This window comes from Rhizobium giardinii bv. giardinii H152 (assembly GCF_000379605.1).
Lineage (GTDB): Bacteria > Pseudomonadota > Alphaproteobacteria > Rhizobiales > Rhizobiaceae > Pararhizobium > Pararhizobium giardinii.
The window spans coordinates 1-55,327 of record NZ_KB902602.1; the positions used below are offsets into that span (position 1 = coordinate 1).

The window sequence follows — 55,327 nt, forward strand, 5'->3', positions numbered from 1 at the left end:
CAAAGGTAGTCCTCTACCCTGCCTTGACCCTGGCAATCTTTGCCCGGCCAGCCATTTTTCCTGATCACGCCAAGAGGATAACTGATGAGCTGACCAGCCTTTTGAGCGCACGCGATTCCTCATCCGAGCATTCGTTGCGTTGGACGCATATACTTGTCGACTACACGCATGGAGCCGCCCTTGCTGTGGCTGTCCAGAATCGAAGCATAGGGCACCAATCCTCGAATGAGGCAATGCTCTCAGACTTTGAAAGCGGAGTTGCCGCCCTACTGGAAGCATTTTGGCACTCTCTCAATCACCGGAGTGCCTAGTCTACTTACTAAGGGCCTCAGGGTCGCGAGTTGCAACCCTCCGATCCGTTGATGAATTGCCGCTACCGCAGTTTGGATCTTGAACGTGGACAGACCGCACCGGCCCCAAGTCGGTCATTCCATCCAGGCCGAGTCGATGGGGAATTGTCGACGGATGCTTTTGTAACAACAGGGTCGTAGGTTCTGATCCCTTCAAGGAGAGCAATTTGAGCGCAGACCGCTACTGGCCCCGAAGAGGGTTAGTCGCCGACCAGATGTTACCGGCCACTCGCCTTGACCCAGGGATGTCCTGTAGGCATTTTCTACTTACGGTCGGGGACACAAATGAGAATACCAGAGAAGACGCCTCGACAATCCAGCCGCTGTGGCAAGACCAGTATTAAGGCAGTAATGTCGTCAATATCGTCCGACAGGCTGTCACCGAGTGACTTGAGCCTGACCTCGGCACGTCGGGCGGGCAGGGCTGCCTATTGACGAACAGGCCCGTCCGTCATGTCAAGCGAAGCGAGAATATCGCGCAGCGCTGCAGGCGCCTTGCAGGCAAAATTTCCAACATCCTTTCTTCATCAAGGGAAACACATACCGCGCATATGGTCTTATCGCATCACGATCAATCCATGGAAGGAAGACAAAAATGGCAAAGACGCCGAAGGTTGGAGAACCATTTCCGTTGCAGATCGTCGAGCCGACCGGCCCCGAAGTCGACGAAACCGTTTTGTTAGTGGGCGGGCAAAGTGACACAGTCGACGGCGTTCAGGACATCGCAACCAATATTGACAGCGAACCGCCGAAGGTATGGGCGATAGGGTCGAGATCGTTGAAGAGCACGCAGAGGGCTCCACGCGCACATCGGCTGAGCAACCCGATAGAGCCGGTGAAATAGTTCCACTTTCGGGGGTGGCCGTTCTGCCGCTCGCGCTCTGGGCGGCGATCGCCGCATCGTATTTGCGAACATTTCAGGCTTTCCGGGCCACTGACCATTGGATTGGTCGCTAGGCTTAGTCTTCCAGGCAACCATCCACCGACACTGCGGCGCAGGTCATTGAGCAGATCTGACAATTCGCGCCGCAGCAAAGTAAACGCGTGGCATCAATGAGCGGAATACGTCAAAATAGGCCAAAATCTGGTCGATTGCGGCCGCTGATCCTGAGGAGCGAATGATCTCGATGCGGGATGTGGTAGAACGTCCGAAAGTAATGGCTGTTGTTGTTCCGCAAATGGCGCAGAGTTTGGACGTCTCGGGCCTTGTTGACGTATTCCTGGAAGCGAACCGTCTTGCAGCCGTTTCGCTTTATGATGTTCAGCTTATCTCAATGACCGATGGCCGAGAGGTGAGCATTGGGGGATGTCCGTGATCGCGGCGCAGGCCGGAGTACTCGATGGCTGCCAAGTAACCACTCATTGGCAGCATGCATTGGTGTTGGCCGAGCGCTTCTCGTCGGCTACCGTGGTGCCGGACCAGATCTTTGTAGTAGATGGACCGCTCTATACCTCTGCTGGGGTAACTGCCGGTATCGACCTTGCGTTGAAGTTAGTTGAGGACGACCATGGGAGAGAACTTGCACTAGCTGTGGCACAAAGGTTGGTAGTCTTTCTAAAACGCCGTGGCGGACAATCGCGGTTTAGCGCGCATCTAGCAGCGCAGGTAGCGACGGACGGAAGAAATGCGGCGAGTCAAAAATGATTCTCGAGAACCTTTCTTCAGACTTAAGTTTGAAAACTATCTCTCGACAAGCGTCAATGAGCATGCGCAATCACTCGCGCGTCTTCCAAGAAGAGGCGGGGACCACACCGGGAGATTTCATTGAGTGGCGCGGATTGACGCAGCTAGGCGCCTTCTTGAAGAAACTGACACCTGCTTCAAAGGGTTGCAGCGCTCTGCGGTTTTGCCAATCCGGACACAATGCGCCACCGGCCCTACCCAGTACCGAGCTCACTTCCGTCGATGAGGCACCGTTCGCGCCCGCCGGGGCGGTGAACAGAAATCACGGTGGGGTAGGCGCTCTGCTATTCATTCTTCGCAGTGCCTAGGGCAGGCTGCGGCTTTCCCGAAACTCCTAATTCCACACGTAACTACGATGCATCCGGATCGTTCGTGCTTCAGCCCCGCGCTTTGGCGATGGCGTCCTTCAGTCCTTTTTCATCTAGAACGCCGGGAATGATGGCCGAACCGATTACGAAGGATGGCGTGCCGGCGAAATTGAAGGCGAGTGCCTGACTGTAGTTGCGGTCGAGCAGCCCGGAAATCTTGGCATTGTGCGTGTTCAGGGTTGCGGTCAGCTCCGTCATCGAAAGATCCGCCCCGGTTAGCGCTTTCTCGATGTCGTCCTGCGACAGCCTCGCCTTGGTTTTCATCAGCGCCTCCATCGCCGGCTGGTATTTGCCGATCTGTGGCACCAAGGACTGCCTGTGCGGCGAAGACGGAGGCTTCGCCCAAGATCGGCCAGTCCTTCAGCAGGAGCCGCACGTTGCCGTCGGCCTTGACCACCTTCTCGACCGTCGGATGCACTTTCTTGCGGTAAGGGCACTGATAGTCGAAGAACTCGACGATGGTGACATCGCCCTTCGGATTGCCAAGGACGGTGCGCGTCCTTGTCGAAAAACACCTCCTCCTTGATCAATTGTTGGGCGAAGGATGATCGGCCTCCGACAAGCACGGCGGCGGCGGTCGCGACCGTGGCCGTCAGAATGGTTCTGCAGGGTGAACATCAGATTTCTCCTTGTGCGAATGGATTGGGGCCGAGAGCGACGGCGCGTGCGGCGATTGCGAGGATCATGCCGCGCAAGCAAACGGCGAAAATCGGAAAGGCCGTGGCTGTCATTCTGTCTGCGTCCTGTCCTCAGATGGAAAGGCCCGGCTCGCCGGGCTCGCCACCCAGAACTGCAGCTCGACCTCGATCGCCATCGCATCGATCGCTTTGAACGCGATGGCCGGCGGCGGAATCTTAACGATTCGCTCGCAGTTCTGCAGAATACCCAGCATGACCTCTTCAACGACGCATGGCGCGTGGGTGGCGGCAATGTGTACGGCAAACGCAATCCAGTGCGTTTCGTCAGGACGGCTGAGATTAGTCACCCCTTGCTTCGCCAAGACGCTGTTGGGTACCACCACCGCATTGTGCGCGCTGGTCAGCAGATTCGTCGAGCGCCAGTTGGTTTCGGCGACGCGCCCTTCCGTGCCATCGTTGAGCCGGATCCAGTCGCCAATGACATAGGCCCGCCCGAGCGTGAGCGCGATCCCCGAAAAGAGGTCGGCAAGCGTATTCTGCAGCGCCAGGCCGATGATGACGGCGACCACGCCCGAGGTAGCAACCAAAGGGCCTATTGGTGCGCCGAAGACGAAGCCGATGATCGACAGCGCCACGCCGAGATAAACGACGGCGACGACCAGGTCCTGCAGGAGATGTGCCTCCCGGGGCCTGCGGTTGAGGCCGACATAGATGTGTACGAAGCCGATGATCGTCCAGGCAAGATGGGTCCACCAGAGGATCCTCGCGGACTTGGCAATCAAGATGCCGGCGCCCTGGAGCTCGGCCTGGTCGAGCCTGTAAGGCGAAATTCTGCCCAGGCCGAGCACCAGGCTCATCGTGGCGAAGAACAGAATTTGCACGATCAGGCGCCCGGTCGGACGGCTACGCCCCTGAATGTGCCATACGAGAATGCCGGCAATCCCCAGAATATTGATCAGGACGAGCGGCAGGAAATGGTCTTCGCCGAACATGGCCGAGCTCACCAGCGGTAATTTTTTAACGATTGGGAAAGGGGCCAAATGCCGCAGACGGCCGTTGGCCCTTTCGCCTATTTCTTGAGCGGGAACGTCAGTTCCTTCTCGCTGCTGTCGACGACGAAAACAGCCAGCAGCCTGGCAGCCTTGGTCTCGCTGGCATTTTCGCTGACACCATGGCGATCGCCCGGCATTTCGGAGAAGCTCTCGCCCGCCTTGTAGGTCTTGACCGGACCGTCGTTGACCTGGCTGCGGATCGCGCCTTCCAGGACAGTCGCATAAATGAAGGCCGAGTTAGGATGCGTGTGGGCCGAGGAGAAGCCTCCGGGACCGTATTCGACAAGAACGCCCTTCATGCTCTTGCCCGTAATATTCGGCAACTCGTGTTCGTAAACCAGCGTGACCTTAGCATCCTTGCTACCGGCATCGCCAGCAGCGGCGGCAGCGGACAAGAGAGCCGTCATGGTAAAGGCAGTGAGGATTAACTTGATCATAGTGAAACTCCTTTCTTGAGAGCCGGATGGTGCGCCGCATGAGGCGGCACACCGTCATCCATTCAGTTGCGGGTAGAGGTTGCGAACCATTGCTCGAAAGTGATCCGGCCGAGGCGAGGATTGTTGTTGGAAACGAGCGAGCCATCTTCCAGTTTGGCGCCGAAGTAGCGAGCCTCCGGATCTGCCTCGACTTTCCGAGCATCGCCCTTTGCTTTCAGGAAGCGACCAACGAGTTCGTTCAGCCGGACACGCTCCGGCCCCGAAATCTCCACAATGCCATTGATGGGCGCGGCCGTCGCAACGGCGGCCATGTTGTCGGCGACATCGTCCGAGGCGATGGGCTGGACGTAGGCTGGCGACAGATGCACCGTGTCGCCGACGGTGCTGGACTGGGCGATGCCGCCGAGGAATTCCATGAACTGCGTCGAGTGGACGATCGTATAGGGAATGCCGGATTCACGGATGATCTTTTCCTGCGCGACCTTGGCCCGCATGTAACCGCTGTCGGGCAGGCGATCAACGCCGATGATGGAAAGCGCGATGTGGTGCTTTACGCCGGCGGCCTTTTCCGCCGCCGCCAGATTGCGCCCCGATGTCTCAAAGAATTCGAGCACGGCCTTGTCCTCGAAGGACGGCGAGTTTGCGAGGTCGATAACGATGGAGGCGCCGGCGAGTGCCTCGGCGAGACCTTCGCCCGTGATCGTGTTGACGCCGGTGTTCGGGGCGGCGGCAATAACTTCATGGCCTTGCTTGCGAAGGCGATCGGCCGTCTTTGAACCGATCAGGCCGGTTCCGCCAATGATGACGATTTTCATGAGCTTCTCCATTCACGGCCGCTCGGCGCGCCGCGTTGTTGTCGTTTTCGAAGGTGGTCCCCTGGTCCAGGCTGGCCCTGTCGAAGCCGTGAATCTGTCGGCAGAGCCGCGCGCTGAACCAATAAGCGGTCAGTAGTCCCAGAAGACCGGTACCCAACGGAAGTGGTCGCCATCGGCTGCCACATGGCCAACCGAGGGGAACGGCATATGGGTGGCCACCAGAAGCTCGCCGGTCTCCGCCAGCTCCCGCAAAAGACGGACGCGGACGCGCGCAGCTTCTTCCGGGTCGTGTTCAAAGCCGTTGAACCAGTCGGGGTGATCGAAGCCGACCGCGAATACCGCATCGCCAGCGAACATCAGCCGGTCTTTGCCTGATGCCACGCGGACCACGCTATGCCCGGGTGTGTGGCCGCCGGTTCGAGAGACGACCACGCCCGGCGCCACCTCGTACTCATCATCGAACAATCGCAGGCGGCTTTCGTATTCCTTTCTGAACTGCTTGGCGGCCGCGCGAAGCGCGTCGGGGAAGCCGGGCGGCATCGACACGTGAGTGAAATCGGGAGCCTCCCAGAATTTGACCTCGGCCGTCGCCACATGGATCCGCAGGTCTGGACGGAGCCGCTCCTTCACCCCGTCGACGAGCAGCCCGCCGACATGGTCCATATGCATGTGGGTCAATACCACGTCGGTAACCGATCCAAGGTCGATACCGGCGGCCTCCAGCCGCTTGATCAATTGCCCGGCCCGCGGCAGGTTCAATTCCGGGTCCAGCCCGAGGCCGGCGTCGATGAGGATGGTCTGCTTGCCGCTGCGCACTACGACCACGTTCAGCGCCCAGTCGAAAGCGTCCGGCGGCAGGAACATGTCGTTCAGCCAGGCCGCGCGGTCGGCCGCGTCGGCATTGTATCCCAACATCTTGGTCGGCAGCGGCAATACGCCATCGCTGACCACCAAAACGTCAATGTCACCGATCTTCAACGCGTAGCGCGATGGAACCAGCTCGTCGGGGCCTGGTTTAACGGCCTGTGCGGGGTTACTCATGTTCATGTCTGTCTCCTGCTTAGCAATCGAACGGGGTTTTGTTTCTGGCTGCGACATGATGCGCTCCTGTTTTGCGTGATTGAAACGTGTCGGTTACAAGCCACGGCGCGAACTTTATCTTGAGGCACGTTTGGCGGTCGATCCTGCCAAGGAAGAGGAATGGCCATACCTGAGGATAGGGTAGCCTATGCTCTCAGTGCGGCCGGCCGCAGCGGAGATTTCGTGAAGAGGCTGGAATCAAGGAGCAGGCGCGTTGCATTGGACCTTTCCGGGGCGGCTGAATCCGCCCGGCGCGTTCGCGTCCGCTCGGCGATCAAGCGGCGCGCTTGTGGTCTGCCGGATGCTGCAGCCGAAAGCCGATCGCCAGCCGGTTCCAGGCATTGATCATGGCGATGCCGATAGACAGCGCCAGGAGTTCGTCTTCCGAAAAGACGCTGTGGGCAATTTCATAATCTGCATCCGGCGCACGGTTCGCGGCGATATTGGTCAACGACTCCGCCCAGGCGAGTGCTGCGCGCTCACGGTCGCTGTAGAGCTGCGATTCGCGACAGGCGCTCAGAAGAAGCACACGCTCTTCCGGCTCGCCCTGTTTCAGCGCGTCCTGACGATGCATGTGCAGGCAATGGACGCAGCCGTTGATCTGCGACACCCGCACCTTGACGAGCTCCATTAATTTGGGATCGAAGCTCTTGGCAATCCAGGTTTCGACGGCGGCGACGCCATCGATGCCGTCATTCTTCCTGGCCAATATGTTCAAACGTCTGGTCATCCTGCTCTCCGTGGATTGGTTGCGATCGGGTCGAAGCCACGCGGGTCGCCCGGATCACCACTTATCCACGGCATCGCGGATCATCCACCTGGCCGGAATGCGCTTCCGGTTAGCATCTGACGGAGCTGAGCCTCGCCGATCGATCAGGTTTCTCACCCGTTTGGGCCACCTCATCCTATACTTCGGCAGTGGATGGGCCTGTCCCACGTAGAGTGATTTGCGGCCGCAAACCCACGCATTCTCCCGGCAACCGCGGCGTTAGGAGAAAGCAGATGCTCAAAACTATCAAAACCTTGGTGCTTGGGGCCACGATCGCCACGCTGACCGTCGCAAGCGCGCAGTCCCAAGACCACGATCTCAAGCCGACAATCGTTCTCGTTCATGGCGCCTATGCCGAATCGTCGAGCTGGGATGCTGTGAGCGCCCGCCTGACCAAGGATGGCTACCTGGCGATCGCGGCAACCCGCTTCGCAGCGTCGCGTCCGATGCAGCATCCGTCGCGGCGGTCGTTCGCACCATCCACGGACCGGTGGTTCTGGTCGGCCACTCCTATGGCGGACCGGTCATCACCGAAGCCGCAAACGGCAATCCGAACGTGAAGGCCCTGGTCTATGTCGCGGGTTTCATGCCGGACACTCGGCGAATCCAGCCTCACCCTGTCCGGCAAATTCCCGGGCAGTACGCTTGCCGGCGCGCTCGCACCCGTGATGCTGCCCGATGGTACGCAGGACCTCTACATCCAGCCGTCCAAATTTCATCTCCAGTTCGCCGCCGACGTCTCAGATGACAAGGCGGCGCTGATGGCTTCGGCGCAGCGTCCGGTCGCCCAGGCTGCACTCGTCGAACCCTCCGGTGCCGCATCTTGGAAGCTGCTGCCCTCCTACATGATCTACGGGTCTGCCGACCGCAACATTCCGCCAGCAGTCATGCAATTCATGGCCGAGCGCGCACACGCCGCCAAGACTGTCGTGGTCGACGGGGCCTCGCACGCGCTCATGGTCTCGCATCCCGGCGAAGTCACCGCTCTCATCGAAGTAGCGGCATCCGCTCGGTGAACAGCCGCATTGTCGGTCCGGAGAAGTTCTCCTCAAACGAAATTGCGGGCACGGTTCCTGAACTCGGCTGGCGTCGGCATTCAGGACTGGCTCAACCATTACCAGCCGAGAATGGATCGCCCACCCAATGTCACGTGCTGGCGTCTGGTAGCCGCGATACACTGGCACAAACGCCCTAGTCGTTCGATGCGATCAGCTAAACTTTCGCACAGCCCGCAGCCAATAGTTTTCCGGGGCCGCCGGTCGCCATCCTCGTTCGCAACTCGACGGACTTCAACGAGGATGCCACGCCCTTGCGGCTTTTGGACTGAGACAGGAACCACCAAGCGGATGTCGGATATTATCGAGGATTGACAGTTTTCCACCAGGGCGGCCAAGCGACGGCATTGTCGCCAATACATGGATTTCCATAAGTTGCGGCCGTGCAGTGGCGCGAATAGTGTACGGCACGGGATCGCTGACGCTGCTATCGAGACTAGCCATTCGATATGCTGGCGCCGCCCAGGTTTCATTTTCCCTGCAGGAGCCGCCGATGACGCGCGTCTGGTCTTACCGCCCCCAACTCCTGCACCTGGTTTTATTTTTTGCGGCCTATGTCCTGGGTTGCGGCTTCGCACAGGCACTTGCGATCGTACCCGGAACAGGCATTTCCATATGGCCTCCGAGCGGGCTTTTCATTGCAACCCTTATCCTCGCACCCAAGCAGAGTTGGCCGTGGTGGGTGCTGGTCGGCTGCCTCGGCGAGCTATTCGGCAATGTCTTGTGGTTCCACAGCCCGCTGCCTGCCGCCGTCCTGATTTATGCCGGTAACGCGCTCGAAGCCACGGCCGGGGCGTGGCTCGTAAACCGGGCTTTGGGTCGGCCGGCTCGGCTGGAAACCTTGCGGGAAGTTCTTGTATTCGTCGTATTGGGCGCTGGAGTTGCCCCGGTGGTCAGCGCGACGGTCGGAAGCGCGACGCTTGCCTGGTTCGGCATATTGTCGCAAACCTTCGTAAGGGCCTGGCCTCTCTGGTGGATCGGGGATGCTACTGGGGTCTTGATCGTCGCGCCGCTCGCGCTGGTTGTGATCCAGAATTGGAACGGCAAGGCCGAGCTAACGGCTGCGCGATGGATAGAAGCGTGTGCCGTGGGACTTATCCTTCTCGGCGTCGCGGCCCTTTCGCTCGGCGGCTATCTGCCCTTCGCATATATCATCATGCCGCCGCTGCTTTGGGCCGCGGTGCGCTTTGAGTTCAAGGGGGCTGCCGTTACCCTCGCCCTCCTCGCGCTAATAACCGCGATCTTCACGATATCCGGCGCCAGCCAGTTCGCCGGAAATGCCGAGGATCAGCGCCACAACCAGATCATGCTGCAACTTTTCCTGGCGATCTCGGCATTTTCGGCCCTGGTTGTGGCCGCCATATCCCGGCAGCACCAAGTCGCGTGTGTGGAAGCCCTGCGCGACCGAGAGCGAGAGCTCTCGCAGATCGTGAACATGGTCCCAGTCCACATCAGACGGCTGACGCCCGAAGGCGAGCCGACCTTCTTCAACAAGCGCCTGGTGGATTTTTTCGGGTTTGATCTGCAACAGTTGAACAGGCCAGATACAAGCCAGCTCGTGACAAACATTGAGACTCTTGTCCATCCAGATGATGCGAATGGCCTGTTACAAGCGGTGCGCAAGGCCGTCGCCACCGGAGAACCCTATACCTTGAAATATCGTATGCGCCGCGCGGACGGCGTATACCGCTGGGTCGATGGCAGGGCTGAACCGCTACGCGACGACGACGGAACCATAATGCAATGGTTCGCAATCTCTATCGACATGGACGACGAGGTGCGCGCGCTGGAGGCGTTACAGCAAAGCGAGCGCCGCTACCGCGATTTGTTCCACTATATGCCGATCGGGTTGACGCGGGTGGATGCCATCTATGGGCCGAGAAGAATGAACCGCACGGCGCGCGATTCATTTTCACCGTACCGATTGCAACGAAAGCGGCACCATGACGGCGGATGACTATGTTGTTTTCATCGTGGACGATGACGGACGCATCCGGGAAGCGCTCGGCGAACTCCTGGAGGCCCACGGAATGCGCGCCATAGCCTTCGGGTCGGCGGGCGAATATGTGAACGCCGAGAAGCCGGATGTTCCCGCCTGCCTGATTCTTGACGTCGAATTGCCCGATATCAACGGCCTGGAATTGCAGCGGCAGATCGCCGAGGGGGATCATCCGCCGATCGTCTTCATTACCGGGCACGGCGACATTCCGTCCTCGGTGCGGGCGATCAAGCACGGCGCCGTGGATTTTCTCACCAAGCCGTTCAGCGAGACCGACGTCATGGCCGCAGTCCACACAGCGATCGCCGACGATCGAAAAAACCGCTCGGAACGAGCCGAACTCATGCTCGAGGAACGCTATCTCGAATTGACGCCACGACAGCGTGAGGTGCATCCGCTCGTGGTGAGCGGTCTCCTCAACAAGCAGGCAGCATCCGAACTGGGGATCAGCGAAGTCACGCTGCAAATTCATCGAAGGAAAGTGATGCAGAAAATGGGAGCAGCATCGCTCGCCGAGCTCGTGCGTATCGCAGAGAGATTGGAAATAGCGATCACCCACTCGCGCCGGCCGGGAGGGAACTAACTATGGATAAAAAGAAACCTATCATTGCGCTTGTCGATGATGATCCAAGGCTGCTCGAGTCGCTGGAAGAGCTGCTGGAATCCGCGGGCTATGGGCCTTGCTGCTTCCAGTCGGCCGGGCATTTGCTTGTCCGCGGATTGGCAGACCTGGATGTGCTTATAACGGACATTGGCATGCCCGACATGGACGGCTTTGAACTTCGTGACATCGTGAAGAAGGCACGTCCGGAACTGCCGGTTTTCCTCATCACCGGCCGCCACGAAATCGCAGACCAGGGCCGCGCCCAGGGCATCGGCGGCTTTTTCCGCAAGCCCTTCGATGCCCCTGCCCTGCTCGTCGCCATCGCAGAGGCCTTGCAAAAATCGAGAAATTGGAGGGTGACATGAGAGTGGACCAACCGTCCTGGAAATCGGCACCGCTGTTACCGCAGCACGGAAGTGGCGCAAGCGAGCCGATCGTTATCATAGTCGATGACGATGCAGCCGTTCGGGAAGCCTTGTCGGAGTTGATCCTCGCCTGTCAGCTTCGCTTCGACCCACGAAGTGCTCGGGGCCGACATATTGAGCAGCCCGGGCTGCTTGATCCTCGACGTGCGCATGCCGGGTGCGAGCGGGCTGCATCTGCATCACCACTTGGTCAGAGCGGCAATGCCAAGCCAATCATCGTCCTGACCGGGCATGGCGATATACCGATGACGGTTCAGGCAATGAAGGCGGGCGCTGTAGACTTCCTCACCAAGGCTTGTGCGTGACCAGACGCTGCTCGATGCCGTGAGCGCTGGTATTGCGCTGGATGCGGCACGCCGGACTGAGGCTCTGATCGTCAAGCGCAATCTCGAGCGACTCGAGAGGTTAACACAGCGCGAGCGCGAGATCCTGCGCGAAGCACGGGCGCCTCAACAAGCAGATCGCCTTCGACCTCAGCATAAGTGAAGTCACGGTGAAGTTGCATCGCTCCAACGTCATGCGCAAGATGGAGGCCGGATCCATCGGAGAGCTGATCAGGGCATGGGAGACCTTGCCCCCGGCGATGCGCGACGCCAGCGGACCCCAATTTTGACATGACCGATCCGGCATTTACCCGAAGGGGGCTGGCCTCAGGCTCGCTCCGCGTCCGCATGGATTCCCGCGTTAGCGATGGTGGGTCTTTGCTCAAATCGCTTCGATGACCTTTGCCTCGCGGGTCATGAAGTCGCAGAATAGCATTACGCGCAAGGGCACCGTGCGGCCAAAGGCGTGCAGGGCATTGAAGTGAAGCCTGGGAAACGCAATCCCCGGCGCGAGCGCGACAAGCGTGCCGGCCTCCAGTTCCTTCGCGACCAGGCACCGCAAAAGATAGGCTGCGCCTAACCCGCCGAGTGCAGCCTGAATGAGCGCGGCGCCAGAGTCGCAATCGACGCGTCCGGAGGGAGTGAAGCTCGTCCCGTCCGCCAGACGCAGGGGCTGTGTCACGCCGCCCAGCGCATAGCGGGCGAAGGGCAAAGCCGCCAAGGCTTCGGCGGTTGTAGGATTGCCCCAGGTCTTTACAAACGCCGGAGACGCGACGATCGCCATCGGTAGCTCGGCCAGATGGCGAACCATAAGATCCCCCTGTGCGGGATTGCCTGCGCGCAGTGCCACGTCATAGTCCTCCCTGATCAGATCGACGAACCGATCCGTAAGACCGATATCGAGATGCAGGTTCGGATAGTCGGCTGCGAAGCTGGCAAACAGACGCGGCAGCAGCAGAGGCGCCAGTTCGCTGGGCAAGCTGATGCGTAGGCGGCCGGAAGGCGCGACTTCAGACCTGATCACCTCGTCGCTCGAGTCCAGGTCCCGCAATAGTGGTGCAACGCGTTCGAAAAAAATCTGACCGTCCTGGGTGAGCGTGAGGGCACGTGTGGAACGCAGGAAAAGGCGGACGCCGATCTTCCTTTCCAACCTCGCCACGCTCTTCGATACCGCGGATGGTGTCGTGTCCAGACCACGCGCCGCTGCGCTGAACGAGCCGGCTTCCACCGTTCGCACGAAAGCCATTAATCCCGATGTCTCGTTTAATAGGCTTGGCATTTGCACCTCCGCGGCACAGGTAATGTGCCCGCCCATGGTCTAACGACGCGGGGTGGCAGCGTTTATCTCAATGTCGTTGAAAGGAGATAAACAATGCAGCACCTCAAAGACAAGGTCGCCGTCATCACCGGCGGCAATAGCGGCATCGGCAAGGCAACGGCACGGCTGTTCGCGGAAGAAGGAGCACAGGTCGTCATCACCGGCCGGCGGCAGGACGTCATCGACCGGGCCGTGCACGAAATCGGCCATTCAGCCATCGGTTTCGTAGGCGACGTCGCCGACCTCGCAGATCACTGCAAGCTGGCCGACATTGTCAAGAACCGCTTCGGCGGACTCGACATCTACATGGCCAACGCCGGTGTCATTAATCTTACCCCGTCCGCCGATGTGATGCCGGACGATTACGATCGGCACTTCGCCATCAACACGCGCGGCGTGTTCTTCGGCGTCCAGACGATCGCGCCTCTAATACGCAATGGCGGCAGCATTATCGTTACGAGTTCGCTAGCGGCGACAAAGGTATTGCCGGACCACGCGGTTTATGCCGGCTCAAAGGCCGCCGTCGCCGCCTTCGCTAAGAATTGGGCGATCGAATTCAAGACACGGCGCATCCGCGTCAACATCCTTAGCCCAGGGCCGGTCGAGACGGAAATCCTCGGTAAGCTCGGCGTATCGGAGGCCGAACGCCCTGCATTCGAGGATCACATGGCGTCGCTCATCCCGGCAGGGCGGATGGGACGACCGGAGGAGCTGGCGCGCGCCGCGCTCTTCCTCGCCTCCGACGCGGGCAGCTTCGTAAACGGGGTCGAACTTCATGCCGACGGCGGCATGACCTTGGCTTGAAAACGCCCGAGTTCTTCGTCAGCGATGGTGGACACGCCGACGGTGCGGCAGACCGTCGGACGGGCCGCTTCCCCTGCCGGACCTTATAACAGCCCCTTGCGCGGATCGGTATACCGCAGTGAGTGAACCTGAAAGATGTCGCGGCGCAGTTCGTCCAGGATGCCGAGCCCATATCCTGTCAGATCGACGCCGCCATCGGCAGTGTTGAGCGGGGCCTGCCATGCCTTCGGTGCAAAAGCTGTTGGCGGCGGCCCGGCGCACTTGCGGCCGGAATGAACGACACGAAGATAGTCGATGGCCTCAGTAAGGGCCGGCCGGCGGGAGCCTCGCTGACGACCGCCGCGTCCCGCAGCTTCAGCGCAGCAGCTGTCGTTTGGCACTTCTGTGGTTGCCGCCCGTTTGGCAAGAAGTTTCTGACCTTCCTTGACGTGTGATCGAGTGCGGTCTTCTGTCAGGCCTTTCGTTGCGGCGCTTGCAAAGGCCGCTGGCCGGTATGGTGATCTGCGGAGCGGGTCCAAATCTTAATCCCGAGCTTGCAGGCTCAAAATGCCAAACTGGTTTTCCCGTTCCCGATCGGTTCGATCATGCGCCCATTCAGGTCGTCGACTTCTCACACCTCTTTGCCAGTCCTGGTTATCCGCGGCAGTTTCCTTTCACGCCGCCATTGCCAGAGCTGGGTCTCGATAATCTTTCTGCTTCGTCAGCATGGCCCATATTGTCCGAGCCATCTTGTTCGCCAGTGCGATCGCCACCAGCATGCGCGGCTTCTTCGCGAGCATCCGCGAAAGCCACGATCCTTGTACTGGCGGTTTGCGACCCGCCCAACTCAGGCGCGCCATTGCCCCGATGATCAGGAGCCTGCGGATGTCGGCCTGACCAGCCTTCGACACCCGGCCAAGCCTTTCTTTCCCACCAGAAGAGAACTGTCGTGGAACGAGGCCGAGCCAAGCGGCAAAGTCACGACCGCATCGGAAGCTCTGCATCGCCGGCGCAAAAGCTTCGACGGCCAACGCGGTCAAGGGTCCAACACCCGGCATGGTCTGAAGCCGGCGCGCGGCTCCGCTTCGCCGAGACAGCTCCGCGAGCTTCCTGGTCTTCTCTTCGATCCGGGCCGTCTTCTCGCCGATCTGAGCCAGAAGGTCGCGGCATTCCTCCTGCACAATCTCGGGCAGGCCCATCTCAGTATTGTCGAGGATCGCTTCAATGCGCTTGATGTGACCAATCCCCTGGGGAATGACCTGCCCATATTCGTAGAGAACGGCGCGCAGAGCGTTCACTAATTCCGTTCGCTGATGAACAATACGTTCACGCGCCCGAAACAGAACCGCCCGCGCTTGCTGATCAGCGGTCTTCGGCTCGACAAAACGCATTTCAGGTTGACGAGCCGCAATGACGATTGCCTCAGCATCGACTGCGTCGTTCTTCTGCCGCTTGACGGCGACTGATTGAAGGTCGACGTGGCTCGGAAGCGGGCTGGCATAGCGGAATCTTTCCATTCAGATCGGCGGACCATCCCCGCCGCGCATGCTGTCCACAATGGTGGCTTCACCGTCGTCACGACTCTGCAATCAGCATCAGCACACTGATGCCAAGACCCGCTGCGGAAGGCTCGAGAACGAATAGCTCACAGAGCTTACTATACCCGTATCCCGGATCGGCTAGCTTGGTCGCTAGGGCGGGCTGGCGGAAGGTCTAGGGCCAACTACGCCTTTGTCGACAGCAAACATCGGTTCGAATGATAGCGACGACACTGTCCATTGCGTCATCTTTCATACAAGACCACCTCGAGCCGTTAAGCAGGATGTGTAGCCCTGAACCCTACCTGAAGCCGATTCCAAAGATTGATCGCACCGATTGCAAGAGACAAGCCAAAGCTGTTGCACCTTATCAAGCTGCGCGCCTCACAGATCAATTCGTGTGTGTTTTGCATTCATTTGCACAAGGAATTAAGGTGGTTACAACCAGTTTGCCCTCCAGCCTTCGACGATCCATGCAACGTCTGACCGGTGCAGAGGGCAAGCGCTTTCGAGCACCAAGTTCGACCGCCACATATAATATCATCAACGGCCATGCACCGGGGGATGGACTAGCGGAACTGTTTCGGCGACCGTCCCTTGAATGCTTCGGCGGGTTACGATCGGAGCCGCCGGCGAGCTCGAGCCCTGTCAGGGGAATACATCATGCCCCCACGAGCCTCGAACTAACACTCGAAGAGATGCTGGCCGACCCTATCATCCAGCTTGTGATAAGTCGCGATAACGCCGTCGCGGATGACGTGCGGCGGGGCATTTATGATGCCAGGGAGGCACATCGAGGTCGAGACCTGCCGGCCGAACGCCGCCGCGCGAGCCCGAATCGGCCAGGGGACGATATTATGGGCACCACGAGCCCCGAATTAACACTCGAAGAGATGCTGGCCGACCCCATCGTCCAGCTCGTGATGAGGCGCGATAACATCGTCGCGGACGACGTGCGGTGGATCATTCATGAGGCTCGGCAGGCACATCGAATCGAGAACTGTTACTAGAACGGCGCATCGGCATGGTGCCCGACACCCCAACCAATGACGAAGGCGGGCCCAAGTTCTGGAGACGAACTGGAGGAAATAATGCCTATGAGCTTTGACGCATCCAATCTGCGATTGCGGATGTTCGCCACTTTATTTTTCTTATTACCGTGCATTCTCGTTCCTGCGGCCTGCTCAAGAGGCCTAGTCGGCGAATTGCCGGCTGGGGCAGAAACTGCCGTTTCTCACATTAATAAGGATAATCTTCTCAATCTGCTTTACGTGACTGACCGGGCGCCTACCGCTTCGGCCAATGGCGAACTCTCCTTCAGCTCGTTCAGGGGTCGTTCAATGAGCTTCGGTTCAGTTACGCTTGCTCGCGAACGGTCGCGCTTGCTCGGGCCGGCTGGACAGCGTGACGCGTCGCTGCATGTTTCACGCACGACCAAACTAGGAGAATTTCCGCAGTCGCCATACCCGATTGAACTCACGCGTCTTGGGCCTCGGCGGGTACCCGCAACTGTGACTGCCCATATACGGGCAGCCGCGGCGTTGCGGGGTGAAGTGAGCCGGCGGCTTGCGTTGGCGAAACGCAAGGAAGCGGTCATTTTTATTCATGGCTATAACAATAGTTTCGACGATGCCGCGAAAGCCACTGGTAAGATATGCAATACCCTATCTGCAGAGTTTGTGTGCGTGTTGCTTTCGTGGCCAGCCGGCGGATCGGGCGGCGCTTTCTATGGTTACAATATCGATCGTGAATCCGGCGAGTTCGCAGTATCGGATATGAAAAAGGCTATTCGTATCATCTCTAGGACCAACGGTGTCAAACGTCTCCACCTCATCGCGCACAGCCGCGGCGCAGACGTTCTATTATCCGCCCTAAATCAACTTGGAATGGAAGCATACACTATCCGGTCTTCCCCTAACGAGCGCTACAATATCAGCAACGTGGTGCTATTTGCTTCTGACATAGATCTGGATGTTGCCACCACAAAATTGTTCGGCTTCGTGTCTGATCCCGATACGCCCTTCGGAGCAAAAGCAACCCCCTACGGCCTCTTGCCACCCATAGGCTCGCTGCATCTGACAGTATATTCATCCCCCAATGACAAGGCGCTAGCCCTTTCAAGCGGGTTGTTCGGAAGCGTTGTTCGACTGGGGCGTCTAACCAGCGTCAGCTCTGAGGAGGCGGACTTGAATGTTTTGTTGAAAAATTCGCAGCTATCGGGCATCGCCGACTTCATCGAATACCGGGGAACTGCGGGCTTTGCGGGCCATAGTTATTTCTTGTCTGACTCGGCCATTCAAAAAGACCTGGTTGCTTTATTAAGGGATCGTCTCAAGGCGGGTGATCCCGGCCGGCCACTTGTCGAAATCAAACGTCCATTTTGGAGAGTGCTCAGCCGAAATAGTAGGCCATCTCACTGATAAGAATACGAGTTCATTCGGGACGCTCTGCTGGGCCGCCAGATTCGGTGGTCGTTCGCTGTTGCGGCTTGGCCTTTTACCGCAACTCGACTTGCTGTCGCGGGAGCTCATGCAAGGCCTCGGGTGTATCGACGTAAAGTGTCGTCATGTTCACCATGACGTCGACCGAGTTGCGCATTCTTGGTGTGGATCCGCCGATCAGATCCGCAGAGATCCACTTCATCTCATGGATTTCCATGAGGTGCGGTTGGGCCATGGCAGGATTAGGGTGGGCGTATGAGTTCGCCAGGTCAGATTTTGGAGAAGAAGTGCTATAGGAAGCGCGCTGATAGCCCCAAGGTTTTCTTTGTCCGGCAGGAGAAGCCAATGATACGCGTCTGGTCGCACCGCCCCCAATTCTTGCATCTGGGATTTTTTGTCGCGGCGTATGTTCTGGGCTGCGGTTTCGCTCAGTCGCTCGCAATCGTACCCGGAACAGGTATTTCCATCTGGCCTCCGGGCGGGCTTTTAATGGCTACCCTTGTCCTCGCTTCCAGGCGCAGCTGGCCGTGGTGGGTGCTGGGGGGCCTTCTGGCGGAACTGTTTAGCAATTTCCTGTGGTTCCATAGTCCGTTGCCTGCCGCCGTCCTGATCTACGCCGGCAACGCTCTTGAAGCGGCGGCCGGCGCATGGCTGGTGATCCGGATCTGCGGGCGGCCGGTACGGCTGGAAACGTTGCAGGAAGTTCTCGCATTCGTGGTACTGGGCGCTGGAATTGCGCCAGTCATAAGCGCTTCGGTGGGAAGCGCGACACTTGCGTGGTTTGGCATTCAATCGCAATCCTTCATAACTGCCTGGCCTCTTTGGTGGATCGGAGACGCAACCGGAGTCTTGATCGTGGCACCACTGACGCTGGTCGTGTTGCAGAACTGGCACGGCAAGGCCCAGCTCTCCGCCGCGCAATGGATGGAAGCTAGTGTCCTGGGGCTGATCTTTCTTGGAGTCGCTGCCCTTTCCTTGAGCGGTTACCTGCCCTTCGCCTACATCATCATGCCGCCTCTTCTTTGGGCCGCAGTGCGCTTTGATTTCAAAGGCGCCGCCGTCAGCTTGACCCTCCTCGCTGTGATCACGGCAGTATTCACGATATCCGGCGCCAGCCAATTTGCCGGAGATCCTGAGTCCCGGAAGCATAACCAGGTCATGCTGCAGCTTTTTCTGGCCGTCTCGGCATTTTCGGCGCTCATCGTGGCCGCCATATCCCGGCAGCATCAGCTGGCGGTGCTCACATTGCGCCAAAGCGTGGAGGCGTTGCGCGACCGGGAGAGGGAGTTGTCGCAGCTCGTGAACATGGTTCCGGTCCAGATCAGACGTCTGACGCCCGAAGGCGAGCCGACCTTCTTCAACAAGCGCTTGATAGACTTTTTCGGTCTGGATGTAGGGGATTTGGACAAGCCTGGCATGAGCCGACTGGCTGCAGTCATACAGGGCCTCGTCCATCCCGATGATGCAATTAGACTACTGGAGACGGCCCGCCATTCCTTCGCCACTGGCGACCCCTTCTCCATGAAATATCGAATGCGCCGTGCGGACGGCGCATATCGCTGGGTTGATGGCCGCGGGGAACCGCTGCGGGATCAACACGGAGCGATTGCGCAATGGTATGTAATTTCCATCGAAATCGACGATGAGATGCGCGCACAGGAAGCGCTGCGCGACCGGGAGCGGGAGCTTTCTCAGCTCGTGGACATGGTTCCGAGCCTGCTCTGGCGGTTAAGTCCGGAAGGCGAGCCGACCTTCTTCAACCAGCGCCTGATAAATTTTCTCGGCCTGGACATGGCAGATGCAGACAAGCCGGGCATGAGCCGGCTGGCGGCCATCATAGAAGCCGCCGTCCATCCCGATGATGCGGCCAGCCTTAGGGAAGCGCTCAACCATTCGTTCGTAACCGGCGAGCGCTTCTCCAAGACGTATCGCCTGCGGCGTGCGGATGGCGTCTACCGCTGGGTCGAAGGCAGCGCGGAGCCGCTGCTCGACGAGAGCGGGCGCATCCTCCAATGGTACGGCCTCTCGCATGACATCGACGATCAGCTACGCGTCGAGGAGGCGCTGCGACGCAGCGAGCGGCAGCTTCAGCAACTCATTGACACAGTGCCAGTACAGATTTGGTGCGTAACGCCGGGGGGCGAGCCCGCATACATCAACAAGACCATGATGGATTATATCGGCCTGAAACTGGAGGATTTTGATGCCCAGCAAGGATTAGCCGGAGCAATTCAGACCATCGTCCATCCTGACGACAGGATTCCTTTGGAGCGCGCCCTAACCCACTCCTTCAGCACGGGTGAAGCATTCGAGTTGAAATTTCGCAACCGCCGATGGGATGGTTCGTACCGCTGGACGGAGGGGCGTGCGGATCCGCTCCGCGATGAGAGTGGGCGAATCATCCGGTGGTACGGCGCCAACGTCGATATCCACGATTTGGTGACGTCTCAGGAGGCACTGCGCGAGAGAGAGCGCTCGCTATGGGAGCTCGTTGAAACGCTACCGGTAATGATCGATTGCGCTGCGCCGGATGGCGAGCCGTTATATCGCAGTCGGCAGCTCCGCGAATTCCTCGGGTATGAGCTTGAAGAATTGGACGGAACAGGGAAGTCTCGCTTGGCCGGCACACTCGATGCCGGTGTTCATCCCGACGACGTGGCGGGTGTCAAAGAGAGATATGCCTATTCATTGTCCACCGGCGAGCCGTATGCCCGGAAGCACCGTCTGCGGCGCTTCGATGGCGAATATCGCTGGGTCGATACTCGCGCCGCGGCGATGCGCAACGCCGAAGGCGCCATCGTGCAGTGGAACATCGTCTGCCTTGACATCGACGGTGAGGTTCGCGCGCAAGGAGAGCTGCGTCTGGCGCAAGAGAGCCTTGCGCGTGCGAGTCAGGCGGCGAGCCTTGCTGAGCTTTCGGCTTCGATAGCACACGAGGTGAACCAGCCGTTAGCGGCCGTCGTTGCGAACTCGCACGCCTGCCAGCGCTGGCTCACGGCTGAACCGCCAAATCTCGAGCGCGCGCAAAAGACGGTGGAGCGCATCATTCGTGACGCAAACGCCGCCGCCGACGTCGTGAGCCGCATCCGCGCCTTGTTCAAGCAGTCGGTCGAGCCGAGGCATGCCATGGCACTGGACAGCGTCATCGCGGATGCGCGTGACCTAACCGCTGAGGAGGCGGCGCGGCGGCGCGTCCGTATGGACGTTGATGTCGAAAGCAACCTTCCGCCTGTCGCGCTCGATCGGGTCCAGATCCAGCAGGTTCTTGTCAATCTTATTCGCAACGGCATGGAGGCCATGGATACCATTACGACTGACAGAGTCCTTCGGATTCGTGCGCGTCGGAGGGGAAATGCGGTCGAGACCGAGATCAGTGACCTCGGCCGGGGCGTCGAATCTCCTGATAAGATATTCGAGCCGTTCTTTACGACGAAAGCCCACGGGATGGGCATGGGGCTCGCGATCTGCCGTTCGATTGTCGAGTCTCACGGCGGACGGCTGTGGGCGGAGACGAACCAACCGCATGGGGCGACCTTCGTCTTCACTTTACCCGATGAAGTGGGAGCAGAGTGATGACGACGGACGATCATATCGTCTTCATCGTGGATGACGATGAACGCATTCGAGAGGCGCTCAGCGAGCTGCTGGCCTCCCACGGCATGCGCGCCATCGCGTTCGGATCGGCCGGCGATTATGTCAGCGCGGACAAGCCGGACGTCCCTGCCTGCCTGATCCTCGACGTCGAATTGCCGGATATCAACGGCCTCGATCTGCAGAGGCAGATCGCCGCGGGCGATCATCCGCCGATCGTTTTCATAACAGGGCATGGTGACATCCCGTCCTCGGTGCGCGCGATCAAGCGCGGCGCCGTGGATTTCCTGACCAAGCCCTTCAGTAATTCGGACCTCATGGCCGCAATTGATGCGGCGATCGCCCAGGATCGGGAAAAGAGATCAGAACGCGCCGACGTCGGCGTGCTGAGGCAACGCTATCTAGACCTGACGCCGCGCGAACGCGAGGTGCTGCCGCTCGTGGTGAGTGGTCTTCTCAACAAGCAGGCCGCCGCTGAGCTGGGGATCAGCGAGGTCACGCTGGAAATCCATAGAAGGAATGTGATGCACAAAATGGCAGCAGCGTCGCTCGCTGATCTCGTACGTCTCGCGGAGCGATTGGAAATACCGATCACCCACTCGCGCCGTACAGGGGGGAGCGGAGCGTGAGCAAGCGAAGACCTGTCGTGGCGATTGTTGATGACGATCCAAGACTGCTCGAGTCGCTGGAGGACCTTCTGGAGTCCGCGGGCTATGCTGCCCACAGCTTTTCGTCCGCGGGGTCGCTACTCATCAGCGGGCTGTCGGGCGTGGACTTGCTCATCACCGACATTGGCATGCCAGGCATGGACGGCTTTGAACTTCGTGACTGGGTGAAGAAGGTGCGGCCGGAGCTGCCGGTGTTCCTGATCACCGGCCGCCACGAGATTGCCGATCAGGATCGCGCCCGAGGCATCAGCGGGTTTTTCCGCAAGCCATTCGATGCCGAGGTCTTGCTGGCTGCCGTGGACAACGCCTTGAGCAATCGAAACATGGAGGATGATCATGAGAGTTGACCAGTCGTTCGTGCGGAGATTGGCGCCGCGGTCACAGCAGAGCAAAATCGAAGCGGAGCAGCCGCTTGTCATCATTGTGGATGACGATGCGTCCATGCGGGAGGCGCTGTCGGAGTTGATCCTGTCGGCCGGATTCCAGCCCGTTTGCTTTGCCTCGACAAGGGAATTGCTGGACACCAACGTATTGGACAGCCCCGGCTGCCTGATCCTGGATGTTCGCATGCCAGGAGTGAGCGGTCTGGACCTGCAGCATCATCTGGCCCAAAACGACAGCCCGACGCCAATCATCTTCCTGACCGGCCATGGCGACATTCCGATGACCGTCCAGGCAATGAAGGCCGGCGCCGTGGACTTTCTCACGAAGCCCGTACGGGACCAAACGCTGCTTGACGCTGTGATTGCAGGCATTGCGATGGATGCTGCGCGGCGGGAGCAATCCGTGATCGTCAAGCGCAATGTCGAACGCCTTCATTCGCTGACGCCACGCGAGCGCGAAGTTCTGTATGAAGTGGCGCGCGGACGCCTCAACAAACAGATCGCCTTCGACTTCGGCATCAGTGAAGTGACCGTCAAGCTGCACCGCGGCAATGTCATGCGCAAGATGGAGGTCGCTTCCGTCGGCGAGCTGATCCGGGCATGGGAAACGCTGCCCGCGCCGATGCGCGAGGTCGGCGCGAACTAGGGTACTGTTGCGTCGCCGCGAAATGACGCGAAGGCCACTTGCTGCCGTGAGCAGATGCAGCGAACTATCGAACTGGGCAATGGTCGATCCGGGCAAAGACAGGATAAAAGATCATCGCCAACGTGCTCAACACCGTAACGATCAGAACGGTGAAGATGAGGTCCCGCTCGGAATCGTTTTGTTTTGGCAGGATCGCGGAAATAGCCATAGCCGCCGAAGCGCCACAGATTGCGACAGCGCCGTTCGTCAGCACGCCGAGACGCCAGTCTTTTCCCAGGAGCTTTGCACTGAGCAGTCCGAACAGCATTGTCGCGACGGTTCCGAGCATCAGCATAATAATCGTGTCGGTTCCGCGCTGACAAGAACAGCAATACTGATCCGGAAACCCAGCAGCGCAACGCCGGTCCGCAATACCTATTTGGCGGCGAACTCTATGCCGGCGCGCAGAGACCTTAGCGAAGTAGCCCGTCGCGCCGGAACTCTTCCCAGCCGCTTAACTTCGGACGCGAGGCATCATCGGAGCTTCCTTCTGTTGAAGGTTTCTTGCTGCTGCGTAGCGAACGCGTGAGCTTCGCTTTCAACGCGGCCCGACGCCTGTTCTCGGCAGCAGCTTCGGCATCTTCCTCGCGCCAGACTGTGATCAAGTCCCTGTCCAGGATGTCCTCGACAGCGCGCGGATCGAAGACGTGGAAGGTAATCTTCCTCGCGCGCCCTCGAAGCTTTACCGTACGGGTTCCGGCGCTGGGCAAGCGACCGTTGTTGAGCCACCGTTGCCTCTCAGTGGTCGAGATCGTCAGGATATCCTGGATTTCACGGGGGATGACAGGCAGGCTTTCGATGCCTTCAAGCGCGTTGGAAATAATCGACGAAGTAGCACGGAACGCACTCTTAGCCGTTTCAGCCATCGCCAATGTCAGAACACCCGCTTCGATGTCGAGCGACTTTCTCACCGCCGCAGGAAGCCGGGCGCGAATTTCTAGCAATATTCCCTTGGCACGCACGGATGATCCGAGCGTAGCTGCGGACGACAGGGACCACTCCTTGATCAACTCCGCATCGTCATTGGTCTTGGGTTTTGCCATGTGACAGTAAATGGGCCTTCCGCCCAGCAGCGTCAACGAGAACGAGGGAAGGCATCGGATGTCCACGGATGCGATCCGCGCTTTGACAGGTGAGGGAATTGTCAGTGGTGCGTTTCGAGCACCGGTTCTTCGCCATCGAAATTTCCGTTGCTGGCAGCATCGTACTGATTGAGGCTCCGGCCACCACCTCGCGTGCCGAACGCCGTCAAATGAACCATCACCGCGCGGGCACGCTCGACGGCCTCCGCCTCATTCATATCGGCGCCTCCTGCGACGCGGACAGTGACCGCGTCACCATCGTCTCCGATGAAGTCGATCCTCCAACCGCTAGGCTCGTGCTCGATACGCGTGTCGACCAGGTGCATGTCATCCCGCTTTCCGATTCTTGAGATCTGCTTCGACCGACTTGCGAAGCGCCTCCATGATGTTGACCACGTTTGAGGTCGGAGCGGCTTCCTCCTTCTTGCCTTTGGCAGTCTTCTTCGGCTTGAGGAGTTTCTTCTTCTCCTCGATGAGCTTCAGCAGGCTTTCCTGGATCGGGTCGCTGACCATGTTGGGTGACCATCGCGCAGCCTTCTGCTTGATGAGCTGCTGCACGAGCGGAACGAGATCGGGGTCGGCCTTCTCGTCGATATCTTCGAAATAGGCATCCTCCGGCCGCACCTCGTCGCCGAAGCGAAGCGACCAGAGGACGATCCCTTCATCTCGTGGTTCCAGGACCACCGCGCGCTCGCGGCGACCCATCACGAGCTTCGAAATCCCGACCACCTTGTCAGATTTCATTGCATCACGGATGACGGCGAAGGCTTCGTTCCCGACCGCATCGTCCGGCATCAGGTAATGCGGCTTCTCCAAGTAGATCCACTCGATGCTTTCGGCAGGGACGAACTTCTCGATATCGATCGTTTTCACCGTATCGAGTGCGACTGCGTCGAGATCGTCGTCAGTCAGGGTAATGTAATCGTTCTCGCCGCGAGCGTAGCCTTTGGCCTCGTTCTCCTCCTTGACCGGCTTTCCCGTCACGGAGTCGATGTACTGGGAGACGACTCGATGCCCTGTGTCCTTATTCAGAGTATGGAAGCGGACTTTCTCGGATTCCGAGGTCGCTGGCGTCATCGCAACAGGGCAGGTGACCAACGACAGCTTGAGATAGCCCTTCCAATAATAGCGCGGTGCCATGGTTTATCTCCCTAGCTTGCCTTGCGGTGTGGGGCGGACCTCGCAGAGGAGGTCTTCGAAGCCGTTCCTCGCGCGGCGCGCTGCCGTCCGGTACCAGCGTTGACATTGGCGGCCGTTCTTTTCGGTTTGTCGGCGGCGGCTTTGATCATGCCCGCACTCTCTCGGAGAGCGGCAAGCAAGTCATTCGGCTTCGACACCTCCACCTTTTTCGGCTTCGGTAGGGCCTTGCCCTCGATCTTCGCCTTCACGAGGTCGGCTAGCGCAGCCTCATAGCGATCATCGAATGTCGCCGGATCGAACTCGCCCTTTTTCGTGCTGATGATGTGTTTCGCGAGATCGAGCATCTCGCCCTCAATTTTGATCTTCGGCATTTCCTCGAACGCCTTTTTCGAGGACCGGACTTCGTAGTCGTAGTTGAGCGTAGTGGCGATAAGGCCTTTTCCGTGTGGTCGGATGAGAACGGTCCTCATCCGACGAAAGAGTACTGTCCGGGCAATTGCGGCGACATTCGACTTCTTCATCCCGTCGCGAAGCGCCGCGAACGCATCGCCACCCATCTTGTCTGGTGTCAGGTAGTAGGGCTTGTCGAAATACACGTCATCGACATCGCTGCAGGGAATAAAGGCCTCCACCTCCAGGGTCTTGTTGCTCTCGGGGATTGTCGCGGCAACTTCTTCGGGGTCGATGATGATGTACTGACCGTTGTCGATCTCGAAGCCCTTGGTCTGCTTCTCCTTCGGAACCGGGTCCTCGGTCTCGCTGTCGATAAAGACACGGTTAACCCTGTTGCCTGTTGCCTTGTTGATCGTATTGAAGGAGATCCGTTCTGACGTGGATGCGGCGGTGTACAGAGCAACGCCGAATGTCACTTCTCCGAACTTTATGAAGCCCTTCCATTGGGCACGATGATCACTCGCCATGACGCTGAACTCCGAGTCATTATGTCGCGACTCAAAGACGTTCCAGGGTGATTCGTTCCAACTCAAACGAATCATTTTTCAATGCCTTACGGAATCTCCCTCAGAAATTGATTCCAGCCACTGTGCTGGATGACATGCGACAGCCGCAGGTGGAAAATGGTCAAGATCCGATTAATTCGTGAGCCACGAAAAGCTTGCCGCCCCTGTACGCAAGCATAGGGACGGCCCACAGCGCCAGCCGGCGGGATCAGGTCGGCCAATCCTGCTCAAGGTCGTAACGTGGGCAAACCACGACGGGGTCATACCGGATCTCCATTCGCAGAATAGAAGCACTAACAGCGGCTTGCGGGGTGTTGGGGAATACGCTCAGCGCTGAGTGATAGGCAATCTAAATGTCTTCCAGACGGAGCGGCCTTGTTCTATTTCCCGAGGAAAAGAAGGGTTGACGAACAATGAGAAAGCTAGTCGCAGGGAAACTTCACGGCATTTACGTGACGGAGGCGAACCTCAACTACCATGGGTCCATTACGCTAGACCCGGACCATTGCGAAGAAGCCGGTATTCTGCCCATGGAGTTCGTCGAGATCTGGAACAAGAATTCCGGCGCACGGATTTCTACCTACGTCATTCTGGGTGAACGCGGCTCGAGGTGCTGCATTCTAAACGGAGCTGCCGCACGCACATGTCAGCCCGGTGATCAGGTCATCATCTGCAACTCCCTATATGTCGACGAAAACCGGATCACGTCGTTTAAGCCCAAGGTCCTCACGTTTGATGAAGACAACCGGGTGGAAGATTCATCAACCCCGGCAAATGTCACAATCAACGCATTGGTTAGGCGCGGTGCGGCAGCTCAAGAATCCGAATGAGCACTACGCGTAATCGCGGCCCGAACTTAGGGGCCGCGATTATTGCGTGCTACTGTTATTATCGGACAGACTTGAACGCTGCACGCAACTCTTCCGCGAAGAGCTGGGGCTGCTCCCACGCAGCAAAGTGTCCACCTTTCGCTACCTGATTATAGTAGTACAAAGTCGGATATGCTTCCTTGCTCCAGCTCTCAGGTGCCTTGTAGATTTCCTTAGGAAAAACAGAAATGGCGACCGGTATCTTGATTTCTTTGGTCTTTTGTGCATCGGCGCTGAAGTTGTTGTTGTTGTTTTCCCAATAGAAGCGTGAGGACGACGCTCCGGTGTTCGTCAGCCAGTACAAGGTAATGTCATTGAGCATCTCGTCCTTGGACAGGACACGCTCAGGGACTCCATCACTGTCGCTCCATTGGGCAAATTTTTCGTACATCCATGCGGCAAGACCCGCAGGGGAGTCTGACAGCGCGTAGCCGATGGTCTGCGGGCGGGTCACCATCATCGCACCGTACGCGGCATTGCGTCCAAAAAAAGTGCTGAGCGACTGGAAGGCTTCGCGTTCTGGTGTCTTCAGGTCAGACGGAGCGGGGTCACCGCTGTTGATCGCTCTGGTCAGTTCGCCTGGAACCGTCGCGGGCATATTGAGATGTATCGCACGCAAACCCTTTGGTGCTTGGCGAGCCAGCGCATCGGACACTACCGAGCCGTGATCCCCACCCTGGGAAACGTAATGCTCGTATCCGAGCCTTTTCATGAGGGTGTCCCAAGCTCGTGCAGTGCGGTCAGGACCCCAGCCCAAATCGGTTGGCTTCCCGGAAAAGCCGTAGCCGGGGATGGAAGGGATGACGACATCAAACGCATCCTCGGGGCGGCCGCCGTAAGCTGTGGGATCGGTAAGAGGGCCGATGGACTTAATGAACTCGAATGTTGAACCCGGCCAACCGTGAGTGAGAACCACGGGCAGGGCGTTGGGATGACGGGAGCGGACATGGATGAACTGGATCTCAACCCCATCGATCGTGGTGATGAATTCCGGCAATGAATTGAGCTGCGCCTCGGCTTTACGCCAGTTGTAATCAGTGCCCCAATAGCGAACCAGTTCCTGAACTTGCGCCAGTTGAATACCCTGCGAGGCATCATCGACGGTTTCCTTGTCGGGCCAGCGTGTCTCGAAAATGCGCTTGCGTAAGTCGTCGAGTTGGGATTGTGGGACGTTGATGTGGAACGGACGGATACTCTCGTCCGAACTGGTGCTTTTCGCCGACGTGGCCGAAATAGTATCGGCGGCGATCGCCGGCAGGACGTATCCCGCGGGAACGAGCATGAGGGAGCCAACCGCAACCGCGATAAGGCGGCCAGCAAAATGCACCCGAATAGAGGAGGCGTTTTCAGTTCTAGGCATAGATACTCTCCGTTGTTTTGCCTGTTGGTGACGCAGAGCAGGCTAGAGGGCGGACGTATCCACCATGTTTTGTAAATTGCCGGAAGTGTATCAGAGCGTAGCATCGCGATCGTGAGCCCGCTCCGCGCATCAGTCACAAGAGCCTTGTTCGATTGGGTTCTTGACAGCGCGGTAACACTGCGGCTCTACCGGGGATCTCGACGACGCGACTGTCGGCTTAGGGATCGACTTGTTTGCTTGATTGAATGTGCTCGCGAAGCGCATTAAGAGCGATAGCCCTCGCTGAGGCCAGTCTTGTCCTGTCGATCCAGACGAAATTTTTGGCGAAATGTGTGCCGGCAGTGCCGGGCGGAGAGTTGCCATGTCGTGGACAGTGCCAATAGGCGCAGGCAGCGACACCGCTCCCTGCGCCTATTGCCGGCCAAGTTGTTATTTTGAGCGTACGACCAGGGCCTGGCCTTTCCGGACGATATAGGTGGCAAGCTCCGAGGCTTTGCCGGGGCCCACATTTTCCGCCGAGTGAACAACGCCGGTCGGAATGAAGAGTGATTGACCTGCCGAAAGGGTGACCGGCTCGCGTCCGTCCAATTTATACTCGAGCGTCCCTTCGATCACATAGGCGATTTCTTCACCGGGGTGGGAATGCCTGGCGGCCAAAACACCAGGGAGAAAATCGACACGGACCTGCACAACTTCGTGGGCGGGCACGTCGATATCGCTCTTGATGAGATCCGTGCGTCGCAGCGGTTCATCGGCGAACGCCTGCAACGGCGTCATTCCGCTCATGAGAAACAGGAGGGCTGCGGCAAATGCGTTGATCGGTTTCATGACTGTGTCCTTTCGGGATGGTTGAAGAAGGAATAAATAGTGGGAGGAAATCGTGGACGCGGCACTTGAGATGCGCTTACTTGCTCTTTGCGCCAACGTGCCGCGCCGCTGTTTCGATGACGCCGGCAACTCTCTCAGCTTGCGACGCGAAGACGGCGTGGCTGGCCTTGATCTCGGTCACCACGCTGCCCGCGCGCTTGGCCATTTCGCGTTCCAGTTCTGGATTGATGGAGCGGTCTTCGGAAGCAACAATTGCCCAGCTCTGCTTTGTCTTCCAAGCGGGATCGCCAATCTTTGCGGTGAAAGCTTCCTTCGAGGCGAAGACCTGCGATCTTGCCAGAAACGCTGCGTCGTCCTTCGGCAGATCTGCGGCGAAGTCGTTCGCAAAGGCGGCAGGATCGAGATAGAGATATTTGCCGTCTTTCGTCTCCCGGATATTCATGCCGCCAGCCGGCTTTGAGCTTGCGAGGCTGAGCAGGCTTTCGCCGCGATCCGGCTGGAAGGCCGCGACATAGACGAGGCCCGCGACAACAGGACTGTGGCCGGCTTCGGTAATCACCATGCCGCCATAGCTGTGGCCGACGAGAAGCGTCGGGCCGTCCTGCAGGTCGAGCACACGGTTGGTGGCGGCGATATCGTCGGCAAGCGACGTGAGCGGCTCCTGTACAATCGTGACGTTGAAGCCGCGTTGGACGAGAACATCGGATGCCTTGCGCCAGCCTGAACCATCGGCGAGCGCGCCATGGACGATAACGATGTTTTTCACGTCGGCGGCCTGTGCGGCAAAGGCGATCACGCTCGTGGCGAAGGCGAGAGCAAGGGTAGAGATATAGTGACGGTTCATGGGTTTGACTCCTGTCGTTTGTGGGTGGTTTGGGTGATGGGAGATGACGTTTCAGCCGAAGGTAAAAGCGTAGGCTTCGACGCCGGAATCGAGGAAACGGATTTCGAACGTCCGTTCCGCCACGCCGCCGGATTGGCGGACGAGCTGATAGAGTTTTGTTGACGTCACCGTGCCGTAACCGCCGGCATCGGTATCTGCGCCATGGCCGGGTCCGGGAGCCTTGCCGTCGATCGTCACCTGGAAGCGGACAGGCTTGCCGGCAGCGCCGGGTCCGAGGACCAGGTGCAGGTCGCGAGCACTGAAACGATATACGATGCTGCCATCCGGCTGATCCAGCACTGCCTGTTCGGCGCCGACCGTCCAGGTCCCGGATAGGCCCCATTCATTGAGGTCGGGTTCGTCGATGGAATACGCGTTGGCGGCGTCGGCGCGCAGGTTTTCGGGAGAGACGAAGCTGGCGGCGCGTTTGTAGCCGAGATAGGTTTCGCCGGAACGGATGTTCTTGAGGTCCGGGCTTGCCTCGGCACCTTTGGCATCCGGCGTCACGGGCGCAGTCGAGCCCATCTCGCTGCCGGCTTCGCGCAACAGGTGCTGGATTGCCTGCTCGGTTTGTCGATAGTTGCCTTCGCCGAAATGGTGGTAGCGGATCTGACCCTTGGCATCGATCAGGTAATGCGCTGGCCAGTAGCTGTTTTCGAAGGCGCGCCAGATCTTGTAGTCGTTGTCGATCGCAACCGGATAGTCGATCTTGAAATCGTCGACCGCCTTTTTGACATTGTCGATCTTCTTCTCGAACGCAAATTCCGGGGCATGCACGCCAATGACGACAAGACCCTGATCCTTGTACTTTTCGGCCCAGGCGCGGACATAGGGGACGGTTCGAATGCAGTTGATGCAGGAATAGGTCCAGAAATCGATGAGGACGACCTTGCCGCGAAGCTCTTCTATCGTCAGCGGCGGCGAGTTCAGCCATTCGACGGCGCCATTCAACGATGGTGCTCCGCTTTCGATAGGCAAATTGCTGCGGAACGGCTGTGTTGTATCGACGACAGCAGACACCGTGCCATTGCTGGCAACCTCGGATGAAGTTTCGATTTCAGGCTTGTCGTGCAGTTGGTTAAGCACGGCCTGTTCGAAGCTGGCCGTGCTGGCATAGGAAAGCCGCGCCAGAAGGCCGGTGTCCAGGCCAAGGGCAATGACGGCAACGCCGGCTAGAACCGCGGCGCCCATTACCTGGCGAATACGCTCGCTGACGCCGAGCGACCGCTTCATGCCGGCAAAGATCTTACCCCCGACAAGAAGGGCAATGGCAAGCGATGTCGCGGCACCTGCGGCATAGGCGACGAGCAGAAAAGTTGTCTGGAGATTGGCGCCATTTAATGCCGCACCCGTAAGCAGAAGGCCGAGGATCGGCCCGGCGCAGGGAGCCCAGAGCAGCCCGGTCGCCACGCCGAGTATGAAGGAGCTTGTTGAAGTCGGCACGGACCCGGGTTTGCCCGACGCATTCAGCAGCCTATTGCCGAAGTCAACGACCGGCTGGGTAATGACGCTTGCAACACGTGGCGACATAAGGCTGACCCCAAAGACCGCAAGAAGCAGGATCGCCGCAAGGCGGCCGTATTCATTGGCATGAATCGCCCAACTTCCGCCGACCGCTGCAAGCGTCGCGACCAGTGCGAAAGTGACACTCATGCCGATCAGCATGGGCAGCGTGCTTCGGATGAAAGGCTGTCCCGCGCGGGCAAAGACGAAGGGGAGAATGGGAAGGATGCACGGGCTGAGGATGGTCAGCGCCCCTCCGAGATAGGCAATGATGAGAAGTGTCATCGTCGTTTCCTTGAAGCCGGTTGGTCGGGTTCTGGACGGCGATGGGGCACGACCAGCAATGCGGCCAATTTGGTCCGAGCGACGTATCCGGGATGTGTCCGGCTTCCATAAGAAGTGTACCGCAGTGTAGGAACCTGCTGGGTCCACGACAGAGCGACACAAATCGTTTGCCGCCCGGGCGTGGATGCGAGCCTGATTGTATCAGAACGTATCAAGGCGGCCGCATGCTACATCCGCATTCAATTTCGGGCGATGCGGGACACATGGGGGATATATGCAGCCGGCTTTCTTCCCATCACGATCAATCGAGATGGAGAGAACGATGTCCCCTGAAATCAATCACCAGCGCCGCCGCTTCTTCGGTATCGCCGCCATGACCATTGCTGCCGCCGAATTCGGCGTGACCGCGATCGCCAATGCCGCGTCACCCGCGGTATCAGCAGCGGTCAAGGCGGGAGGGCACACATCGTTCGCAGCGCTGAAGCAGATCAAGGCAGGTGTGCTCGACATCGGATATGCAGAAGCCGGCTCGGCGGATGGACCCGTCGTCCTGCTCGTTCACGGATGGCCATACGACATCTACAGCTATGTCGATGTCGCACCGATCCTGGCCGATGCAGGTTACCGCGTCATCATTCCCTACCTGCGCGGTTACGGCACGACGCGCTTCCTTTCGGACGAGACGCCGCGTAACGGCCAGCAGGCGGCCTTGGCGGCTGACATGATCGCCTTGATGGATGCACTCGGCATCGAAAAGGCAATCCTCGGCGGATATGACTGGGGCGCCCGCACCGTCAACATCATGGCCGCTCTCTGGCCGGAACGCTGCGAGGCGATGGTTTCCGTCAGCGGCTATCTCATCGGCAGCCAGGAAATCAACAAGAAGCCATTGCCGCCGAAGGCCGAGCTGTCCTGGTGGTACCAGTTCTACTTCGCCACCGAGCGCGGCCGGCTTGGCTATGCCGCCAACACGCGTGAGTTTGCAAAGCTGATCTGGCAGACGGCATCGCCGACATGGAAGTTCGACGACGAAACATTCGACCGTTCAGCAGACGCGTTCGACAATCCCGACCATATCGATATCACCATCCATAACTATCGCTGGCGGCTCGGTCTTGTCGAAGGCGAAGCGAAATACGATGCCTACGAGAAGCAGCTGGCGACGGGGCCGGTCATCACTATTCCGACGATTACCATGGAAGGCGATGCCAATGGTGCGCCCCATCCGCAACCATCGGCCTACAGAGGAAAATTCTCCGGAAAGTACGAGCATCGAGATGTCACGGGCGGTATAGGCCACAATTTGCCACAGGAAGCGCCACACGCATTCGCCCAGGCCATCCTCGATGTCGCAAAATTTTTATGACATTGCTGCCGCAAGAAACCGCTTTACTCGCGGCAGCCAACACGGAACTAATGTCGCCTGGGGCGGATATTTGAAAGACAAAAGATGGAGCATGTCGATCACATTCTGATCGTCGATGACGACCGCGAAATTCGCGAACTGGTATCGAGCTATCTGAATAAGAACGGTCTTCGGACGACGGTTGCCGCCGACGGCCGGCAGATGCGCAATTTCCTCGAAACCAGCACGGTCGATCTGATCGTGCTCGACGTGATGATGCCGGGCGATGATGGGCTGGTCCTTTGCCGGGAACTTCGCGCCGGCAAGCACAAAGCGACGCCGGTCGTCATGCTGACCGCGCGCGATGACGAGATGGACCGGATCATCGGGCTCGAAATGGGGGCCGACGACTATCTTCCGAAGCCGTTCGCTGCACGCGAGCTTCTCGCCCGCATCAAGGCAGTGCTACGGCGCACGCGAATGTTGCCGCCCAACCTGCAGATCAGCGAGGCTGGCCAGCTCCTGACGTTCGGCGACTGGCGGCTCGACACCGTTGGCCGGCATCTTCTCGACAGGGACGGGACGGAAATCGCGCTCAGCGGTGCCGAATACCGACTGCTGCGGGTTTTCATCGATCATCCCCAACGTGTGCTCAACCGAGACCAGATTCTGAATCTCACCCAGGGCCGCGATGCCGAACTATTCGACCGCTCGATCGACCTTCTGGTAAGCCGTCTGCGCCAGCGGCTCGGCGACGATGCACGCGAACCGACCTACATCAAGACGGTGCGGGCAGAAGGCTATGTATTCTCCGTCCCGGTCGAGATCTCGGTGCCCAGGACATGAGCGAGGGCGGCAAGTCCCGTTTCGGCTGGTGGCCAAGTACGCTGCGCACCCGTCTCTTCCTGATCCTGTTTGCCGGACTGGTGATCGCCTATAGCCTGTCGTTCAGCATCCTTTTTGCCGAACGCTACATGTCCGCAAAGGCCGTCATGCTCGGGACACTGGAAAGCGATCTGGCAACGTCGATCGCGGTCATCGACCGGCTTCCCGCCAACGAGCGGGCCGATTGGCTGGATCGCCTGAGCCGTGGCAGCTATCGCCTTGTTCTTGGGCCTGGTCTTCCCGGTGTTCCGGATTTGTCGGGCCGTGGAGCGGAGATTGCAGAACGGATCGAGGAGGCGGCAGGTCCCGCTTAGTGTCGAAGCCATTCCAGGTGACGGCAAGCGGCTGCAGGGGCATCTGACGCTTTCGGACGGCTCACACCTCACAATCGACGTGACGCCGCGGGGCGTGATGCCGTTGGCCGAGTGGCTTCCATATGTCTTTGCCGCACAGATGGCACTGCTGATCCTATGCACCTGGTTTGCGGTGCGCCAGGCAGTTCGCCCGCTTGGCGATCTCGCGGCCGCCGCCGATGCACTCGATCCCAACAAGAAGGGGTCCCCCTTGAGCGAGAGCGGGCCGAGCGAAGTAGCCGATGCGGCGCGCGCCTTCAACGCCATGCGTGACCGTATCGCCCACTACCTGGAAGAACGCGTGCAAATCCTCGCAGCAATCTCGCATGACCTGCAGACGCCGATCACGCGCATGCGGCTGCGCGCCGACATGGCGGAAGATACCCCCGAAAAGGACAAGCTGGTCAGCGATCTGAGTGAAATCGAGCGGCTTGTGCAGGATGGGATTGCCTATGCGCGCAGCTCTCACGGCAGTGGCGAAAAGACGTCCCGCATTGATCTGTCTTCCTTTATCGACAGCATCGCCTACGACTATCAGGATACGGGAAAGGCGGTCACCGTTGCTGGCATCGTTCAAGGCACCGCCGTGACGAAACCGCATGCGCTACGGCGCATCCTGACCAACTTCATCGACAACGCCATCAAGTTTGCGGGTGCTGCCGAGATCAGCGTCGAAGGGAAGGGCGAGGGAAATACCATCATTACGGTCACCGACCGTGGGCCAGGTATTCCGGACGACAAACTGGAGGCCGCCATGCAACCGTTCTACCGGCTCGAGACTTCGCGCAATCGCGACACCGGGGGTACAGGGCTTGGACTGGCCATCGCTCAGCAGCTTCCGTCTCGGTTGGTGGCGCCGTGAGGATCTACAATCGCCCGGCGGAGGCCTTGCCGCAGAGATATCACTGCCTTGAAGAATGCTCGGGTTTCTGATGCATTTTGTATGAAAAGGTAGCCCGGCGCGCAGCCTCTACGCTCTGATACATTTCCGCCCGTTCCGGAAACATGCCTGATACGTCGAGGCGGCAAAACACTCCTGTCAACAACGTCGCTCTGTGCGACAGAACGAAGGAGTGTTCTATGACGAAGATCGAGAAGGTCCTCTATACCGGCAAGACCCATATCACCGGCGGTCGCGACGGCGCAGCGCGCAGCGACGATGCGCAGCTTGACGTAAAGCTTTCGCCCCCGGGCAGCGGCAAACCCGGCACCAATCCCGAGCAGCTCTTTGCAGCCGGCTGGTCCGCCTGCTTCATCGGCGCCCTCGGTCTTGCCGCTGCCAAGCGCAAGATCCGATTGCCGGCGCAGACCGCCATCGATGCAGAAGTCGATCTGGGCATGACCGGAGACGCCTATGGCCTGCAGGCGCGCTTGAACATCAGCCTACCGGGCATAGATCCGGAACTGGCGCGCGTGCTGGTCGAGGAAGCCCATCAGACCTGCCCCTATTCGAAGGCCACGCGTGGCAATATCGCGGTCGAGCTGAATCTTGCCTGAGCAGTCTCAGAAATCCAAGGAGTGTTTGATGAGACGCCTGATCGTTGGCATGCTGGCGCTCGCGGTTTTTGCAGCGCCTTGCGTCTATGACGTGTTCTCGCCGGAGCCATCGCCCATAGCCGCGCTGGCCACAGCCGTCGGTATTCAAGGATAGATAGACCGGAAATCGGAGAGGGAGCGACTGCGGAAACAGTCGCTCCCTTTTGCCATCAGGAATTGTCGGCTTCGTCCTTGAGTAGAGCCGCAGCCTCCAGCCCGAGGGATCGGCTCTGAGAAGAAGGTAGTCGAGCATTGATTTCAGGCTCGGATCGCAAAGGGCGGCCGGCATCAGCAGGCCCGTCGTGTTCATCTCATCCTGGCTGACCATTCCGTCGCCGTCGTGGTCCATGCGTTCGCTGTAATCGACGGTTGGTTTACCCTGTTCATCAGTGGCGATGCCGGGCTTCAGGATCTCGTTGAATGTCTTGAACTCATCAGAGTTGAGTTTTCCATCTCCGTCCTTGTCGAACTTTGCAAACGCTTTGTTGAGCATCTGCGACAGTGGGCTGGCATTGTTGATCGACGTCACGATTTCTTTCTCCGGTCAGTAGGATTTGGGTCTCATGGCAGTTTGGAAAATACTCCATCGGCTTTCGAACAAGCGACGGCATTCGGCTTCATCGGGACTGTCGGACAGGCTAAGTCGAACGCGATTGTTTGCGCCTTCCAGTAGATCGACGAGGACGCCGCATATCTCAAGGGCATCGCCTGATACGACGGCGCCTGCAGCTTGAGCGGCGATGATCGCGTCTACGAGGGGCTCCAGTGCGACGCTCGACCAGGTGGCCAGCCTTTCCCGAAGGGTGGGCGACACCACGGCTTCTGCTGTGACCGATAGGTAAAAGGCGGAATACTCCCTATCGGTCCCGAACAGGAAATAGCGAAACGCGATCGCCCGCAAGGCTGCGAGCGGTGCATCACCGTGTTCTGCGGCCACGGCAAGCGCCCTGCGGAACCGGACGAGATCACGCTCCACCACTGCTTCCAACAGCACCTGCTTGTTGGGATATCGCCGGTACAGCGTGTGTTTTGAGATTGCATGTCGAGCCGCGATTTCCTCCATTGAGGCGTTCGCAACGCCTTTATGTGCAAAGGTCGCGCGGGCGCGGTCCAGGATCTGTCTGGTGAGGTTTTCCGCCTCCTCGCGTGTCGGTCGTCCGCCGGCACGTCCCTGTCCTGTCTTCATGTTGCCCCGAGGCGTTTGACGGAGAGGATATTGGCGACGACCATTGTCCTTTCCGAATATTCTTGATAACAGCACGATATCGTGCCGTTAATTTTGATGCAATGGATTTCGTATGCCTTCGATAGTGCTTTCAGGACTTTCCTGGTCAAAACCGGACGGCGACCATATCCTCGCCAGCCCCGACCTGTCATTCGGACCGGAGCGGACCGGGCTTGTGGGCCGGAACGGTGTGGGGAAAACCACCCTGCTCAAGATCATTTCCGGATTGCTGCCTCCGTACGCAGGGTCGCTGTCCATCGAAGGCAATGTGGTGCTAGTCCAGCAGATGCTGGACGCGGACCCACACGAAACGATCGCCGATCTTTTCGGTGCAAGGCAGGCCATTGAGGTGCTCATCCGGGCCGAAAACGGAACGGCGAGCCTTGAGGACCTCGCGCAAGCAGACTGGACAGTCAATAAGCGGATACTCTCTGCCCTTGCCCGATTTGCGCTGGAGGCCGAGCCGGATACGCTGCTCAGCCAGCTATCTGGCGGGCAGCGCACGCGGGCTGCCCTTGCGGCAGCGATCTTTGAGGAGCCGGACTTTCTACTTCTCGATGAACCGACCAACAATCTGGACCGGATCGGAAGGCAGGTGGTGATCGATCTTCTCGCCAGGTGGAAAGGTGGTGTCATCGTCGTCAGCCATGATCGTGGACTGCTTGAACATATGGATGCAATCGTCGAACTGACCTCGCTCGGGGCGAAACGTTATGGCGGCAACTGGAGTGCCTATCAGGCGGCAAAGGCAATCGAGTTGAATGCCGCAGAGCAAAGCTTGGCTCATGCCCAAAAGACCGCGGACGAAATCGACCGCAAGGCGCAAGTTCTTGCAGAGCGGCACGACAGACGTGAGGCGTCAGGTACCCGCAAAGCGGCAAAGGGCGACCTGCCGCGGATTTTGCTCGGCCGGCGCAAGAGCAATGCGCAAGCAAGCCGGGGCAAGGGCGCGGAAGTTGTCGAGCGCCAGCGCGCTGCGCTGGATACGGTCGCTTCAGCCAAGGCGCGGATCGAGGTGCTCCAGCCATTTTCCGTGCATCTTCCCGCGACGAACCTTCCGGCTGGCAGAGCGGTTCTGTCGCTCAATCGCGTCACCGCGGGCTATGATCCCGGACATCCCATTATCCGGGATCTGACCTTCTCGATCGTCGGCCCGCAGCGCCTGGCGCTTGCCGGTCCGAACGGATCAGGCAAGACGACAGTGCTGAAGGCGATCGCAGGAGAAATTGCGCCCTTCATCGGCGAGGTCGCGGTTTCCGTGCCTTCCGCGATCTTGGACCAGAGTGTCAGTCTTCTCGATCGCAGTGAAACGATCCTCGCCAATTTTAAGCGACTAAACCCGGGCGCGAAAGAAAATACCTGCCGGGCCACTTTAGCCAGTTTTCGCTTTCGTGCGGATGCCGCCCTCCAGCGCGTGGATACCTTGAGCGGCGGACAGTTTCTGCGCGCCGGCCTGGCTTGCGTGCTCGGCGGTCCCAGTCCACCGTCACTGTTGATCCTCGACGAGCCGACCAACCATCTCGACATCGAGTCCATTGAAACCGTGGAAGCGGCGCTGCGCGCCTATGACGGCGCGCTTCTCGTCGTCAGCCATGATGAAACCTTCCTCGACAATATCGGGATCGACGCCAACATCGAGCTACCCGCACGACAAGGTTGATGGCGCGGTGCGGGTCGTTGTTGAGGCAGCGATTCAAAATACGAACCCGCCATCTATCGTCAGGCTCGAACCCGTCATGTGCCCTGCTTTCCGCTCAATAGATAAGAGGCAAGAGCGGCGATCTCGTCAGGCTGTCCAACCCGCTTGAGGGGAATGACCTTTGTCAGCCCAGCCATCATGCTGGCTGTCATGTCCGTTTCTGTTGGTCCTAGCTGAATGTTCTATCGCGAGTTTGAAGGTCCGTCACGTTCTCCTCAGGGTATCAGCAGCAGCTTGCCGATCGTGCGTCGGCTTGCAATGTCAGCGTGCGCTCGTGCAGCGTCTGCCAGGGGATAGCTTCCACCGATATTGACCTTGAGCGACCCATCTTGGATCCAGTCGAAAAGCTGCTGGGTGTGTGCGCGAAGAAGTTCGGGAGTTTGGATATGGTCTGAAAAGACGGCGTAGCCGATCTTGATGCTTTTCGGCAGGCTCATGATGTCCAGCGCGCCAGGTCCTCCGAGCACCGGGCCATACCAACAAAATGTGCCTGACCGGCGAAGAGCGTCGAGCGAACCCTTGAAGGTCCTGGGTCCGGAGCCGTCATAGACGACATCCACGCCTTTGCCGTCCGTCAGGCGCAGGACTTCTTCAGCGAAGACTCCCTCCGTGTCCACGACAACGGCCTCGGCCCCTGCCTGCTTGGCAATTTCGACCTTGTCGCGGGACGAAACGCGACCAATAACGCGCCCGCCTCTTAACTTGATGATCTGTGTCAGCAACAGGCCGACACCGCCAGCTGCAGCATGGACGAGTGCCGTGTCCCCTGGGCGCACGGGATAGAAATCGGTCGCGAAGTGGCTGGCGGTCAATCCCTGCATCATCAGCGAGGCCGCGGTTTGGTCGTCGATAGATTCAGGGATCTTCACGAGCGCCGTCGCCGGGATGGAAATGCGTTCCGCGTAACTTCCCGGGGCGTAAACCCAGGCGACGCGATCGCCGGCAGAAAACCCGGTCACGCCTTCACCGGGAGCAAGCACGTGGCCGGCTCCTTCGACGCCCAGTACTTTAGGATTTGCGGTTTCCGTCCAAGCCATACCTTGGCGAACACCGATGTCCATGAAGTTCACGCCTGCCACAGCGATCTCGACTAGAACATGTCCGGGCGTTGCGACTGGCTCCGGATGGTTCACGACCTCCATTACATCGGTATCCCCGATGCCGTTCATAACAACAGCTTTCATCCGTATTCCTTTATTGACTGATTGTTCCAGAATTGGGTAAAATTTTTTGCTGCTACACAATCGCGCGGAGGGCCAACTGCCCGAGCGATGCGAGTTGGTTGCGGCCGGCTCCTCCGCGCGCAGCGACACGAATTCCAGTGATACTGGCAAAGAGGAAATCAACTACGGCATCTGCCGCCAATGAGTTATCCACGTCACCTGTCTCCTGCGCCTGTCTGACCCGTTCGCTTGCTGCATGTCTTAACCGATGATCGGCGGCGCGATGCACCTCTGCGAGGTCTGGGCGACTCTGGCCGAATTCGCAGATTGAATTGATACCGAGGCAAGCCTGGTTTGCGGTCGCTACGACCCGATTGATCATCGCTGCAATGCCGTCAATAGCTCGCGGCTTGCCGCGCAACATCGCGATATGCGCATCAGTTTCCTCGGATGCGTAGCGTTGCACCGCGAGCCGATACAGCGCCCACTTGTCCCCGAAGGTGTCATAAAGGCTCTGTCTGCCGATTTTCATCGCCTGCACCAGCATTTCGGTCGACGTGCCTTCGAAGCCATGCTCTCGAAATACACCGACTGCTGCATCCAGTGCCTTGTCGCTGTCGAACTCTTTGATCCTTGCCATGGAAGCCAAATAGAAATTCTGGAATGATCTGTCAAGAATGAATTTTTCGCGGCAAAGTGCATGCCATCGGCGCGGATTAGGTCGATGGTTCGAATCCTTTCAAGGCGAACGACTGCAGCATTATTGCATTCAGGCCACGCTATCCACGTTAGCGCTTGCCGTTCAGCCGCTCCGCGTCTTAGAGGCGGCCGCAAGATTTCCGCTCGAAAAAGCGCTGCCAGGGGAGAGCACCATGCTCGTTTTGGAAGGCGCCTTTTGGATCATGTTCTTGCAGCAGCGCCAGGCGCACAGGAAAAGTAGCCGCCTCAGGGCGACGCGGTCCTTGGCGACTTCAAGTATTTGCTCGTCGTTCCCCTTCTATTGAACCTGTGCCGGACGCTGTTTGTCGGTCCAGGACGGCGGCATCCCTACCTGAGAGGCTGCGAAGTCCACCAAACCGGGTGACCGGCCAAATTTCTCGCAAGCAGGGTATTTGGGCTTTCCACCAAGACCGGACTTGATTCTCTGCGCAGACGGGATTTTAGGGAGTCCCTTGAAAGGTGTCTTGCCCGTGACGAGCATTTTGGAAAAATCACTGCCGAAGCCGGCCGCAAGTGAGTAGGCGTCGCCAATCTGCGAAACGCGCGCACTGGTGGTCACGAAGTTCGCTCCCTTTGCCCATACCATCGCACCCACTTGCTTGCCGTCTTTCGTCGTGGCTTCGGCCTCCACGGAAAGACCTCCAAGCCCCATGGGCAGCCTCGGGACGGGTACAGGAGAAACGAAGTTGGCTCCGAGCGATGTTGCAGTCGACAGGCCAGCCACGGTGGCATTGGTTGGCACGATGCGAGTGATGGTTGCCTGAACAACGAGATCCGCATCCTCTTTCCTCTCCACTACCTCGAAACGATCGCTGACGCCAACGCAGAGGGCGCGGCTGATGACGTTCGCCACCAAGGCTTGATCGGAAGATTTCTTGATGGATTGCGCCGCGGCCCCTGAAACCTTAGTCGGCTCGATGTAGATCGTTCTGGTTGCACCGAGATCGCTTGAGGCAACTTTATAATTTGCCTTGGTCAATCGCCCGTTGTTTGATGTCAAACCGTCATAGGATGTCAGCGAATTCGCCTGTTCGAGCGGCACAGCAGCGCACCCTCCAATAATCGACAAAAGGAACAGAGAAAGGAGAGCAATCGGTCGAGAAAACGGTTGGACGCCTGCCAAGCCAAGGCGGGGATGTGACATTTCGTGCTCCTGTTGGATGAGGGACGGCCGGTGCGGCTATCGCCACTGCGCTGTCTGTGTCGCTGTGAGCGTGTCGGTGAACGAAGGCCTGTCTTTCCATAGGCTGTCGCTTGCCATTTTTGCGTATCCGAGGTTGTAGACCGCACGCATGTAGTTGGTGTTGAATGGATCGGTCATGTTGTAGGCGACCTGCGTATCGATCGACGCCACACGGAACCGAATGCCGTTCCTTTGGGCATAGACGTAGGTGGCCACCAGCGCGCTGCGTGTCTGTGCCTTGATGAGAGAGGAATTCGCCCTTGCCATGACTGTAAACGTGTTGTTTGTGGTGGTGGAAAATTCAGACATCAGCGCGTTGTTGATGATAATGTACATGTTTAGCTTCACGCCCTTGGGCCACTCGACCTTGTCCGAATTAGCCATCCATCCCTCCGGAATCGTCAGGATTTGGGAGGCCGATCCCCCGTCTGAGTGCATTTCCTCGAACGACTGATCGCCTGATTTTGCTTTGATGAGCACTGCTGGATAAAGGCCGGGGATGCTTGCCGAGGCGATGACAATGTCGCGGAAAAGTTGTAGCGCGTCGGGCCGGCCGCTGTCGGCGATGGCGCCCATGTTCCAGATCACCGCTCTTTGGGAATCGAGGTTCGAGGTCAAAACAAGCAGGCGGCGTCCCTTGCGATGCTCCGCGGCGATTTTCGCCAGTATGTCATGCGTCAGGTACCGTTCGACCATTGTTCGAAGCGGCTTCTGCTTCAGGAGGCTTGCGCCCAGCAGACCCTGAGGCAGGAAATCTGCATTGACCAACTCCTTGGCAACGCCGCTTGTGTACAGGTCGACAAGGATGTCGTCATAGGCCGGGCCAAGAAAGGCATAAGGCGCAATTAGCGCACCCGTGCTGACGCCGCTGACGATGTCAAATTCGGGTCGCTGTCCCCGATCCGACCAGGCCTTCAGCGCCCCGACGCTAAACGCGCCTCCGGCGCCGCCGCCCGACAACACGAGATAGTTGATTTCCTTGTGTCTCGGGATGGGCAGCCACGCACGCGCCTCGGGCAGATTCCGACTCGTATCCGCATAGATACGGATATCGCCAAACCCCTCGATGCTGGCGGTCGCGGCAGCCTTCGGCCCATAGGCAATGCGGTCCGGCGCCATGCAGCCAGCAAGAAAAGCCAGCATGAAGATGGCTATCACGCGATGCACGGCTATCGCCTTGGGCCGGGCGAATGCTTGGAGGAAACGCTAAAGTCTCCACCGACCGTACAGCAGACATCTGCGCATGCTGCTTGCGGACTCCCTAATGGTCCGATGGTCCAACGCTGCGAACCCACCAGATAGCCTTTGAAATTCACTGCAATCTTCCTTCGAAATCGTGTCTGGCTGAATTAATTCAGGTTCGTCATTGCCTTGGATTTTTTATTGTTAAGAGTTGTTGCTCGTCCGTGACTGGCATGCCATTGGCGAAGACCAGCACCTCATGCGTTGCCGCGGTCAGTTCGCTATGTCTGTTGCGCAATGAGCCCGTATTCCGCCCAATTTGCCGGGAGCAGGGCAGGCCTCATACCCGCTGCACGTTTTCACTCGTGATCCGCGTCGATGGTCAGATGGCGGCTGCAACCATCGCGGCCTCTATCTCTTGCCGTTTGACGGCGGTTTTGCATGGGCGGATGATAAAGATCGACTTTCATGACCAAGCTTCCCGATCTCGCGCGGACGACAAGAAGTCTTCTTGAAGATCAATGGTTGAACTGCTGAACTGGCCGGACTTGGGCTGAGCCCGGCCAGTTTACTCTCGGACAAATTGGGGCCATCCGCCCGAGATAGACGACGGCAAGGAGCATGCCTTGCGAAGACCTTGAATACCCCAATAGGTTCGCAACATCCGATCGCTATCGAATCCTAAGTCAGTTGGAATGCCGATCCTGAGATCGCTCCCTGTCCATTAAACGCAGCTGGTAAACCTTCGGGTTCGCCAACGCCTTTTCAAAAGGGAAGACGAACAAGAACTGGCAGGACTCCATTGCTTTGTCCGGCTTCGATGAGCTCAAAGACCGGCCACGGGACAAGGAAAACAGAACCATCGCGTAGCGTCCTGAGAAAGTTTCGGGGTTTTATTTCCAGTTCGTCCGTGTCGCGCCAGAGGGATGGCCTCGGAAGCAGCCTTGGTGTCGAAGCAAGATAGTCTTGAAAGACTGTCCCAAAACGCTCCTGCAGGAACTTCTCTTCCTGAGCGACGGTTGCCGTAAATACGATGAGGGCTGTCGCGACGAAAATTAGCATCGCCAAGATACTGCCCGTTTGCGCCCCAATACCAGCGATCCCCACCAGACTGAAGAAGTAGAGTGGATTGCGCGTTACAGAATATGGTCCGTCCATGACCAAGGTGACACTTTTCCGTCCGCCCACGTATAGCGTCGACCACATGCGCCCGAAAATCGCGACAAATGTTGCGACGAGACCTGCCGAGGCCAAAATCGTGTGAGCCAAGCCATCGCTCGGCCAAGACGACTGACTGATACAGACACCCCCAAAATATAAGAATGCGAGACTTCGAAGGATGTTGATGCGGGTGAGTTGGACAGTGGAAAGCGAAACAGCGCTCACTGGTCTGCCTCAAAAGTTTGCTGCCCTCTAGCCGTGCCCGTAGCTTCTGGTGCCGAGGCGTAGCGGTTGTCCGCCTGGCTAAACCAGCACCCGATCCCGATCCAGGTACCGACGAGGTATGGACCAAGAGTTCCCACAAAAACGCTGGCGGTGGAGAAAACACATCGCAAAACAAGGTCAGCGACGCCTGTTTCTCTCATTCCGATTGCTGGAAGAAGAACATAGGACGGCAAGACTGGAAGAGACCTCCCCATAAGCGAGGCGAGGTAGACGCTACTGAGGTCAATTGTTTCCAGCAGCCTGTCAACCGCTTGGCTTGGATATAGAACACACATACGGCTCGCTCCTGAGGGCTGAAGTTTCGATTACCCAGATAGGCGGAAGACGTATTTCTGTGTTTTAAGACATGTTAAGTTATGCTGCGGTGACCGCGTGCGTTGAAGCGCATCAACCAGTCACGCACGGATCTGCAAGCAGGGTCACGCTGGCCCGGCCGGCCAGTTCTGCGCGTGAGCCACCATCACAGATCGACGCAAGCGCCAGGACGCCTTTTGGGAATCCCGAGAGTCAACATCAGAGATTTGGTATTGGTCATTCCCTTGGTTCCCGACGGTTTGGTCAACGGCAAAGCTTCGGCAAGTCATCGCTGTTGAACGACGATCGGCGCACGGCCTTGATACAAGCCAATCGAAACCAGCGCGCGAATGGTCTTCTGCATGCCGCCGATGTGACGAGAGCAACGGCTGCCACGTCGCTTGTCGGCCGAGCGTTCCCGTGAGATAGAGTTGCTTTGCCACCGGACCGCTCATTGAATCGACTACCTCCCCTTGGCGAGAGCCTTTCGACCGAGGGCTTCTCCTTTCGCAGCGGCTGCCATGCTGCTTTGGTGTTGAACAACCTGAGCCGGCGGCAATTGTATCGTTACTCGCAGTCCATGCGGCAATATGTTCTCAAGTAACAACGAGCCACCGTGGCTTTTTACGATTTCGTCCGCAATCGAAAGCCCCAGACCGAAGCCGCTGTTGGAATCTCGTGACCGGGCTTCGTCGGCCTTGAAGAAGGGCTCCAGGACTTTGTGTTGGAGCCCTTCTTCAAGGCCGGGACCGTTGTCGCTCACAATGATGACCGCTCCACCTTGCGGACTATTGCGCAATTCGACAGCTACCTTGGTGCCGAACCTTACCGCGTTCTCCGCAATGTTGGTGATAGCGCGTATGAGAGCCTTTTGTTGACACAAGTATCCAAACCGCTCAGGTCCGCAGTGGATTACATTGTGCCCGAGATCACAAAATTGCGACACGATCGTCCGCAGGACACTTGAAATATCAACCTTTCGAAGCGGTTCGGCCGTAGCAGTGCTACTTAAATACTGAAGGCTTTCCTCGATCATAGTGGTGAGATTGTCGATATCCGTCAGCATCGCTTCCCTTGAAGCGGGGTCCTTCGAGCGCTCCGCGCGCATTCGCAGTCGTGTCAGAGGCGTCCTAAGATCGTGGCTCACAGCCGTCAGCATCCGCGTGCGATCATCGACCATTTTTCGAATACGGTGACGCATGTTGTTGAGCGCCGTCGCAAGCGTGCGAAGTTCCTTGGCGCCCTCGGCGGTGAACTGTTCTTCTTCGTTACCGTCGAGACGCAGTCTCTTTGCCGCGTCGGCAAAGCGAACCAGAGGCGACGTTATCATGCGACTTATATAGAGCACCAGGAGGAGCATCGGCAGCATCAGGATGCTGGCTTTGGCGATGAACTCGACGACTGCGCTGAAAGATGAGGGGGAAATATCGGCACCGGCGAACCCGATTACGAGAGCACGCAGCGCATCAAGGCGCACCGCAAGTGTGCTGTGTCCCTCGCCATCCGAAGTGTTTTCAAGCACTACCACTTCAAAATCGGCAGGCAGGACGTCTTGTAGCTCATCCGAGATGAGATGGTCGTCCGTTTGACGCGCCTCTTCCCTACTGACATCGCTCCATGGCAGAATCTTCAATTCGAGACCGCTGGAGGTGCTTGCCCTCACCAGATTCTCGACTTCGCCGTCATTTCTGGCGCTTCTGACTTGATTCACAAGCAACTCGATTTGAGCGCCTTTGACCATAAGGATTTTTTCATTTTGGAAAATGAACGGCTCGGGTAGAACCGCGATAATACAGATAACGATCAACGGAACAGGAATCGATGCGAACACGACGAATTGTGTTCGTATGGACGCCTTGCGGAAGCGATCAATCATGGTGCTATCGCAACCTCCGGAGTAAAGACGTACCCGCCAAGGCGCACAGTTTTGATGAATGTCGGATCTTTGTAATTCGGTTCGATTTTCTGCCGGACACGACTGACGTGTACATCAATGCTGCGTTCAACAGGTCCCGCAGAGCCGGCGTGGGTGAGGGCAAGTATTTCCTGGCGGTTCATTACCTTTCGGGGATTCTGGCAAAACACCAGCAGTACATCAAACTCCGCCGTCGTGAGCGACACATGAAAACCGTCACGGTCAGTTAATTCTCGGGTTACCGGGTCAATCCGCCAGCCCGCAAACGTCATCGGTTCCTGCTTTGGCTTGACTTGCGCTGAATACGACGATCGACGCAGAAGTGCCTTTATTCTCGCCAAAAGTTCCCTGGATTTAAACGGTTTTGTGACATAGTCGTCGGCGCCCAATTCCAATCCAACGACCCTGTCTATCTCTTTCGTTCGCGCGGTAAGCATGAGGATGGGTATTGTATCAAACGCCCTGATTCTCCTGCATATGCTGAAACCGTCCTCACCTGGCAGCATTCCATCCAGGACCATAAGGTGAAATTCGTTCATTTTTAGCACGCGGTCCATTTCAATCGCCGATCCGACTGCCTCGGCGGCGTAACCTGCCTCCGTCAACAGATCGATCAGCATGCCCGCGATATCCCGATCGTCCTCGACGACAAGGATTCGGGATGAAACTTGAGTAGGAACGTTGTAAACGATGTTATTCATAGGCTTGGCCATTTGTGTCGGGATCCGATTATTAGTTAGCCCGTTTCACAGTGTGGTTGTCAGCAACAATTGTGTTTAATTTTGTTGCTGCGGTTCCACCACTGACAAACCCCGCTGCGTTTAAACCGGCGGTTACCCGTCCACATCTGCCGCGAACGTGCTTCGCGAAAGTTCCTCGGAACTTCACTCAGCGGTTGGAGAGCGAGCCATCGCCTAATTTGATCAGTGCTTTGGCAAAGACGCCGACGCTGCGTCCACTGATAGCCGTGGAGAGCGGCTTACCATTCACGAGTACGGACCGGTTGATCGTACTGATGCTGGAGCAGTTCATCGCCGTGGATCGCGGTTCTGCCAAAGCAAGAAGGTATCCCGTCAGCACAGTCTAGCTATTCGCCTACGGTTTGATGGGATGACAACCGTCAACGGTGACATGGGCTGTTCCATCGCCGATCGCAAAAATCCAAATTTTACCGCTTCAGCACCCAGATGGTCCTACCGTTCTGAGAAGCCGCAACGCCGGTTTTGGTTCGCGTCAATTGAAGGCATCTTTCTTCCCCTCCAGGTTGTGGTCTTATGCAAATGCCGTCCGGAACAGCCCTCCACATCGGGTGTATGCTCACCGCGCTATCGCTGATCCTTCCGCCACCATCCGGGCGAAACACAAGTACGTTCGAAACCCTTCGTTTGACGACGTACATCTCCCAGGGTTTGCCGTCGCAGATGACGCCAGCGAGATTTTCTTCGGCTTGGACGGGTTCATTGAAAAAAACCCCTGCGATAACGAGCAACGTTATGCAAAATCGGTGAGGAGAGCGGTCGTTAGGCAAGCCTACTGGGGACATCACGTGGTCCTTTGCGAGAGGACAACCGCTTCACGACGGAACATCCGCTTCAAAAGCAGCAGGAAGTCGTCGACGAAGGTGAATATGACGGGGATAACGACGAGGCTGAGGACGGTCGATGTCATCAGGCCGCCGATGACGACGATCGCCATCGGTTGACGGAAGCTCGCATCGCCGCCGCTGAGGCTCAAGGCCACCGGAAGCATGCCGCCGCCCATGGCGATCGTCGTCATGACGATCGGGCGAGCGCGCTTATGGCATGCGTCGACCAGGGCGTCGAAGCGCGAGAGACCTGCGCGCCGTGACATGATCGCATATTCGACCAGCAGGATCGAATTCTTCGTCACCACGCCCATCAGCATGAGCAAGCCGATCAACACAGGCATGGAGAAGCTCGTGCCAGTCAGTACCAGCGGCAAGAGGGCGCCGCCCAGCGCCAGCGGAAGCGCCATGAGGATTGTCAGCGGCTGGAGAAAGTCATGGAAGAGCAGCACCAGAACGGCATAGATGCAGGAGACGCCGATCGCCATGGCGATGGCGAAATTGTCGAAAAGCTCGGAGCTGCGCTCGAGTTCGCCCTGCTCGACAAGCTTGACGCCGTCCGGAAGGTTCTGAAGGGCGGGCAGCCCCTGCGCTTCGTGATAAACGTCGCCGAGAATGCGGCCGTTGAGTTCGACCGACAGCATAACGTTTCGCGAGCGGTCGATGCGGCTGATCTCCGACGGGGTGGCCCCGATGCGGATGTCGGCGACCGAACCGAGATCGACGCTCCCCCTTGCGCCGGCAACGCGGAGATTGGCGATGTCGCCGAGCGTGGTCCGGTTGCCGGGATCGAACCGGACGCGGATGGGAAGCTGACGCTGTGGCAGGTTGAGCTTGGCGAGCGAGGAGGAATAGTCTCCGCTCGTGGCCACGCGAACCGCCTCGGAAATCGCTTGTGCCGTGACACCGAGGGCAGCGGCGCGGTCGAGGTCCGGGACGATCTGGACTTCCGGGGCCTGCAGGGAGGCACTGGAGGCCACCGCGCCGATGTCCTCGAGGGTGCGCAGTTGCTCTTCGAGCGCGGCCGTCGCCTGGTCAAGTGCATTCGAATCGTCGCTTGCGAGCGTGATGTCCAGCGTCGTACCGTCGCCGCCGGTGCCCACCTCGATCCTGACGCCCGGGAGAACGGCGAGCGCCTGGCGGATGTCGTTTTCGATCTCGGCCTGTTTGCGGTCGCGTTCGCCGATCTTCTTCAGATCGACGACAAGCGAGGCGGTCGCCGAATTGATGGTCATGGAGGAATCGATCAGGTCGCTCGACGAGGCGTTTCCGACGGCGGAGAACACACGCTTCACGTCCGTCAGATCGGAAACGATATCTGCCGCCCGCTGCGTCATGGCGTCCGTCTGCCCGATCGTGCTGCCGGGCTGAAGCGTCAGCGTGACCTGCGTCTGCGCATCGTCCGATGCGGGCAGGAAACCGGAGCTGAGCATGGAGATCGTCGAGAGCGAGACCCCGAGGAATATGCAGACACCGAGGATGGTCAGCTTGCGATAGCGCAGGCAGTTTTTGACGAGGGCCATGTAGGCACGCATGATCGGGCCGTCTCTCACCTCGACTGGATGCCCTTTCATCAGGTAGGCGGCCATCATCGGCGTTAGCAGGCGCGCGACGACCAGTGAGGCGAGAACCGCCACGGCTGCCGTGACGCCGAACTGGCGGAAAATCAGGCCCGGAATACCGCTCATAAAGGCGGTCGGCAGGAAGACCGCGACGAGCGTCAAGGTCGTGGCGATGACGGCAAGGCCGATCTCGTCGGCGGCTTCGAGCGCAGCCTCCTTCGGCGGTTTTCCCATTTGCAGGTGGCGCGCGATGTTCTCGATCTCGACGATGGCATCGTCGACGAGGATGCCGACCACGAGTGAGAGCGCGAGCAGCGTCACCGTGTTGAGACTGAAATCCGCAAGATACATCACGAGAAAAGTCGGGATGGCCGAGAGCGGCAGCGCCACCGCCGAAAGCAAGGTCGCCCGCCAGTCGCGCAGGAAGAGCCAGACCACCACGATCGCCAAGATAGCCCCCTCGTAGAGCATGTGCATGGAGCCCTCGTAGTTTTCGATAATCGGCCCGACCGTGCTGTAGGCCTCAACAATCTCGACATCGGGGTTGGCGGCGGCAAAGTCCTGCATAGCCACTTCGATGGCGGCCGCGACGCCCGTATCCGAGAAGCCGTTCGATCGTTTAACCTCGACAGCGATCACGGGTTCGCCATCGAGATAGGCGATCGACGACCTGTCGGCAAAGCTGTCCGTTACCGTGCCGATCTCGTCCAGCCGCACCAACTCGCCGCTAGGAAGCGGGATTGTGAGCGCCTTCAGTTCCTCGATCGAGGAAACCGCGCCGAGCGTGCGGATCCCCTGCTTGGCTCCGCCGATCTCCGCGCGGCCGCTCGAGGCGTCCGACTGCACGGATTTGAGCTGAGAGGAAACGGTAGCAGCGCTGAGGCCGAGCGCGCTCATGAGCTGGGGGTTGAGGTGGATGTGCACTTCACGCTCGATGCCGCCGATCCGGCTGACCTCGCCGACGCCGGATACGGAGAGCAGGGCCTTCGTCATGTCGTTGTCGATGAACCAGGAGAGTTCCGTCTCGTTGAGGCGGGCGGACCGCACCGCATAAGTAAGGAGAGTGGAGCCCCGCACTGTCACCTTCGTCACGCCCGGTGTCTGCATCACGGAGGGGAGGTCGCCGCTGGCGCTGTCGATTGCATTGCGCACTTCCTTCAGCGCTTCCTCGCTGTCCTTTCCCAGCTGGAACGAGACATTGATGGAGACCGACCCGTCCGTGATAGTCGTCGTGATGTGGTCGAGGAGGCTCAGCGAGGCGAAACTGTCTTCGATCTTTCGTGCGACTTCTGTTTCTAGCTGGGCTGGTGCTGCACCTTCGAGCATGGCGCTGACCTGGATGGTCGGCAAGTCCATGTCGGGGAAATTCTGCACCGCGAGCCGGTCGAAGGCGATCAGGCCGCCGACGGTCAGCAGGATGAACAGGACTATGGCGGGAACCGGATTGCGGATCGAGCAGGCGGAAAAGTTCATCGCGATTCTCCCTCTTCGAGCTGGACGAGCGCGTCTCCGGTCACCCGGACGAAGGCCTTGTCCGAAAGGAAAGCGCCGCCCGTCATCACGACCTCGGTCGAGCGGTCGAGGCCCGAGAGGATTTCCACTTCGCTGCCATTGCGGCGGCCGGTTTCCACACGAACGCGTGACGCGCGCTTGTCTGCATCGACGGTGAAGACGTAAGCGATGCCGTCACGCAGGACGAGCGCCGTCTCGGGCACGGCGAGCGCCGCCGTGGTCTCAAGCTCGATCTGGCCGGTGACGTAAAGGCCGATGGGCAGATGTGCCTCCGCCGGCAGCGCCACGTAGGCGAGCGCCCGTCCGGTATCGGTGCTGACCGTCGGTCCGACAAGACGAACGGTACCCTTGACGCGTCGGTCACCGGGCCCAACGATCGTGGTGGTAAGACCTTCCCTGATGCGAGGCAAATAGCGTGCCGACACTTCCGCCTGCCATTCGACGCGCTGCTGGCGGATGAGGCGGAACAGCTCCGTGCCTGAGGATACAACGGCGCCGAGCTGGGCCGAGCGGGATGTGATCAACCCGTCGTCGGCGGCCAGGATAGTCGTCTGGGCAAGCTTGATTTTCTGGCTTTCCAGCAAGGCTTCAGCAGATTCGATACCCGCGATCGCCGTCTGCTCTGCGATCAGATATTCGTTGATCTTCTCGTCCGAAAGCGCGCCGCTTCCCTGCACCTTGCGTGCCCGATCGGCATTTGCCCTGGCCTTGGCGAGGTCTGCCCTGGCACCTGCCAACGCGGCCTCTTCCTTGCGCAGCTCGGCGCGTACTGTCTCGTCGGCAAGCCGAACGAGGGGCTGCCCCCTCGAGACGACCGATCCGACATCGACAAGGACATCGGTCACACGCAGGCCATCGATTTCCGCGGCGATGATCGCTTCGTGCCAAGGCTTCAGCCAGCCACTGGCCGGGACCGTTTCGGGCCATCGGCGTTCCACCGGCGTTGCTACGGCGACGGTAAGCGCTGCCGCCTCGTTCTGTTGCGCGAACGAAGGCTCTGCGATGGGAACAAGATTCACACCCAGGAAAAGGGCAGCAAGAAGGGGGCTCGCTCGCATGGGAGCTGGTTTCCTTTATTCTTTAATTCCAAGGGCGGCGTGGTCACGTCCCAACCGCCACCGCGTGTTTTGTTGAGGGCAATTCGGCAGCGCACCGAGCCGCGGTGGATCTAGCTGAGCGAAACTTCGGTCGATTACGCGGAACGCCGGCGTACTTGCGGTCGCGAAGGTTCGCGCCACCCGCCTGCCAGTTCGCACCCACGGCGTTAAAATAGGCGCGGTAGTTGCGCGCCGCGACGGTGGCGTTGCAGATCCGCCGTCGCGCGCTGTCGATCCGCACCAGCGCGGTTTCGACTTCGGCGACTGCATCCAGAACGCCGGATTGGTAGGCGGCTGCCGACACGTCATAGGTTGATGCCGCGCTTCGCACTGCTGCGCGTCGTGAGCCGCCGTTGAAGAGCGGGAGGCCGAAGGACCAGGGCCTAGAATTTGTAACCGACAATCAGCATCGTAGATGGCTGCACGTCGTTCTGAACGATCGGGCTGTCCTTCGCGTCGCCAGTCAGGAAGCCGACACCTGCCTGACCGCGAATAACCCAGTTCTCCGTCGCCATGTAGGTTACGGAGGCTTCGATATCGAAGCGCTTGAGCCCTGCGCTTGCCTCATATTGCCGCAACCCGGATCGTGCAGACTGGGCAGCGGTTACCCCAAAGTAGCTTTCCATATGATTGTCGTCGGCAATTGTCGCGGAGGCGCCAGCAGAAAAGATAAAGCGATCATAGTGATGAGAAACATTTGCGCCGACCTCACCGAGCAGACCGTCGCTGCCGCCGATCGTCTTGTCGACAGAAGCGTAGAGTTCCACCGGCCCTAATTCATATGAGAGCTGCGCTCCGATGACGGCTCCAGCGTCGATGTCGCCCAAACCTTTGAGGTGATCGGAATCATCTTCATCGCGCCCGCCGCCCATGTCGTAACCGCCCTTCACCAAGAACTTAAAACCGTTAGAGTTGAGGACATCGACTGACAACCCGCCCGGATCGACCGTGAGGCGGCCGAAGGTTGCGGAAACCATGGGAATGGGGACGAGTTCGAATTCGTCCGATCCTTCGAATTTCGGCGCATATATGGCTCCGGCGCCGACCATAACGTCCCAGTCGGAAAGCTTCTGGCGTATGCCACCGAATCGTCCCGTGTCGAAGTTCGCAGTCGCGGGGATAGCTGCCTCTTCACCCTCGTAAGGGTCGGCGGCGCGTGCCTGGGCTAGGGGGCAAGCAACTACTGCGAGCCCCGCAGCTATGGCGACACGTCGTGGACGATTTGAAAAGGTCTTGGTCAATGACATTCGAATTGGCTCCTGGATCCGATAGAGAGTTTCAGCGCGAAGTGTGAAACCCGATGCGCCGGGCTCTCGCGGTCGGACTGTCCCAGACGACGTCGTTAACTTGGGTTTTGTGATGTTAAGAAATGTTGTCCAGATCGATGCCGCTGACCCGCGGGCTTAGACAGTCACATTATGCGTCCGCCCCCTCGATTTGTTTTGTTTTGTTTCGGTATCCTACGATGCCTTTGAACGGCTGACCGATTAGTCGCATGGGCATGTCAGATATCTTGCCACATGGATCGGGCTTATGAGCGACAAATATATGGGCCATTGGGTCCCGCCTACTCGTTAGACCCGGTCAGCGGTCCCCGCAACAAAACCGAATAAAACCAAACACAATATAGCACTGGCAAAGGCTAGATTCTCTTCATCGCCGCATGAGGAACTCGCCATGCTTATAGAAAGCATTCGACCCAAGAAAATTCTTGTGTTTCTGCCTCAGGCGGCGGCCAATGTGATTGTCACAAAGCTGGCTGAGCGTGGGTATGAATCCGTCGCCGTATCGACGGTTCCGGAGGCTTTTGATGTACTCCGTTCGGAGCATTGTTCCTTCGCTATAACGACGCGACCGGATATCGATCTCCTGCGCAGCATTCGCCCCATACCAGTGGTCAATCTTGAGATTTTCTTCCACGCAGAGCCTTCCGGCGATGGTCCATTGATAATGTCAAAACGGTTCGACGGCAGCGCATTCATGAAACGTATAGAGTTCCTTGTTCAGCCTACGGCTACAAGAGCTGAACCAGCCGGGGTCGAGCAGGCAAAGGGTGAAAGGATGAGAGAACGCAAAGCGCCCCGATGGTGGACCGCGGCAAAGGTTATGTTGGGTTTGCAGCGCCAGCGAGAAGAACTTGCCTGACGCAGGCGCGTTGCTAGGCCAGGTCGGAATGACCACAATGGGTCGGTACTTGACCTTCGCGGCGGGCCGCACGGCATTGGGAGCCGGTAATCATAGTTCACTCTCCGACTGTAAACAGGATCGCCTTTTCTATGACATTACCGGCAACTGCTAAAACCTTCAGCTTGTGCTGCCTATCATCCCGTGCGGTCCAGTTCATCGTCTGACCGGCTGTCAGGCCGAGAAGGGCGGTTCCAATGGGGGTGAGGACCGATATCTTTCCTTTGAAATTTCGGCGTCTATCGGGAAAACAAGCGTCACTCTCCGCCCATCTCCGGTATCCGTTTCATACTTTACCATCGATCCCATGCCCACGACGTTTCCAGGCACAGAGACGTCGGCTACCACGCGCGCGCGTTCGAGCTCGAGCAAAAGACCGTCGGAAATTTCGGGAAACCGCGCAGCCGCGGCGAGCGCAAGATTGGTCAACCGCTCGTAATCTGTCTCGCCAATCATGATCGACGGTTTTCGTGGGTTGTTGATGTGTTTTTTCATCTCATCGTCACTCCAGTTTGCGGCATGGTTT

55 protein-coding genes and 6 pseudogenes (1 of these 61 cut by a window edge) are annotated in these 55,327 nt (G+C 58.6%); 27 read left to right on the forward strand and 34 right to left on the reverse strand.

Going from position 1 to position 55,327, the window contains the following annotated elements; all coding sequences use genetic code 11:
* From A3AY_RS40090 to A3AY_RS37015, 4 genes and pseudogenes are all read left to right on the forward strand, one after another.
* Window positions 1-311, forward strand: a pseudogene (locus tag A3AY_RS40090) (TetR/AcrR family transcriptional regulator); the annotation flags it as partial.
* Window positions 312-945: 634 nt separating this feature from the next.
* Window positions 946-1,194, forward strand: coding sequence for a hypothetical protein (locus A3AY_RS0108800; protein ID WP_018325310.1), 249 nt, complete (start codon window positions 946-948; stop codon window positions 1,192-1,194).
* 274 nt (window positions 1,195-1,468) lie between these two features.
* A complete protein-coding gene (locus A3AY_RS0108805; RefSeq protein ID WP_018325311.1) occupies window positions 1,469-1,666 on the forward strand; it encodes a hypothetical protein in 198 nt (65 codons plus the stop codon).
* On the forward strand, window positions 1,657-1,995 hold the full coding sequence (locus tag A3AY_RS37015) for a DJ-1/PfpI family protein (RefSeq protein ID WP_018325312.1): 339 nt from the start codon (window positions 1,657-1,659) through the stop codon (window positions 1,993-1,995). Before A3AY_RS0108805 ends, A3AY_RS37015 begins: the two co-directional genes overlap by 10 nt.
* 416 nt (window positions 1,996-2,411) lie before the next feature.
* Here A3AY_RS37015 and A3AY_RS41380 read toward each other — a convergent pair.
* The 6 genes and pseudogenes from A3AY_RS41380 to A3AY_RS0108855 all read right to left on the reverse strand — a co-directional run bounded on the left by A3AY_RS41380 (window position 2,412) and on the right by A3AY_RS0108855 (window position 7,154).
* Window positions 2,412-3,001: pseudogene (locus tag A3AY_RS41380) on the reverse strand (DsbA family protein).
* A gap of 128 nt (window positions 3,002-3,129) precedes the next feature.
* Window positions 3,130-4,032, reverse strand: a complete 903-nt coding sequence (locus tag A3AY_RS34825; protein WP_018325315.1) for a mechanosensitive ion channel family protein — start codon at window positions 4,030-4,032, stop codon at window positions 3,130-3,132.
* A gap of 77 nt (window positions 4,033-4,109) precedes the next feature.
* Window positions 4,110-4,529: a cupin domain-containing protein gene (locus A3AY_RS0108835; protein WP_018325316.1), complete on the reverse strand. Its 420-nt coding sequence runs from the start codon at window positions 4,527-4,529 to the stop codon at window positions 4,110-4,112.
* Between the two features lie 62 nt (window positions 4,530-4,591).
* Window positions 4,592-5,344, reverse strand: a complete 753-nt coding sequence (locus tag A3AY_RS0108840; protein ID WP_018325317.1) for an SDR family oxidoreductase — start codon at window positions 5,342-5,344, stop codon at window positions 4,592-4,594.
* Between the two features lie 129 nt (window positions 5,345-5,473).
* A complete protein-coding gene (locus A3AY_RS0108850) occupies window positions 5,474-6,391 on the reverse strand; it encodes an MBL fold metallo-hydrolase (protein ID WP_018325319.1) in 918 nt (305 codons plus the stop codon).
* A gap of 307 nt (window positions 6,392-6,698) precedes the next feature.
* On the reverse strand, window positions 6,699-7,154 hold the full coding sequence (locus tag A3AY_RS0108855; RefSeq protein ID WP_018325320.1) for a carboxymuconolactone decarboxylase family protein: 456 nt from the start codon (window positions 7,152-7,154) through the stop codon (window positions 6,699-6,701).
* Window positions 7,155-7,560: 406 nt separating this feature from the next.
* On the opposite strand from A3AY_RS0108855, the gene A3AY_RS41385 reads away from it, so the two are divergent.
* From A3AY_RS41385 to A3AY_RS37590, 6 genes and pseudogenes are all read left to right on the forward strand, one after another.
* Window positions 7,561-7,941: an alpha/beta fold hydrolase gene (locus tag A3AY_RS41385; RefSeq protein WP_420830246.1), complete on the forward strand. Its 381-nt coding sequence runs from the start codon at window positions 7,561-7,563 to the stop codon at window positions 7,939-7,941.
* Window positions 7,862-8,209 (forward strand): alpha/beta fold hydrolase, encoded by a 348-nt coding sequence (locus tag A3AY_RS41390; RefSeq protein WP_420830247.1) that lies wholly within the window; start codon window positions 7,862-7,864, stop codon window positions 8,207-8,209. Before A3AY_RS41385 ends, A3AY_RS41390 begins: the two co-directional genes overlap by 80 nt.
* Window positions 8,210-8,741: 532 nt before the next feature.
* A pseudogene (locus A3AY_RS34835) lies at window positions 8,742-10,115 on the forward strand (MASE1 domain-containing protein); the annotation flags it as partial.
* Between the two features lie 76 nt (window positions 10,116-10,191).
* Complete coding sequence (locus A3AY_RS0108870) at window positions 10,192-10,830, forward strand: response regulator transcription factor (RefSeq protein WP_018325322.1); 639 nt, start codon at window positions 10,192-10,194, stop codon at window positions 10,828-10,830.
* A gap of 2 nt (window positions 10,831-10,832) precedes the next feature.
* A complete protein-coding gene (locus tag A3AY_RS0108875) occupies window positions 10,833-11,216 on the forward strand; it encodes a response regulator (protein ID WP_018325323.1) in 384 nt (127 codons plus the stop codon).
* Window positions 11,213-11,889 (forward strand): annotated as a pseudogene (locus A3AY_RS37590) (response regulator transcription factor). Before A3AY_RS0108875 ends, A3AY_RS37590 begins: the two are co-directional and overlap by 4 nt.
* A gap of 92 nt (window positions 11,890-11,981) precedes the next feature.
* On the opposite strand, the gene A3AY_RS0108890 reads toward A3AY_RS37590, so the two are convergent.
* Entirely contained in the window at window positions 11,982-12,914 is a 933-nt protein-coding gene (locus A3AY_RS0108890; protein ID WP_174371921.1) for a LysR family transcriptional regulator, read from the reverse strand.
* Window positions 12,915-12,971: 57 nt separating this feature from the next.
* Between A3AY_RS0108890 and A3AY_RS0108895 the strand changes: the two genes are divergently transcribed.
* Together A3AY_RS0108895 and A3AY_RS39030 are read left to right on the forward strand one after the other, a co-directional pair.
* Entirely contained in the window at window positions 12,972-13,721 is a 750-nt protein-coding gene (locus tag A3AY_RS0108895) for a glucose 1-dehydrogenase (protein ID WP_018325327.1), read from the forward strand.
* A 122-nt stretch (window positions 13,722-13,843) separates the two neighbouring features.
* A complete protein-coding gene (locus A3AY_RS39030; RefSeq protein ID WP_154663269.1) occupies window positions 13,844-14,155 on the forward strand; it encodes a hypothetical protein in 312 nt (103 codons plus the stop codon).
* A gap of 219 nt (window positions 14,156-14,374) precedes the next feature.
* On the opposite strand, the gene A3AY_RS34840 is transcribed toward A3AY_RS39030, so the two are convergent.
* Window positions 14,375-15,217: an IS110 family RNA-guided transposase gene (locus tag A3AY_RS34840; protein WP_051108326.1), complete on the reverse strand. Its 843-nt coding sequence runs from the start codon at window positions 15,215-15,217 to the stop codon at window positions 14,375-14,377.
* A gap of 381 nt (window positions 15,218-15,598) precedes the next feature.
* On the opposite strand from A3AY_RS34840, the gene A3AY_RS40395 reads away from it, so the two are divergent.
* Together A3AY_RS40395 and A3AY_RS0108915 are read left to right on the forward strand one after the other, a co-directional pair.
* Complete coding sequence (locus tag A3AY_RS40395) at window positions 15,599-15,724, forward strand: carboxymuconolactone decarboxylase family protein (RefSeq protein ID WP_234913084.1); 126 nt, start codon at window positions 15,599-15,601, stop codon at window positions 15,722-15,724.
* Window positions 15,725-16,335: 611 nt separating this feature from the next.
* The gene (locus A3AY_RS0108915; protein ID WP_018325332.1) at window positions 16,336-17,658 is read left to right on the forward strand and encodes an alpha/beta hydrolase; all 1,323 of its coding nucleotides are present in this window, start codon (window positions 16,336-16,338) and stop codon (window positions 17,656-17,658) included.
* A 76-nt stretch (window positions 17,659-17,734) separates the two neighbouring features.
* Here A3AY_RS0108915 and A3AY_RS0108920 read toward each other — a convergent pair whose 3' ends face one another.
* The gene (locus A3AY_RS0108920; RefSeq protein ID WP_154663270.1) at window positions 17,735-17,881 is read right to left on the reverse strand and encodes a hypothetical protein; all 147 of its coding nucleotides are present in this window, start codon (window positions 17,879-17,881) and stop codon (window positions 17,735-17,737) included.
* A gap of 143 nt (window positions 17,882-18,024) precedes the next feature.
* Between A3AY_RS0108920 and A3AY_RS0108925 the strand changes: the two genes are divergently transcribed.
* The 4 genes from A3AY_RS0108925 to A3AY_RS0108940 are packed head-to-tail and all read left to right on the forward strand — an operon-like array spanning window position 18,025 to window position 22,967.
* Window positions 18,025-21,252 (forward strand): MASE1 domain-containing protein, encoded by a 3,228-nt coding sequence (locus A3AY_RS0108925; protein WP_026203255.1) that lies wholly within the window; start codon window positions 18,025-18,027, stop codon window positions 21,250-21,252.
* Window positions 21,252-21,899: a response regulator transcription factor gene (locus A3AY_RS0108930; RefSeq protein WP_018325335.1), complete on the forward strand. Its 648-nt coding sequence runs from the start codon at window positions 21,252-21,254 to the stop codon at window positions 21,897-21,899. The genes A3AY_RS0108925 and A3AY_RS0108930 overlap by 1 nt, the downstream gene beginning before the upstream one ends.
* Complete coding sequence (locus A3AY_RS0108935; protein WP_026203256.1) at window positions 21,896-22,285, forward strand: response regulator; 390 nt, start codon at window positions 21,896-21,898, stop codon at window positions 22,283-22,285. Before A3AY_RS0108930 ends, A3AY_RS0108935 begins: the two co-directional genes overlap by 4 nt.
* Entirely contained in the window at window positions 22,275-22,967 is a 693-nt protein-coding gene (locus A3AY_RS0108940; RefSeq protein ID WP_018325337.1) for a response regulator transcription factor, read from the forward strand. The genes A3AY_RS0108935 and A3AY_RS0108940 overlap by 11 nt, the downstream gene beginning before the upstream one ends.
* Window positions 22,968-23,031: 64 nt before the next feature.
* Here the strand turns inward: A3AY_RS0108940 and A3AY_RS40400 are convergent, their stop codons facing one another.
* The 5 genes from A3AY_RS40400 to ku (A3AY_RS0108965) all read right to left on the reverse strand — a co-directional run bounded on the left by A3AY_RS40400 (window position 23,032) and on the right by ku (A3AY_RS0108965) (window position 26,148).
* Entirely contained in the window at window positions 23,032-23,274 is a 243-nt protein-coding gene (locus tag A3AY_RS40400; protein ID WP_234913070.1) for a putative sulfate exporter family transporter, read from the reverse strand.
* Window positions 23,275-23,419: 145 nt separating this feature from the next.
* Window positions 23,420-24,049, reverse strand: coding sequence for a hypothetical protein (locus A3AY_RS0108950; RefSeq protein WP_018325339.1), 630 nt, complete (start codon window positions 24,047-24,049; stop codon window positions 23,420-23,422).
* 101 nt (window positions 24,050-24,150) lie between these two features.
* The gene (locus tag A3AY_RS40405; protein WP_083925930.1) at window positions 24,151-24,414 is read right to left on the reverse strand and encodes a hypothetical protein; all 264 of its coding nucleotides are present in this window, start codon (window positions 24,412-24,414) and stop codon (window positions 24,151-24,153) included.
* 1 nt (window position 24,415) lies between these two features.
* Window positions 24,416-25,228, reverse strand: coding sequence for a non-homologous end joining protein Ku (gene ku / locus A3AY_RS0108960; RefSeq protein WP_018325341.1), 813 nt, complete (start codon window positions 25,226-25,228; stop codon window positions 24,416-24,418).
* 11 nt (window positions 25,229-25,239) lie between these two features.
* A complete protein-coding gene (gene ku / locus A3AY_RS0108965) occupies window positions 25,240-26,148 on the reverse strand; it encodes a non-homologous end joining protein Ku (RefSeq protein WP_018325342.1) in 909 nt (302 codons plus the stop codon).
* A gap of 452 nt (window positions 26,149-26,600) precedes the next feature.
* Here ku (A3AY_RS0108965) and panD point away from each other — a divergent pair, with 452 nt between their 5' ends.
* Entirely contained in the window at window positions 26,601-27,017 is a 417-nt protein-coding gene (gene panD, locus A3AY_RS0108970; protein WP_018325343.1) for an aspartate 1-decarboxylase, read from the forward strand.
* A 58-nt stretch (window positions 27,018-27,075) separates the two neighbouring features.
* On the opposite strand, the gene A3AY_RS0108975 is transcribed toward panD, so the two are convergent.
* The 4 genes from A3AY_RS0108975 to A3AY_RS0108990 form a co-directional block, all read right to left on the reverse strand.
* On the reverse strand, window positions 27,076-28,416 hold the full coding sequence (locus A3AY_RS0108975) for an epoxide hydrolase family protein (RefSeq protein WP_018325344.1): 1,341 nt from the start codon (window positions 28,414-28,416) through the stop codon (window positions 27,076-27,078).
* Window positions 28,417-28,845: 429 nt separating this feature from the next.
* Window positions 28,846-29,244, reverse strand: a complete 399-nt coding sequence (locus A3AY_RS0108980) for a cupin domain-containing protein (RefSeq protein WP_018325345.1) — start codon at window positions 29,242-29,244, stop codon at window positions 28,846-28,848.
* A gap of 76 nt (window positions 29,245-29,320) precedes the next feature.
* On the reverse strand, window positions 29,321-30,088 hold the full coding sequence (locus A3AY_RS0108985; protein ID WP_018325346.1) for an alpha/beta fold hydrolase: 768 nt from the start codon (window positions 30,086-30,088) through the stop codon (window positions 29,321-29,323).
* 51 nt (window positions 30,089-30,139) lie between these two features.
* Window positions 30,140-31,915, reverse strand: a complete 1,776-nt coding sequence (locus A3AY_RS0108990) for a cytochrome c biogenesis protein DipZ (protein WP_018325347.1) — start codon at window positions 31,913-31,915, stop codon at window positions 30,140-30,142.
* A gap of 322 nt (window positions 31,916-32,237) precedes the next feature.
* On the opposite strand from A3AY_RS0108990, the gene A3AY_RS0108995 reads away from it, so the two are divergent.
* From A3AY_RS0108995 to A3AY_RS41040, 5 genes and pseudogenes are all read left to right on the forward strand, one after another.
* Window positions 32,238-33,281 carry an alpha/beta fold hydrolase gene (locus A3AY_RS0108995; RefSeq protein WP_018325348.1) on the forward strand — a complete coding sequence of 348 codons (1,044 nt, stop codon included), beginning with the start codon at window positions 32,238-32,240 and terminating at the stop codon, window positions 33,279-33,281.
* Window positions 33,282-33,365: 84 nt separating this feature from the next.
* Entirely contained in the window at window positions 33,366-34,106 is a 741-nt protein-coding gene (locus tag A3AY_RS0109000; RefSeq protein ID WP_018325349.1) for a response regulator, read from the forward strand.
* Window positions 34,103-35,412 (forward strand): annotated as a pseudogene (locus A3AY_RS34850) (ATP-binding protein). The gene A3AY_RS0109000 and the pseudogene A3AY_RS34850 overlap by 4 nt, the downstream one beginning before the upstream one ends.
* A gap of 166 nt (window positions 35,413-35,578) precedes the next feature.
* Window positions 35,579-35,995, forward strand: coding sequence for an organic hydroperoxide resistance protein (locus tag A3AY_RS0109010; protein ID WP_018325350.1), 417 nt, complete (start codon window positions 35,579-35,581; stop codon window positions 35,993-35,995).
* Window positions 35,996-36,023: 28 nt separating this feature from the next.
* Window positions 36,024-36,149, forward strand: coding sequence for a hypothetical protein (locus A3AY_RS41040; RefSeq protein ID WP_018325351.1), 126 nt, complete (start codon window positions 36,024-36,026; stop codon window positions 36,147-36,149).
* A 204-nt stretch (window positions 36,150-36,353) separates the two neighbouring features.
* Here the strand turns inward: A3AY_RS41040 and A3AY_RS40410 are convergent.
* Both A3AY_RS40410 and A3AY_RS0109020 read right to left on the reverse strand, forming a co-directional pair.
* Window positions 36,354-36,527: pseudogene (locus A3AY_RS40410) on the reverse strand (EF-hand domain-containing protein); the annotation flags it as partial.
* Between the two features lie 51 nt (window positions 36,528-36,578).
* Window positions 36,579-37,220, reverse strand: coding sequence for a TetR/AcrR family transcriptional regulator (locus A3AY_RS0109020; RefSeq protein ID WP_018325352.1), 642 nt, complete (start codon window positions 37,218-37,220; stop codon window positions 36,579-36,581).
* 112 nt (window positions 37,221-37,332) lie between these two features.
* On the opposite strand from A3AY_RS0109020, the gene A3AY_RS0109025 reads away from it, so the two are divergent.
* On the forward strand, window positions 37,333-38,919 hold the full coding sequence (locus A3AY_RS0109025; protein WP_018325353.1) for an ABC-F family ATP-binding cassette domain-containing protein: 1,587 nt from the start codon (window positions 37,333-37,335) through the stop codon (window positions 38,917-38,919).
* Between the two features lie 254 nt (window positions 38,920-39,173).
* On the opposite strand, the gene A3AY_RS0109030 is transcribed toward A3AY_RS0109025, so the two are convergent.
* The 7 genes from A3AY_RS0109030 to A3AY_RS0109070 all read right to left on the reverse strand — a co-directional run bounded on the left by A3AY_RS0109030 (window position 39,174) and on the right by A3AY_RS0109070 (window position 47,574).
* The gene (locus A3AY_RS0109030; protein ID WP_018325354.1) at window positions 39,174-40,142 is read right to left on the reverse strand and encodes a zinc-binding dehydrogenase; all 969 of its coding nucleotides are present in this window, start codon (window positions 40,140-40,142) and stop codon (window positions 39,174-39,176) included.
* 52 nt (window positions 40,143-40,194) lie between these two features.
* Window positions 40,195-40,761, reverse strand: a complete 567-nt coding sequence (locus A3AY_RS0109035) for a TetR/AcrR family transcriptional regulator (RefSeq protein ID WP_026203257.1) — start codon at window positions 40,759-40,761, stop codon at window positions 40,195-40,197.
* A gap of 357 nt (window positions 40,762-41,118) precedes the next feature.
* A complete protein-coding gene (locus tag A3AY_RS0109045; protein WP_083925931.1) occupies window positions 41,119-41,985 on the reverse strand; it encodes a DUF3313 domain-containing protein in 867 nt (288 codons plus the stop codon).
* A gap of 36 nt (window positions 41,986-42,021) precedes the next feature.
* Window positions 42,022-43,143: a patatin-like phospholipase family protein gene (locus A3AY_RS0109050; RefSeq protein ID WP_245275892.1), complete on the reverse strand. Its 1,122-nt coding sequence runs from the start codon at window positions 43,141-43,143 to the stop codon at window positions 42,022-42,024.
* Window positions 43,144-43,971: 828 nt separating this feature from the next.
* The gene (locus A3AY_RS0109055) at window positions 43,972-44,475 is read right to left on the reverse strand and encodes a methyltransferase family protein (RefSeq protein ID WP_154663271.1); all 504 of its coding nucleotides are present in this window, start codon (window positions 44,473-44,475) and stop codon (window positions 43,972-43,974) included.
* Between the two features lie 934 nt (window positions 44,476-45,409).
* Window positions 45,410-46,822 carry a sensor histidine kinase gene (locus A3AY_RS0109065; protein WP_018325361.1) on the reverse strand — a complete coding sequence of 471 codons (1,413 nt, stop codon included), beginning with the start codon at window positions 46,820-46,822 and terminating at the stop codon, window positions 45,410-45,412.
* A complete protein-coding gene (locus A3AY_RS0109070) occupies window positions 46,819-47,574 on the reverse strand; it encodes a response regulator (RefSeq protein ID WP_018325362.1) in 756 nt (251 codons plus the stop codon). Before A3AY_RS0109070 ends, A3AY_RS0109065 begins: the two co-directional genes overlap by 4 nt.
* Before the next feature lie 254 nt (window positions 47,575-47,828).
* Here A3AY_RS0109070 and A3AY_RS41395 point away from each other — a divergent pair, with 254 nt between their 5' ends.
* Window positions 47,829-47,948 carry a DUF2274 domain-containing protein gene (locus A3AY_RS41395; RefSeq protein WP_420830248.1) on the forward strand — a complete coding sequence of 40 codons (120 nt, stop codon included), beginning with the start codon at window positions 47,829-47,831 and terminating at the stop codon, window positions 47,946-47,948.
* 455 nt (window positions 47,949-48,403) lie between these two features.
* Here the strand turns inward: A3AY_RS41395 and A3AY_RS0109080 are convergent, their stop codons facing one another.
* Genes A3AY_RS0109080 through A3AY_RS0109095 form a run of 4 tightly spaced genes read right to left on the reverse strand, consistent with a single transcriptional unit; the run spans window position 48,404 to window position 53,864 of the window.
* Window positions 48,404-51,481 carry an efflux RND transporter permease subunit gene (locus A3AY_RS0109080; protein ID WP_018325364.1) on the reverse strand — a complete coding sequence of 1,026 codons (3,078 nt, stop codon included), beginning with the start codon at window positions 51,479-51,481 and terminating at the stop codon, window positions 48,404-48,406.
* Window positions 51,478-52,578 (reverse strand): efflux RND transporter periplasmic adaptor subunit, encoded by a 1,101-nt coding sequence (locus tag A3AY_RS0109085; protein ID WP_018325365.1) that lies wholly within the window; start codon window positions 52,576-52,578, stop codon window positions 51,478-51,480. Before A3AY_RS0109085 ends, A3AY_RS0109080 begins: the two co-directional genes overlap by 4 nt.
* A 43-nt stretch (window positions 52,579-52,621) precedes the next feature.
* Window positions 52,622-53,020 carry a TolC family protein gene (locus A3AY_RS34855; RefSeq protein ID WP_083925933.1) on the reverse strand — a complete coding sequence of 133 codons (399 nt, stop codon included), beginning with the start codon at window positions 53,018-53,020 and terminating at the stop codon, window positions 52,622-52,624.
* Window positions 53,001-53,864 carry a MipA/OmpV family protein gene (locus A3AY_RS0109095; RefSeq protein ID WP_026203259.1) on the reverse strand — a complete coding sequence of 288 codons (864 nt, stop codon included), beginning with the start codon at window positions 53,862-53,864 and terminating at the stop codon, window positions 53,001-53,003. The genes A3AY_RS34855 and A3AY_RS0109095 overlap by 20 nt, the downstream gene beginning before the upstream one ends.
* 430 nt (window positions 53,865-54,294) lie before the next feature.
* Between A3AY_RS0109095 and A3AY_RS0109100 the strand changes: the two genes are divergently transcribed.
* Window positions 54,295-54,762, forward strand: coding sequence for a hypothetical protein (locus A3AY_RS0109100; RefSeq protein WP_018325367.1), 468 nt, complete (start codon window positions 54,295-54,297; stop codon window positions 54,760-54,762).
* Window positions 54,763-54,859: 97 nt separating this feature from the next.
* Here the strand turns inward: A3AY_RS0109100 and A3AY_RS41160 are convergent, their stop codons facing one another.
* The 3 genes in view from A3AY_RS41160 to A3AY_RS0109110 are tightly spaced (each overlapping or abutting the next) and all read right to left on the reverse strand, a layout consistent with a single transcriptional unit that may run on beyond the window.
* A complete protein-coding gene (locus A3AY_RS41160) occupies window positions 54,860-55,018 on the reverse strand; it encodes a GreA/GreB family elongation factor (RefSeq protein WP_338053387.1) in 159 nt (52 codons plus the stop codon).
* Window positions 54,976-55,296 carry a GreA/GreB family elongation factor gene (locus A3AY_RS34860; protein ID WP_338053386.1) on the reverse strand — a complete coding sequence of 107 codons (321 nt, stop codon included), beginning with the start codon at window positions 55,294-55,296 and terminating at the stop codon, window positions 54,976-54,978. The genes A3AY_RS41160 and A3AY_RS34860 overlap by 43 nt, the downstream gene beginning before the upstream one ends.
* A protein-coding gene (locus A3AY_RS0109110; protein WP_018325368.1) for a PTS sugar transporter subunit IIA crosses the window boundary here: on the reverse strand, window positions 55,293-55,327 show its 3' end. The gene runs 469 nt beyond the window's last position; 35 of the gene's 504 nt are visible here — the last part of the coding sequence; its start codon lies beyond the right edge, outside the window — the gene reads right to left on this strand; its stop codon occupies window positions 55,293-55,295. Before A3AY_RS0109110 ends, A3AY_RS34860 begins: the two co-directional genes overlap by 4 nt.

Bases quoted from the DNA above. Each gene is read 5' to 3' on its own strand.
- A3AY_RS0109010 (WP_018325350.1), top strand. From the start codon at position 35,579: ATGACGAAGATCGAGAAGGTCCTCTATACCGGCAAGACCCATATCACC.
- A3AY_RS0108895 (WP_018325327.1), top strand. From the start codon at position 12,972: ATGCAGCACCTCAAAGACAAGGTCGCCGTCATCACCGGCGGCAATAGC.
- A3AY_RS0108850 (WP_018325319.1), bottom strand. From the start codon at position 6,391: ATGAACATGAGTAACCCCGCACAGGCCGTTAAACCAGGCCCCGACGAG.
- A3AY_RS0109050 (WP_245275892.1), bottom strand. From the start codon at position 43,143: ATGGCGCCGGACCGCATTGCCTATGGGCCGAAGGCTGCCGCGACCGCC.
- A3AY_RS0108990 (WP_018325347.1), bottom strand. From the start codon at position 31,915: ATGACACTTCTCATCATTGCCTATCTCGGAGGGGCGCTGACCATCCTC.
- A3AY_RS0109020 (WP_018325352.1), bottom strand. From the start codon at position 37,220: ATGAAGACAGGACAGGGACGTGCCGGCGGACGACCGACACGCGAGGAG.
- A3AY_RS0108950 (WP_018325339.1), bottom strand. From the start codon at position 24,049: ATGGCAAAACCCAAGACCAATGACGATGCGGAGTTGATCAAGGAGTGG.
- A3AY_RS34840 (WP_051108326.1), bottom strand. From the start codon at position 15,217: ATGGAAAGATTCCGCTATGCCAGCCCGCTTCCGAGCCACGTCGACCTT.
- A3AY_RS0108985 (WP_018325346.1), bottom strand. From the start codon at position 30,088: ATGAACCGTCACTATATCTCTACCCTTGCTCTCGCCTTCGCCACGAGC.
- A3AY_RS34825 (WP_018325315.1), bottom strand. From the start codon at position 4,032: ATGTTCGGCGAAGACCATTTCCTGCCGCTCGTCCTGATCAATATTCTG.
- ku (WP_018325342.1), bottom strand. From the start codon at position 26,148: ATGGCGAGTGATCATCGTGCCCAATGGAAGGGCTTCATAAAGTTCGGA.
- A3AY_RS0108890 (WP_174371921.1), bottom strand. From the start codon at position 12,914: ATGGGCGGGCACATTACCTGTGCCGCGGAGGTGCAAATGCCAAGCCTA.
- A3AY_RS41040 (WP_018325351.1), top strand. From the start codon at position 36,024: ATGAGACGCCTGATCGTTGGCATGCTGGCGCTCGCGGTTTTTGCAGCG.
- A3AY_RS0109045 (WP_083925931.1), bottom strand. From the start codon at position 41,985: ATGTCACATCCCCGCCTTGGCTTGGCAGGCGTCCAACCGTTTTCTCGA.
- A3AY_RS0109025 (WP_018325353.1), top strand. From the start codon at position 37,333: ATGCCTTCGATAGTGCTTTCAGGACTTTCCTGGTCAAAACCGGACGGC.
- A3AY_RS40405 (WP_083925930.1), bottom strand. From the start codon at position 24,414: ATGCACCTGGTCGACACGCGTATCGAGCACGAGCCTAGCGGTTGGAGG.
- A3AY_RS37015 (WP_018325312.1), top strand. From the start codon at position 1,657: ATGTCCGTGATCGCGGCGCAGGCCGGAGTACTCGATGGCTGCCAAGTA.
- A3AY_RS0108920 (WP_154663270.1), bottom strand. From the start codon at position 17,881: ATGAAGTGGATCTCTGCGGATCTGATCGGCGGATCCACACCAAGAATG.
- A3AY_RS0108855 (WP_018325320.1), bottom strand. From the start codon at position 7,154: ATGACCAGACGTTTGAACATATTGGCCAGGAAGAATGACGGCATCGAT.
- A3AY_RS0108995 (WP_018325348.1), top strand. From the start codon at position 32,238: ATGTCCCCTGAAATCAATCACCAGCGCCGCCGCTTCTTCGGTATCGCC.
- panD (WP_018325343.1), top strand. From the start codon at position 26,601: ATGAGAAAGCTAGTCGCAGGGAAACTTCACGGCATTTACGTGACGGAG.
- A3AY_RS0109100 (WP_018325367.1), top strand. From the start codon at position 54,295: ATGCTTATAGAAAGCATTCGACCCAAGAAAATTCTTGTGTTTCTGCCT.
- A3AY_RS0108835 (WP_018325316.1), bottom strand. From the start codon at position 4,529: ATGATCAAGTTAATCCTCACTGCCTTTACCATGACGGCTCTCTTGTCC.
- A3AY_RS0109065 (WP_018325361.1), bottom strand. From the start codon at position 46,822: ATGATTGATCGCTTCCGCAAGGCGTCCATACGAACACAATTCGTCGTG.
- A3AY_RS0109085 (WP_018325365.1), bottom strand. From the start codon at position 52,578: ATGCGAGCGAGCCCCCTTCTTGCTGCCCTTTTCCTGGGTGTGAATCTT.
- A3AY_RS0108805 (WP_018325311.1), top strand. From the start codon at position 1,469: ATGATCTCGATGCGGGATGTGGTAGAACGTCCGAAAGTAATGGCTGTT.
- ku (WP_018325341.1), bottom strand. From the start codon at position 25,228: ATGGCACCGCGCTATTATTGGAAGGGCTATCTCAAGCTGTCGTTGGTC.
- A3AY_RS0109000 (WP_018325349.1), top strand. From the start codon at position 33,366: ATGGAGCATGTCGATCACATTCTGATCGTCGATGACGACCGCGAAATT.
- A3AY_RS0109070 (WP_018325362.1), bottom strand. From the start codon at position 47,574: ATGGCCAAGCCTATGAATAACATCGTTTACAACGTTCCTACTCAAGTT.
- A3AY_RS0109080 (WP_018325364.1), bottom strand. From the start codon at position 51,481: ATGAACTTTTCCGCCTGCTCGATCCGCAATCCGGTTCCCGCCATAGTC.
- A3AY_RS0108875 (WP_018325323.1), top strand. From the start codon at position 10,833: ATGGATAAAAAGAAACCTATCATTGCGCTTGTCGATGATGATCCAAGG.
- A3AY_RS41390 (WP_420830247.1), top strand. From the start codon at position 7,862: ATGCTGCCCGATGGTACGCAGGACCTCTACATCCAGCCGTCCAAATTT.
- A3AY_RS0108915 (WP_018325332.1), top strand. From the start codon at position 16,336: ATGAGCTTTGACGCATCCAATCTGCGATTGCGGATGTTCGCCACTTTA.
- A3AY_RS0108930 (WP_018325335.1), top strand. From the start codon at position 21,252: ATGACGACGGACGATCATATCGTCTTCATCGTGGATGACGATGAACGC.
- A3AY_RS0108870 (WP_018325322.1), top strand. From the start codon at position 10,192: ATGACGGCGGATGACTATGTTGTTTTCATCGTGGACGATGACGGACGC.
- A3AY_RS40400 (WP_234913070.1), bottom strand. From the start codon at position 23,274: ATGCTGTTCGGACTGCTCAGTGCAAAGCTCCTGGGAAAAGACTGGCGT.
- A3AY_RS0109030 (WP_018325354.1), bottom strand. From the start codon at position 40,142: ATGAAAGCTGTTGTTATGAACGGCATCGGGGATACCGATGTAATGGAG.
- A3AY_RS0108925 (WP_026203255.1), top strand. From the start codon at position 18,025: ATGATACGCGTCTGGTCGCACCGCCCCCAATTCTTGCATCTGGGATTT.
- A3AY_RS0109035 (WP_026203257.1), bottom strand. From the start codon at position 40,761: ATGGCAAGGATCAAAGAGTTCGACAGCGACAAGGCACTGGATGCAGCA.
- A3AY_RS0109095 (WP_026203259.1), bottom strand. From the start codon at position 53,864: ATGTCATTGACCAAGACCTTTTCAAATCGTCCACGACGTGTCGCCATA.
- A3AY_RS0108800 (WP_018325310.1), top strand. From the start codon at position 946: ATGGCAAAGACGCCGAAGGTTGGAGAACCATTTCCGTTGCAGATCGTC.
- A3AY_RS0108940 (WP_018325337.1), top strand. From the start codon at position 22,275: ATGAGAGTTGACCAGTCGTTCGTGCGGAGATTGGCGCCGCGGTCACAG.
- A3AY_RS0108975 (WP_018325344.1), bottom strand. From the start codon at position 28,416: ATGCCTAGAACTGAAAACGCCTCCTCTATTCGGGTGCATTTTGCTGGC.
- A3AY_RS0108980 (WP_018325345.1), bottom strand. From the start codon at position 29,244: ATGAAACCGATCAACGCATTTGCCGCAGCCCTCCTGTTTCTCATGAGC.
- A3AY_RS0108840 (WP_018325317.1), bottom strand. From the start codon at position 5,344: ATGAAAATCGTCATCATTGGCGGAACCGGCCTGATCGGTTCAAAGACG.
- A3AY_RS34860 (WP_338053386.1), bottom strand. From the start codon at position 55,296: ATGAAAAAACACATCAACAACCCACGAAAACCGTCGATCATGATTGGC.